Here is a 57,671-nt window from a genome sequence, read left to right as displayed (position 1 = left end):
CCCATGTCAGTCCGCCGCCGAACCCTACCATGACAACCAGGTCATCATCTTTGATCCGCCCTTCTTCTACATCCTCGACAAGCGAGATCGGAATAGACGCGGCTGAGGTATTGCCATACTTATGGATTGTTTTCGACATCTTTTCAACCGGCAGCTCCAGACGTTCCCGCGACGCTTCCATAATGCGGATATTCGCCTGGTGCGGGATGAGGAAGTCCACATCTTCTTTCGTCAAACCGGCTTTTTCGATAACATTCAACGCAGATTCGCCCATTTGACGCACTGCGAATTTGAAGACTTCCCTGCCGTTCATCACCAAGTATTCGTCCTGGTATAAATGCTTTCCGCCGGTGCCGTCAGCGCCCAGTTCGAAAGAAAGAATTCCCCGCCCTTCAGAAACTTTGCCGATGACCGCTGCTCCGGCCCCGTCCCCGAACAGGACGGCTGTATTGCGGTCTTCCCAATTGGTGATCTTCGATAATTTTTCAACGCCGACCACCAATACATATTTGTATACATCAGACTCAATAAATTGCTTTGCAGTCACTACACCGTACATGAATCCTGCACAAGCAGCAGAAATATCCATTGCCGCTGCATTACGTGCACCGATCTGCTCCTGGATCATACAGGCCACAGAAGGGAACGGCTGATCGGGCGTCACCGTCGCAACCAAAATCAACCCGATTTCCGCCGGATCGATGGCTGCATCTTCAATAGCCTGCTTCGCCGCAGCGAGTGCCATATGGGAGGTATCCTGATCATCCCCTGCGATTCTGCGCTCCTCGATTCCCGTCATGGTCCGGATCCATTCGTCCGATGTATCCATGCGCTGCTCCAAATCGAAATTCGTTAGCTTTTCCTCCGGCAGACACCTGCCGATTCCGATGATTCCTGCATTCATTATTGGTCCCTCATTTCAGTTAACATCAATTATTAGTACCTGGTATTAATAATACGCCATTTGGCTGCTTTTTTCAACCAACTGACATACTTCGGACAAATTATCTTCAAAAACCGCAAACTTCCTTTCTGTCTTCGGGGTGTTATGATATGATTAACGAAGATATTTTTATGTTGAGGTGAAAATAGATGCAATATATTGGAACATTCGTATGGTCTTTCTTATTGATTTCGTTATTGAATTACGTGGTAAGCGCGGTTCAGAACGTGCACTTTGACTTTATGCTCGGCGTTTATCTTTCGTTGGCCGTGTCAATCCTGGTTTTCGTGCTTGGTGCACTGATCCCGGCTGGCCCTGCTCCTGAAAAACATTAATCCAAAAAAAGAAGCGTAATCCGGCAGCCGGATTACGCTTCTTTTTTGATGATGTTCAGTTTTTTTCCGTCCATTTCCAGACGAAGAATGGAATTCGGTTCGATATCGCCTTTGATCAATTCGCGGGCAATATTCGTTTCGATCTCCCGTTGGATAAACCGTTTCAGCGGCCGTGCCCCAAAGACGGGGTCGGTGCCGGCTTCTACGACATATCGGATGACGGATTCGTCCACGTCGAGCTTCAATTGCTGCTGGCTGAGCCGCTTGCCGAGTTCGGCCAGCATTTTCTTGGCAATGCCATAGAAATGGCTGTTATCAAGCGGATGGAAGATGACAATATCGTCGATGCGGTTCAACAATTCGGGCTTGAAGTGCTTGCGGAGTTCACCCATGATGATGTCTTCAAGCGAATGTTCTTTCGTCTCCTGCCCGATAAAGGCGGAACCGATGTTTGATGTCATGATGACAACCGTGTTCGAGAAGTTCACGAGGCGCCCTTGGCTGTCCGTAATGCGCCCATCATCCAGGATTTGCAGCAGGATATTCGCTACATCCGGATGGGCTTTTTCGATTTCATCCAGCAAAACGACCGAGTACGGGTTGCGCCGCACCGCTTCTGTCAACTGCCCGCCTTCCTCATAGCCGATATAGCCGGGAGGTGCGCCGACAAGCCGGGAGACGCTGTGCTTCTCCATGTATTCGGACATATCGATGCGGATGAAATGGTCTTCCGAATCAAACAGATTGGCAGCAAGCGCCTTCGCAAGTTCCGTCTTTCCGACGCCTGTCGGGCCTAAAAAGATGAATGAACCGATCGGCTTTTCTTCGTCTTTGATGCCTGCTCTTGCACGCCATACCGCTTCTGTCACCAGCTCGACCGCACGGTCCTGCCCGATGACACGCTCCTTCAATGTTTCGCCGAGGCGCAGGAGCTTCTCGCGTTCCCCTTCCACAAGCTTCGTCACCGGAATGCCGGTCCAACGCGCCACGATTCCCGCAATTTCCTCTTCGGTCACTTCTTCCCGCAGCAAGCGCTCTGCCCCTTCATTCTGGAGCTCCCCTTCCAACACAGCGAGCTCTTTCTCAAGCTCCGGGATCTTGCCGTGCCGAAGGACGGCTGCTGCATTCAGGTCGTATTCGTTTTCCGCTTCTTCCAATTGGCGTCTCAACACATCCAGCCCTTCACGTTTTTCCTGGATTTTTTTCAACGCCTCTTTTTCCGAATTCCATTGCTGCTTCATGCCTTCTGTGGAAGTTTTCAATTCAGCGATTTCCTTGCGCAAAGTTTCAAGGCGCATTTTGCTTGCAGCGTCTTTCTCTTTCATCAATGCCTGCTCTTCAATTTCAAGCTGCATCAAACGCCGTGTCACTTCGTCAAGCTCCTGCGGCATTGAATCGATTTCCGTACGGATCATGGCACATGCTTCGTCGATCAAGTCGATTGCTTTATCCGGCAGGAAACGCTCAGTGATATACCGGTCGGACATTGCAGCCGCCGCGACAATCGCGCGGTCATGGATCCGGACGGCGTGGTGCAATTCAAAGCGCTCTTTCAAGCCGCGCAGGATCGAAACAGTATCTTCCACCGACGGTTCGCGGACCATGACCTGCTGGAAGCGACGTTCGAGTGCCGGATCTTTTTCGATATGCATCCGGTATTCATCTAGCGTCGTAGCACCGATACAGTACAACTCGCCGCGGGCAAGCATCGGTTTCAGCATGTTGCCGGCATCCATCGCCCCTTCCGTCTTCCCGGCGCCTACGATGGTATGGATTTCATCGATGAACAAGATGATCTGGCCGGCGCTGTCTTTCACTTGTTTCAAAACGCTTTTCAGCCGCTCTTCAAATTCTCCGCGGTATTTGGCTCCGGCAATCAGCGCGCTCATATCGAGCTCATAGATTTCCCGGTCCTTCAGGCCTTCCGGCACGTCATTGCGGACGATGCGCTGCGCAAGCCCTTCGACGATGGCCGTTTTTCCGACGCCTGGTTCCCCGATCAACACAGGGTTGTTTTTTGTCTTACGCGACAAAATGCGGATGACATTCCGGATTTCCTGGTCCCGACCGATGACGGGGTCCATCTTTCCGGACTTTGCCTGCTCGACCATATTCCGCCCGAACTGCTCGAGCGGTGATTGCTGTTCCTGGTTTTGGTTGGTGAATTGAACCATGCTTTTCACTCCTTCGAAAGTTTGACCTTCTTTGACTAATTTAATTATAGGCAATGAAACCGGGAAAAGCAAACCATATACACACAAAAAAAGCTTCCTGGAAAAATTCCAGGAAGCCGGTCCGTTTTAACGGACACCAAGCGCCATTTTAGCATAGCGCGACATATTCTCTTTGCCCCAAACCGGCTGCCAGACGATTTTTACATCGACTTCTTCCACTTCAGGCAATTCATATAGGGCTCGTTTCACCATATCGACAATCTGGGGTCCCATCGGGCATCCCATTGAAGTAAGGGTCATGGTAACGACCGCAAAACCATCTTCGGATAAATCCACATCATATACCAAGCCAAGGTTGACGATATCCACTCCCAATTCCGGGTCGATGACGTTTTCCAGAGCTCCCATCATGCTGTCTCTCATATCTTGATCCATACCTATTCCCTCCTTTTCATACTCTCTTTATCTTAACAAATTTCAGGCAGAATTCAAATTGGGGCGCTTATGCCTTCGTATGCTTCGCCAGCCATTCGGTTGCGGCCAGCATGCCGTCCCGGCTGACTGCGTGCCCCGCTTCACGGTCACGCATGAAATACAGTCGCTCAGGCACTTCCGCATAATCTTCAGACAGTGCCTTGTAAAAACTCATGATCGGCGAGAACGGCACTGTCGTATCCTGCTCGCCGTGCCAGAAGAACACCGGCCGGCGGGCCAGGACCGATTTGTTTTTTGTCGCATCGAACCGCTCAAGCGTCGCAAGCATCGCTCTGCGCTCATCATCCGTAATCGGCAATTGGAAGCCTTTTGATTCGAATTGGGCCATTTGTGCTTTTGCCAGCTGCACGTAATTGGCCGCCCCCATCATGACTGCAGCTGTCTTGATCCAAGGATAGACCGTCAGAGCACCGAGTGCGGTTATGCCGCCCATCGAGGTGCCCCCGATACCGATCTCACCTTCTGCCAGCCCTTTTTTATGTACTTCTTCATTCAAAAAACCTAATTCTTCTATTGAAGTCAGGACGATTTCCCAAAAGCGGAGGCTCATTTGGACGGCGTCCATCCCTTCTGCCCGTTCACCATGCAATAGGGCATCAGGCAGCAAGACCCGAATTCCTTTTTCAGCCAGTTGGTATGCGTAATGGAGATTATGCTCTTTCGCGCTCATGTGGCCATGGAAGAATACAACGGTCGGCAATCGCTCGCTTTCTTTGCCGTCCGGCATCACATGCAGCAGCGGAATTTCGCCCCACACTTCCCTTTCAACTCTCATTTTCTTCACTTCCTTCGTATTAATCCTATCAATCTTCTGGCAGTCCGGCAAACAATCCATTATTCCCCTGAAAAAACGTTCATATAATGAAGTTTTTTTGACGGATGGCTTCCCTTATCGCTACACTATATAAAGAGAGAAAGGAGACGGAATTCCATATGAAACAGCATTTAATCGTACTTGATCTGGACGGCACTTTGCTGACCGACCAGAAAGTCATTTCCCCTAAAACGAAACAGACATTATTCAAAGCCGTAGAAGCGGGGCATCGGGTCATGATTGCCACCGGCCGGCCTTACCGTTCCAGTGAACCTTATTATAAAGAGCTGCAGTTGAATACACCGATTGTCAATTTTAACGGGGCTTTTGTCCACCACCCGATTGATAACAGCTGGGGGCTCTACCATACGCCGATTTCATTGGATGTCGTCCATGAAGTTGTCGAATCGATGCACGATTTCAATTTCCATAATATCGTAGCCGAAGTGCTCGATGATGTTTACGTCCATCACCACGACGAGAAATTGATGGATATTTTCAGATTCGGCGACCCTCAAATCACGACAGGGGATCTGCGCAATTACCTGAAAGTGGATCCGACATCTATGCTGATCCATGCGCCGGTCGAAAAGGTCCAGCTTATCCATGACCATTTAACATCGGTCCATGCAGAAGTGATCGACCACCGCAGATGGGGCGCCCCATGGCATGTTATCGAAATCGTCAAAAGCGGCTTGAGCAAAGCGGTCGGACTGGATCAAGTCTCAAAATCGCTGGGTATTGCAAAAGAGAATATCATTGCATTCGGGGACGAGGACAACGATCTTGAAATGATCGACTTTGCGGGTGTCGGCGTCGCGATGGGAAATGCCATTGACCCGCTGAAAAACATCGCAAATGAAATCACGCTTTCAAACAACGAAGACGGGATTGCAGAATTGCTCATCGACCGCTTGAAATTGAAATGACCAAAGGAGGATTTCTATGAGATTATTTGCTGACAGTGCGTCTGATTTACCAAAACAATTTTTCAAGGATGAAAGCGTCGAGTTGTTTCCGCTGCGGGTCCATATTGGCGAAAAGGATTATGAAGATATTCGGACCATCCACTCGAAAGTGGTGTATGATGCCATCCGGTCAGGCGACCAGCCGAAAACGTCGCAAGTTTCTCCTGAAGAAGTCATGCGGGCATTCGAGCAATTGGCGAAAGACGGTGAGGAAGGCTTTTACATCGCTTTTTCATCAGAGCTATCGGGTACATACAGCACAGCCGTCATGGTGGCTGAACAAGTGCGCGAAGAATATCCGGAGCTGAAGTTGACGATCCTTGATTCCAAAGCGGCTTCTCTTGGCTACGGCATGTTGGTTAAAACTGCTGTGAAATTGCGGGATTCCGGAATGGCCCTTCAAGAAATTATTTCTGAAATCAAGTTCATGGCCGAACATATGGAAAGTCTGTTCACCGTTGAAGACCTTGATTACATGGCAAAAGGCGGTCGCATTTCAAAAGGCAGTGCATTTGTCGGCGGCCTCTTGAACATCAAACCGCTTCTCCATGTGGAAGACGGAAAACTCGTGCCGATCGAAAAGTTCCGCGGCCGCAAGAAAGTGCTGAAGCGGATGGTCGACTTGATGAAGGAGCGGGGCAGCAGCTGGAGCGACCAAACTGTAGCCATCAGCCATGGGGACGACATCGAATTTGCGCTTCTCCTGAAGCAGGAAATCGAAGAGCAACTCCAACCGAAGAACATTGAAATCTTTATGATTGGCTCTGTTATTGCGGCCCATACCGGCCCTGGAACGTTGGCCGTATTTTTCCTGAATCAAGTGAAAGCCTGAGGTGAAACATCCATGAAGAAGATTGTCATTATCGGCGCGGTCGGCGGCGGCGCTACGGTTGCCAGCCAAATCCGGTTTTACGATGAAGAAGCGAAAATTACCGTATTCGACCGTGATGACACGATGAGTTATGCCGCTTGCGGCACCCCCTACGCCATTGGTCAAGTGATCGAAGACCCGGAATCCCTGCTGGTCGCTGATGTTCGCTCTTTTAAAGACAAACGGAATATCGAGGTGTTCCTGCGGCATGAAGCTGTTGAAATCCACCGAAATGAAAAGCGGGTAACCGTCAAGAATTTACAGTCAGGCGAATTTTTCGATGAACCTTATGACACCCTCATTCTTGCTCCGGGCGGATCTGCCGTTGTCCCGGACATCGAAGGCTTGTCCACTTCCGAAGTATTTGTCCTGCGCAGCTACGGGGATATGCAAAAAATAAAAGACCATATCACCCGGCATAAACCGCAGAGCTGCGTCATTTCAGGCGCCGGCTTCATCGGCATCGAAATGGCTGAGAATCTGAAGCATCTCGGCATCGATGTGCAGATTGTCCATCGATCGCCTTATGTCATGTCGATACTTGATGAAGACATTTCAGAGCTAGTAAGAAAAGAACTCGAAGCAAACGGAATTATCATCCATACCGATACATCCATCAGTAAAACCGATCAGCGCAACGTGACATTGGAGAATGGCAAAACGCTCCAGGCTGATTTCCAGATTATGAGCATCGGGATCCAGGCTAACACCAAGCTTGCAGAAAAAGCCGGGCTTCCTATCGGCCCTACCGGCGGCATCGTAACCAACGAATTCATGCAGACTTCCGACCCGGACATCTACGCGCTTGGCGATGCAACAGAGAATGTCGATTTTGTCACCGGCCGGGAAAAGCGGGTGCCGCTCGCATGGCCGGCACACCGGCAGGCTTACCTGATCGCACGCCATTTGACCGGCACGGCGATTGCTAAAAATGGCCTGCTTGGAACTTCCGTAGTGAAAGTCTTCTCTCAGACGGTCGGCATGACCGGCTTGAGCGAAACCATGATCAAAGAAAATGGCCTGCCGTATGCGACCGTCATTCACCGCGGCAACTCAAATGCAGGCTATTACCCAGACCATGCGAAATTGACACTGAAGATCCATTTCAATACCGAAACGCGGAAAATCTTGGGGGCGCAATGCTTCGGAGGAAAAGGCGTAGACAAGCGGATCGACGTCATCGTTACCGCCATGTATGGCGATTTGACGGTCGACGACCTGCAGGCGCTCGAACTGAGCTATGCACCGCCCTACTCTTCTCCAAAAGATCCGATCAATATGGCCGGCTACAAAGCCGTCTCCAAATAAAAACAAACCGTAGACAAAATATAATTAAGATGAATAGAGATGTATAAGCCCGACCGGGCTGGCCACTTCGCTTTCCGTGGGCTCGGCTTCAGCCGCTTCCCTTGCTCCTGCGATTACTCGTCGCAAATTGAAAAAACATTCGCTACGCTCAGTCCAGGGTCTTCAGCTCGAGCTGCTCCCACAGGAGTCTCGTGGCCAGCACGGTCGGGAGCATCATCTGCATCTAATAGATAAGAGTAAGGACGCTGATGCTGCTTTAATCTACCGGGTACAAGCTGCTGGCATCAGGATCCGCAACGGAAGGCGGCGAGCAAGTTGGCCGAAGGCAGTTCGGCCGACTTGTTTGCGACGAAGCAGCGAAGCGATGCAACGCCCTTTCATGTCTCGAAGCTAGCGCAGCGATGCAGAGACAGGAGCACCGGTTTTGCCTGCGGGATAGCGAAGTGCTGAAATCCACTCGGACGCAAGTCCGAGTTAGTTCGGCGCGAGCCCGCGGAAAGCGTCCGCCTGAAGTGGAGGATCGGGTATGGACTCTTCTATATGTATGGTCATTCATTAAGAAAATAAATATCCTTTTGTCTACAAGCTACAACAAACCGGAATCTGCAATCAGATTCCGGTTTGTTTTTTTATAGTTTGTTATGCTGTTTTTTTCGCTGCTTCGTCAGCTTTCCGCTGCTTGCCTTTTCTCCAGACAAACCAGATGAAAAGCATAAAGACGACATACAGGACAGCCAATGCCGCGAAATATGCGGTATTCAGGCCGCGTTCTTCAGTAATGTGGAAGGTTTCCCCGATTTCCCGGTCGAGCGTGATGCGGTACTCGCCATTGCCTTCCTGCCGGACAACGTCCCCTTCAAACAACCCGCGCATTTCTTTGTCGCTCCCGATGACATCGGCAGGCAAATTGATGCTTTTTGTTTCTGAAGAGTTGTTGATGGCGATGATCCAGCTTTCTTCATCATTGAAGCGCTTGTAAACAATCCAGCCGTCTTCGGCATGAAGCACTTCTGTCTCACCTGTCCGCATCGCTTCTGACGTATTCCGGAGCTGTGTCAGGTTGGTGATATGGTCAATCAATTCCGCTTCGACTGCCAAATCCAGGATTTGGTGGGATTCCGGCAATTGTGTGCCGTTCATTGCCGTTTCCGAACCGTATTGGATGACCGGAATGCCTTCCATTGTCATCAGCTGCGTCAACAAAAGCCGCCAGCGCGTCGGCGGGAATCCTTTTTCCGCTACGACGTCAGCCGTAAAGCGGGATCCCAAAAGCGAATCGACCCGCACCAGTTTTCCGTCGCTTTCTTCCAGCAGCTCAGGCAATCCTGAAGCCGGCTGATCGAAATTCTTGTATGCGCCGCGCAGAAGCTCTTCAGCTCCGGGCATCACCACAGCATCAAGGCCAGGCGTTTCTTCCATTTCCTGATCGCTGATTACATAAATATCCCGGACGCTCTTGATTTCCTCAGAGAATCGTTCGATGAACCCTTTATCCAGCTCAGGAGCATCCTGGAGGCGCAGGCCGTCGATTTCGTATTTCTGGATAAATGCACTTGCCGCAGAGATCAATTCTTCCTGGACTTGCGGATTGGCTGTATCAAGCGCTAATGTTCCGTTTTCGTTCTCTGTGAACCATTCGGGATTCTCGGTCGCCCAGATGTGATCCTTGCTTACACCTTGCGTCGGAAGGTCGACCATTAGCCGGACCTCCTGCTGATGGGCAGTCTCAATCAGCGTCTGCAGTTCTTCCACTGTCCCGAAATGGCGTTCTAGCTGGGCATAATCCAGAACTTGCTTACCATCATATGTAGAGGATGCAAACACAGGGCCGATGGACATCAAGGTGAAGCCCATGTCTTTTACGTGCATCAACTGGTCCGCTGCACCGGCAAAATCCCCTCCGCTGAAGGCAGCTGGATCTTGCGCCCTGACTTCATAGTCATTCTGGATGCCTTTATTGAAAAACCGGTCGATCAATACGTCGTAAATAATTTCATCTTCAATACCCCGTTCTTCTGCTGCCGCTGCCGGCTGAATCGGGCTTATTGCCATAGCGCCTACTAAGACGCCTGCTAACCATTTTGCTTTCAATTCCAAATCCTCCCTTAATGAGGCCGATAAAATCCGTTCCACTCGGTCTATTTTATCAAACTCGACTAGCCCCCGCTATTCAAATATCGGGATTTGCCTCAGCTCCCGCGGAGTTTCGTCTAAACTGTGAAGTTCCATACAAAAAAGCAGACGCCAGAGCGCCTGCTTCTTAGAATAATACGATTCCGATCGGCAATAGGAAACCGAGGAACATGGTCACGAACAGGGATACCGCGAACAGCGCCCAAAACATCGTTACCGGTTTTTGTTTTTTCGAACGCACAAGCACCATTTCCATCATGCCGATGGTCACAATGCCGAATAGGAATTTCAAGCCGTACATCATCGCATCTGCAGAAGAATGCTCGATGAACAAAGTGAGTCCGGTGATGATAATTAAAATGTAGAACAAGCGCAGGACCATGTGCATAATTTTGCGTCCTTTGCTTTCACGCGCCATGAAGGCAGCTGCCAGGAACAGCACGATGCCGATCACCCATGTCGTGATGTGCAAATGTGTAGTATCAGTTAAAAAGCCCAAATCGTCACCTCTTTTAATATAGTCCTTAACAGTTTAGCACAACTAAGGGACTAATAGACAAATTTGCCGTTATGACAAATGTGTGACGAGCGTACCGATCGATTCGATCGAAACTTTGACGGTATCTCCCGCTTTCAAGAACTTTGGCGGGTTGAACCCTTTACCGACTCCTGCCGGTGTGCCGGTCAATAGGACATCGCCGGGCTCCAATGCCACATATTTCGACACTTCCGAAATCAGTTCGTCAACGCGGCGGATCATGTTTTCCGTATTGCCGTTCTGACGGAGTTCGTCGTTCACTTTTGTGACAATCGATAAGTTCTGTGCCTGCGGGATTTCGTCCTTCGTGACGAGGTACGGCCCCATCGGGCAGGAGCCTTCAAGGCTCTTGCCAAGGAAATACTGCTGATGCTTGCTCTGCAGGTCACGGGCCGTCAAGTCATTGGCGATCGTATAACCGAAAACGTAATCGTAGGCCATCTGCTTCGGAATATTTTTGCCGGCTTTGCCGATTACGACAGCCAGTTCCCCTTCGTAGTCATATGCTTCGGTTACGTCGCTGTGGACAGAAACCGTCTGCTCATCTGCAGCAATCGTATTCGGCGCTTTTGTGAAAACCACCATTTCGACAGGCGCATCAGCCCCCATCTCCTTGGCGTGGTCCGCATAGTTCTTGCCGATGCAAATGATGTTTTTAGGTGTTCTTGATATCGGCGCTAGCCATTCGATATCCGAAAAAGAGAGTTTGAATTGTTCAGGTTGTTCCGATTTGGAAGCCGCTTCAGTCAGCTTGCGTATCTGTTCCACAAACTCCATGCCTTGTGGAAGCCCTTCAATCAACCGGTTCGGAAAAGAAGGCAAAACCTGCAATTCCTGCTGGATCGCCAAAACATCCCATACCGCTTCCTCTTTCTTCACTTTCGGGCCAAAACGTTCTTTTCCTTCAAATCGAAAAGATAACAGCTTCATTTCTCAAACACTCCTTTTCTTTGATTCCATTTATTATACACATTCACGGTTTTGAATTGTTGCTTTTTTCAAAATTTCTTCCGTAAGCCGCTCTTCGCCATAATTTTTCAAGCGGGCCTTGGGAGAATTTCGAAAACCACATTTCTGCGAAAATCAGCTGGATGGCAAAAATCCCTAAGGCGATCCACGTCCCGGTGACAAGATCCACTTGGCCGTATAAACCTAATCCATATGAATAAAACAGGAGTGTGGCGATGACCGATTGGGAAATATAGACCGTCAGCGACATGCGCCCGGCTTTCGCAAGCGGCCGCATGGCTTTTCGGAAGGCGTCGCTTTGTGCCGCCAGCACAAAGAGCGCTGCATAGCCAATGGATAGGAGCGGTCCGCCAAATGCATCCTGAACGTGTCTGAATGCATAATTTTGCTCAAACAGGAAAGGCGTCGATTTCAAGAATAGCCCTGCTAAAAGCGTAAGTCCCACAATGGCCAGCCAGCCTTTCTTCATGTCGGCTGCCCGCTCGACCAACCGCCATTTTGCTGCGGCCGCCCCAAGCATCATATGCGGCAAAATCGTGATGATCAACAAAAAGTAGACCGACGGGTTGTTGCTGTGGAGCCAGTCTTCCATCCGCTGACGGAATATCTCAGCAAACGTCCCGGTCGGATAGGCAGCCAAAGAACTCTGTACTTCCTGCATGCCTGTGTAGAAATTGGGGTCGACCGATACTGCGATAAAGAGGAGCAGCGCCATGAAAGCCTGCGGAATCGTATAAAGCAGCGCCGCCAACCCCAGCAGCCAAGCTGGAGGCAAGCGCAAAAGCCCGATCAGCAAAAAGCCGGTCACGGCATAGGTGATCAAAATATCCCCATACCAGATTAAAAATGCATGGACAATGCCGATCAGCAGAAGAAACAACAGCCGCTTGGCCGCCAATGGAACGAACGGCTGCTGTTTAGCCTTCGCTTTCATGAACTGCATTGCTAAACCATACCCGAATAACATCGCAAATAACGGATAAAAGCTCGCCTGAACAAAAATATCAAGAAATGCGAACATTTCCGTGTCCCATTTGCCGGCAAACCACGTATATGGATCAATGTAAGAAAACGGCGAGTGGAAGGTCGGCATATTGATCAGCAGGATGCCCAAAAGCGCAAACCCTCTCATCAAATCGATCGCTTCCACCCGTTCGTGTAATGCTACTGGTTGTAATTTCACGGGAAACCTCCTAAATCTTCACGAGCTGTTCAGCGGCAAATAGATAAAGCAGCCGCTCCTTGATGCGTATCTGGAGAATCGCTTCGACAGCCTCCTGGTAAACAGCGAGCTGCACGCCATAGCGGGCTCCCATTTCCTTTTCGACGTCCGCCAGTTGGAACACGCTGTCCGTTTTGTAATCAAGCAGCACCCAGCCGCCTTCTTCTTCGAACAGGCAGTCGACAATCCCTTGGATGATTTGATGGTCGCCGTCATGGTCCGGCTTAGCGTAAGTAAAAGGCACTTCCCTTTTGACATTCGAAGCATTTGCAAGGCGTCCATAAAGAACACTGGCATAGAATTTTTCAATATCCCTGGCACGGACCGCCTTCCCTTCTTCAGGTGAAAGGATTTCCTTTCCGACCAGTTCTTCGATGAATTCCTTGATTTCCGTGAAGTTCATCTTCCGGTCAAGCGGCAAATGCTGCATCACCGCGTGGACGGCCGTTCCGACATCAGCGGCAGACAAGCGTTTTTCCTGCATGAAATCAGGACGGTGGAACAACGGATTCCGGGAAGGTCCACCGATCGATTGGCTGGCTTGAATAAAAGATTCCGGTTCATCGAGGCGCTGCAGCATCTGCAATCGCTTGATCTCGGAAACCGATTGTTTGGAACGCTTTTCAGTCGCTGCCAAATGCGGATACTGGTAACCGAAGCGCTTTTCCACTTCTTCCGTGTAATCCATATCCCCGGCATGGGGCTGAAGCAGCTCTTCCACGTCGAGCGGAGCCGGCAGCAGAGAAGCCGATTCGACCACACTGACGCGGAAACGGGAGTGGTGCGGAAGCGCTTGTCCTTCGGCCTGAAAAATTTCCGCCGCATCCGGATGGCGGGAAAGTGCAGGGCCAATCCAGTCCAGATAGCCTTTCGCCCGTGAACGCATAAAGTCCGGCAGCAGCGTCAGCGGGGAATTCACTTTCCATTTTTCTACGAGCTTGTCGATATCTTTGACCGAAGCCGTGATGAACAGCCGCTCTTTGGCCCGTGTCATTGCAACATACAACACGCGCATTTCCTCCGCTTTCATCTGCAGCTGCTTCATTTCCTTAACCGCTAAAAACGGCAGCGACGTGTATTCCAGCCGCGTGTCCGGATTGATCGCTTTGACGGCGAGGCCGTATTTCTGGTCGAATAGATAGGATTTCCGGAAATCCATTTCATTGAAGGATCTTCCAGCCCCAGCGAAAAACACGACCGGAAATTCGAGCCCTTTTGACTTATGGACTGTCATCAGGCGGACGACATTCTCTTTTTCGCTCAATGATTTGGCAGTTCCCAGGTCGTCGCCGCGCTCACGCATCCGGTCGATAAACCGCAGAAAGCGGAACAGTCCGCGGAACGAAGTTTTTTCATATTCAAGCGCCCGGTCATGGAGCGCGCGCAAATTCGCCTGCCGCTGCTTGCCGTTCGACATGGCGCCTGCCATTTCATAATAATTCGTATCCAAATAGACTTGCCAGATCAGTTCAGCAAGTGACCCGCGCCGGGCGAGGTTGCGCCAGTCTTCTAATTGAATCGTAAAGCGCCGGAGCTTTTCAGCAGCTGCTGGATCGATGCCGGTCCCGCTGCGGATGAATGCCTTGACTGCGTCGTAGAATGAAGCATTGGGCGCTGCCAGCCGGATCTCGGCCAACTCGTTCTCCTTTAATCCGATGAATGGTGCCCGCAGGACGGAGACCAGCGGGATGTCCTGGAACGGGTTGTCGATTACACGCAGGGTATTGAGCATGATCATCACTTCAAGCGCATCGAAATAGCCGCCGGTCAATTCCGCATAGAGAGGGATGCCGGCCGCTTTGAACTCGTCCACAAAATCGCCGGACCATGTCATCGACCGCATCAGCACTACGATGTCGCTGTATTCAAGCGGCCGGTTCTGCTGCTTCCACGGATCATAGACCAGTGTCTCCTGCTCCATCAGCTCCCGGATCTTCGCAGCGATATAGCGGGCTTCCCATTGCGATTTTGACATATCGTCTTCAGGCGCTTCTTCGGCTTCTTCGGTATCCGGCTCATGGATCAGCGTCAATTCAATCGGCACATCCGATTCCGGAAAAGGCGCTTGGTGCTTCAGGGCAGCTGCTTCGTCATAGGTGATTTCCCCGACGCGCTCGCCCATGATCTGGGAGAAGATATAATTGGTGCCGTCCAGGATTTCCTTTCGGCTGCGAAAATTGGCATTCAAATCGATGCGCAGGCCGGTGCCTTCCGCTTCTTTGGTGAACCGGCTGTATTTGCCCAAAAACAGCATCGGTTCTGCCAAACGGAAACGGTAGATCGATTGTTTGACATCACCGACCATGAACAGATTGCCGGTTTCTTCCGTCCCCGATTTCACCAGCGACAAGATGGTTTCCTGGAGCATATTCGTATCCTGGTATTCATCAACGAGGACTTCTTTGAATTGTGCCTGGTATTCCTTTGCAATGGCGGAAGGTTTTCCGCCCTCACTCAAAATTTCCAGGGCATAATGCTCCAAATCCGAAAAGTCGACGATTGCGCGGTCGATTTTCAGCGACCGGTACTGGGCGGCAAAGGTTTTCGTCAAGCCCACGAGCGTTTCCATCAGCGGCGCCATTTCCCGCATTTCCGCCAACAGCCGTTTCGGGCTCCGGATGAAATAGGATTCGAAAATGCCATTGACGATTTTCTTCACTTCATTGCGCCGCCCTTTGGCTTCTTCTGCCAGACGCGGGTCGCACGTGTCCTTCCGAATCGTGGCGGCTTTCGGCCAACTGAACGATTTGCTTAGTGTGTACAGGCTTTCCCATGATTCGTCGAGTGCTGCGATGGCGGTTTCAATCACTGCCAGATCCAGATCGAACGTTTCCCCCAACACCTCGGGCCCGTCCGGCTGAAGCGTCAGCATCTTGCCTTCCAGGGCAATCTGGAGCGCTTCTTCAAACGCGTGGCTGATGGTCATCTTCAGGTCCCCGATAAACGGCAGATCATCGATTGTAGCCCCTTCGGGAACCGCATAAAGTGCCGGCACCCCTTCGAGCCAGCGTTCGGGCTCAGGATGGACCCTTGAATAATCGTATAGCTTGCTTAAGAGCACTTCCATCGCCTGGTCGTTCCGGTCGGAGGTGAAACTGTCGGCCAGCCGATAAACCGCTTCTGCGCCTTCGCCTTGGTAAGCGTTTTCGAGAACAGCTTCCAGCACATCATCCCGCAGCAGGGCCGCTTCCGTTTCGTTGGCGATGCGGAAACCCGGATCGATTTCCAATAAATATGCATATTGCTTCACGACTTGCAGGCAGAACGAGTGCAGCGTCGAAATCTGGGCTTTATTGATCAGCCGGAGCTGTTTTCTCAAATGCTTGGATTCCGGATTTTGCGCTACGGCTTCTTCAAGCGCCCCAAGCATCCGGTGGCGCATTTCGGCAGCCGATGCGTTCGTGAATGTCACGACCAGCAGCTCGTCGACCGAAATCGGATCTTCCTCGGCGATCACTTTCTCGATCATCCGGTTGATCAGCACCGCCGTTTTTCCGGAGCCGGCAGCTGCTGACACGAGCATATCCTGCCCTTTTGCCCAGATGGCCTGCCATTGCTCGTCAGTCCAAGTGGCATCAGTCGGTTTGTTCGGAATCATCGTCTGTCGTCTCCTTTCGAATCAATTCTACTGCTTTGTCGTTGCTCAAAGCAGGAAGTTTCCGGTAATGCTGGTCCGGGTCCGCCGGATCAAACTGGCAGATGGAACGGTAAGAACAGAATTGGCAAGGCGTATCTTCCTTCACTTTATAAGGCGTGATACGCGTATCGCCATCTAATATGCCGTTCCCGGCGCTTTGGTGCTTGTTGCGGACAAAGCGCCGGATCGCTTCCATGTCTTCTTTTTGGACCGTTTTGGACTGGGATGCGGAGATGGTTCCACTTTTGTTCATCCTTACCGGCACGACATTCGAATAGCCGTCGATGCCGCTGTCCATGGCGCGGATGACGTCCGGATCTTCGACGAGCAGCCCGTTCATCTTGAATGATTTGGCCACCTCTTCTTCCACTTCTTCAGCTGTCATCAGCTTGGTGAGCTTCAGCATCGGGTTGTGCATATGGAAATACAGGACGCCTGCCGGTTCCGCCTCACGCTCCAGCCAGCGTTCCGCGTTGTCCAATGCGACGTCGAGATAAGTGAACGTCTGAAGGGCAAGCCCGTGATAGACATCGCCCAGCTCCAATCCCTGCTTGGAAGACTTGTAATCGATGATCCGGAGATACGGCTTTCCGTTGATTTCGGTGGCATCGATGCGGTCGATGCGCCCGCGGATGTTCATGCTGCGCCCGCCTTTCAAGCCGATGGCAAGGGGCGGCACGGCTTCCTTCAAACCGAAGCCGACATCCAGTGCGACCGGCGAAAAGCCGGTGACCTTGGCATGCTTGCCCAGCATGAACGCAGTCTGACGGATGATTGCTTGCAATTTATGCTGGATATACCGGTAACGGTGCGAACTCATCAGGATGTGGTTGACGAAGTAAGGCGACAATTGCTCGACGGCCTGTTTCGACAATTCCTGCGCCTGCTTCTGCGTGATTTCAGACCACGACAAGCCCAGTCGCGAAACTTCATCTGATATCCACTTGATTGCTGCATGGAACAAATCGCCCATCGCGGGAGCCGCCAATTTGTACTGGTCCCGCTCTTCTAAGCGAAGGCCGTATGCGACATACTGGGCGAATGGGCAGCTGAAATACGTCTCTACACGCGACACACTGGCAGCGACCGGCGTGCCGTATAACGGCTCTGCAATGTCTTCCCGCAGCGGATCGGCTTTATTGGGCTTGGCCGGTTCGAGTATGCGCGCTACGACAGAAGCCCACAAGGGGTCTCCGCGGTAATAGGAGAGGACGGCCTTCCATTCGGCACCTAACTCCCCTCCGCGCAGCTGTGACGTTAAATAGGCGAGTGTCGCGCGCGGATGGGAAATGTACGCAAGCGGCTCCGCCCCGGCCAGGTCGGCTGGATCGGTTGCTGCCGGAATCACATCTAGTGCGAACATATCCCGAAGTTTCTGGATATAAAGCGACGGCAGCAGCGCCTTTCCTTCTTCATCCGCAATCGGATAGGAAACCGTCAACAGATCAGACCCGGACGTGAATGCGCGGTAAGCCATATACGTTTCATCCATCAACCGCATCCGGGAGGTGGGCGCAAGTTCAAAACCGACTTGCGCAAACCATTCGCGGTCGGTATCTGTCAAGAGGCCCTCCTGTTCGACGCGCCGCGGCAGAACACCATCGTTTGCGCCAATGACGAAAACGGATTTGATGTCCATCAGACGGGCGAGATCGAGTTTGGAGACCGTCACTTGGTCAAGCGATGGCGGAATCCTCGAGAACTCCAGCGTTTCAAATCCTTCATCGAGGATTTTGACAGCCGTGCTCAGGCTGATTTCCTTGTCCCCGAACATCAGAACAAACTGATCGAGCACTTCCACCCATTGGTTCCAGGCCTGCTCATGCTCTGTCGCCGACAGCAGGCGGTGTTCCGCTTCTTCTCGCTCTTTCAGGCTCTGAAGCTTGCTGTAGACATCCTGTTCTTCAATAAGCAGGAAAAGCGCTTCAGCGAAGTCACGTCCTGTGCGGCACTCATCCAGCCGCCCTTTCAGGCGCTGCATGGGTTCGCGCACAAGGTCGCGGACGGCGTGCAGCTCCACTTGGGCCGCCAATTCTTCGTCGGTCTGGATGCCAGTATGCATTTCAAGACCGCGGTACTTTTTGTAGAACCAGCGCTTTTCATCAAACCAGCGCTCCCCGTAAATGCCGTTCGCGATGATGAAATTCTCCAGGAGGTCGCTCCGTTCGCGCCATTTCGATACACTGCCCTCCGGAAAGAACAGATCCGTCTTGACTGCGCGGAACACAGGCTCGTAGGAATAATTGGACTGGACGGCCTCAAGGACCGACCGGCTGAATTCGATCAGCGGATGGTGAAGCATCGATTTTTTTCGGCTGATAAAGTACGGAATATCATATTGAGGAAAAATGGTATTGATCAATTCATCGTATACTTCGGGCTGGCGGTACAGGATTGCGATGTCCTTAAAGCGGATCCCTTCCATGGCCTGCTGCCTGATGGAGCGGGCCATGGCATGGACTTCCGCCCGCCTGTTCGCCGCTTCTACCAGGCCGATATGGCCATCGGATCCCGATGGCCTGACGGGGTATTCATCAAAATGGCGTTCAAGATGCGCCAATTGCGGATTGTTGAAGCGCAGGGGCTGTTCCAGGTAATGCGGAAAATCCTCTTCGACGCCTTCTTTTTGCGCCATCTCTTTCAAACGGCGCGCCGTATTTGCCGGCTGGTAAAAAAGCGCCTGCTCATCGAACGGGTCGCTCGCCTCGTCCATCGGCAAAGCAATGGTGACGTTTTTGGCATATTTCATCAATTCGCGGATAATTTCGTATTCACGGACGGTGAATGTCACAAATCCATCAATGTATATATCGGCTTCTTTGATAAGCCCGGAATGTTTGATTTTTTCAGCGAGAAGCGCCAGATGGCCTTCCGAATCGACGAACACTTTTCCGAGCCGGCTCTCGATCTGAGCCAGGATCAATTCCAAGTCTGCCGCTTTGTCGAGCAATGTGCGTGGGGCGCCGACCGATGCCAGCGACGACCGGATATTGGTAAACTCGCCGCAGTCGACGCAATACCGTGCGAATTCCTTGACCAATTGCTCGATCTGGTCGGTGAATCCGCGCTTGCCGGCTGCTCTGCGGAACAACTGGAAGTCTTCCCGGTGCTCTTCCAACAAGCTGCGGATCAGCATGCGGTAGCCGAACGTATCAACTTCCTTCCGGCTGATGCCCCCGACTTCCTGCAGCACGCGCCACGCCAGACGCTTGAATGTCACAGCCTGTGCTCGGATCATGCCCTGCATGCCATAAGCAGATGACAGCCGATATTCTGTCGAGAAGGACATCTGATCCGGAACAATCATGAAAATCGGATCTCCGTCCCGGCTGCGTTTCAGCTCTTCCGCTATTTCCTCTTGGATAAATCGGGTTTTTCCCGAACCTGCTCGGCCGTACACGATTCGCAATGCCATAAATTCACTCCCTTTAAATAGAACGCTTGTTCTAATTTTATAAGAAATTCTTGCTGGACGCCACTATGATCACTTTTCTTTGCTGCGTTCTTCACGCACTTGGCGGAAATCTTCTTCCACTTTCTTATGCAGCCGCTTCTCGAGTACCTTCCCGATAATATAAAGCGCTGCGATGACGGCGACAACTATTGCCGTACGGAGCGGCTGGGTAAAAAGCGCACGCAGGTCGTAGCCGACAAACGAGATCATGAAAACCATGACGAATTTCCCCGCCATGACCGTCAATAAATAATAATGCTTGCTGATGTTCGAAAGCCCTGCCACCAAATTGACAAGGGCTGATGGCGTGAACGGAAAGCACAATAAGAGAAACAGCGGCGCGAAGCCGTTGCGCTCTACCCAATGGATGAGCTTTTGCACTTTGTCATGCCTTGTCATGAAATTCATAAACCGGGCGCGTCCGTATTTCCGGACTACTAAAAACACAGCATATGCGCCAATCACGGTGCCCCCCCAGGAAATCAGGAAACCGAGCCATAGCCCGTAGGCGGTCGCATTCGCAAACACGAATACGAATAAAGGCAGAAACGGCAGGAATGCTTCCAGAAACGGCAGCAAAAAACCGATGAGCGGGCCGAAAGCCCGGTATGACTGCGTCAACTCTAAAATATTTTCCATCGAAAAAAAGTCTGCCATGAGTTCCATCCTTTACCAGTCCAATTTGAATGCCATTATTGTGCTATAGATAATCTCCTGCATTCCCCATGTTCATTTCTTGCCGGAAGCAGTTTTTGAAAATCTTCTTCAAAAAACGAATTATTGTATGATAGACTATATTGATTACTTTACACTCTTTCCACACGTTTGGAAAAGAGAAATACTTTTACATAAGGAGCGAGTCAAATGGAAGCGCGTGGATTTTCTGCAGGCCTGAAAGCCGGTATGAGTATTGCCATCGGCTATTTCCCTGTGGCCCTGACATTTGGATTGCTTGCCAAGACCACCGGGCTGTCGTTGATCGAAGCGACAGCGATGAGCATTTTCGTTTTTGCAGGAGCTGCTCAATATATCTCCTTGTCCCTGATAACGGCTGGCGTCGCACCAATCCTCATTGTCTTGAATACGTTTATTGTCAATATCCGTCATTTTCTGATGACCGCTGCATTGAATGAAAAGATGGAGCCGGCCCCAGTCTGGAAAAAGGCGTTGTATGCTTTCGGCATCACCGACGAATCCTTTGCTGTACTTGCCATCCAGCGGGAGGAGCGGGTGAAGACCTCTTTTGCGGCCGGTGTCATCCTCATTTCGTACGGCAGTTGGGTCGTCTTCACTTCACTCGGCCACTTGATCGGTGCGAATCTTCCCCATTTCCTGCAATCCGCGATGTCCATCGCACTCTACGCCATGTTCGTCGGCTTGCTCGTGCCATCCATGCGCGGCAACCGAAAAGTCGTCAGCCTGGCGCTGATTGCCGGTATGATCAACTCCGTTTTCTATTTTACAGGCTGGCTTTCGACCGGCTGGGCGATTTTGGTTTCCACGCTGGCATCGGCCATCATTATTGAACTCATATCCTCGAAAGGCGGTAATTCTTAATGGGTGCTTGGTTCTGGTGGATGATTTTCGGCATGGCGGCAGTGACTTACCTGCCCCGTGCCATTCCGTTGACATTACTAGAAGGACGCGAACTTCCGGCCCCTGTGCAGCACGTTCTTCGGAATATCCCGTATGCGGTGCTTGGTGCGCTTATCTTCCCGGCCATATTCTTCATCCAGGAAAACATCTGGTTCGGCGTCATCGGCGCCATTGCGGCATTCGCGATTGCGCTGACCGGGGCAAACGTCGTCTTCGTCGTCCTTGGGTCCATCGCCGTACTTGCGGGCTATAGCTTGTTCTTCTTTTAGAAAACAGAAAAAAAAGCCGTCACTCATCTTCATGAGTGTCGGCTTTTTTCGACCGGTGATACATATTGGATGCGTACCAGAACCCGAGGGTCAAGGAAGCCGCATTCACGACATATAAAAACCAGGTATTTGTATATCCTGCATAGACTGCCGCTGCTATCAGCGCGACAGTAAGGATCAATCCAATGATGTGATTGAACGTGACTCGTGTAAACAGTACGACGAGCAGCCCCGGCAGAAGCAGGGACAATAAAAATTTCGTGGCCATCGATTCCATTTACATTGCTCCTTATTTGACGACGATCAGCCCAAGGCGATGATGGTCGTGCCGGAAAATGACGTGCTGGCGCAGCCTGACTTCCCGGCTGTGGTCCAAGACTTCGAGGCGGCAATGGGCCGCATTGACTTGGATGGCTTCATACAATTCCATTTCGTTGGATACGGAAAGCCCATTGACTTTGCGGATCACTTCCCCACGCACAAGGCCCATCTTATGTGCCGGCGAATCCGGCAGCACGTCTACGATCATGACGCCGAGCGGCTGCGGAGCCACCACATTATTGCCTTGCCGCTGTTTCATTTCAAAATAGATGGTGACTGCCAGGCGGCCGGCTGCGCCAGCCACAAGCGCCGCCAAGGCGAGCGGTGCCCAGAACAATGAGCACAATGCCAACAGGAGCGTTGCTGCTCCCGTTTTCCAGACGGCATTTCCGATTTTCGAATAAAGGTATGCCGGCAAAGTGTTGCGCGAAAGCCCTTGAAATCCGAAAACGACAGGGAACAGGATCAGCGAGAAGGAACTTCCGCCAATCGGTAGCTGCGGCCAGTAAGGCAGCGCCTCAATCACCGTGCTCGGCACGACGAAGAGGATCGGCAAAAGCCATAACCGTTTCGACATATAGGTGGCGGCTAACAGCCCCCGGGACGATTTCTCAAGGCGTGGAGACGCTGATGCTGCACCGTGGCGCCGTATCAGGATCCCTTCCACTACAAGGAGCGCACCGGAGATCAAAGCCACCGGAATGAGCCATGCCCAATCGACGAACAATCCGTTGTATTCAGCGAGGAGCAGGTCGGCAGACCATCCCTGGTTGCTGGCGAGCCAGCCAAGAATCACGGCCCCGAGCGCCAAATAGATGAAAGACCCCAGGTAGTAGATGCCCAAAATCATCATAAGCGCACTGATGATGCTCAGCCCGATCAGCCACTGGAGCGGCACGGCCAAACCGACCCCAGCAATGGCGGCAGAAAGGATCAAGGCAAACAGCAAGCCGTCTTTGATCAGCCCGGCGAATTCCGTGCCGCCCCATTCAATCCGCGTGCGGAACATTTTCCGTTCCCGCTTGACGCGGAAGTACCCTAGCAGGATTGCCGCCAGCAGCGCTATGTACAAAACAGGATTTACAAAAAACTTTCCTATGTCTAGCAACAAATCCATTATCACTTCTTTTACACCATCCTATTCACTGCAACAGACGTTTCTTATCATTGTACCAAAGAAACAGCGGTTCCGGCACTTCTTTTTCAGTTAGCGAATGCGGCGCCGAGCTGAGCGATGATATCTTCAGCCCCTTCGATGCCGGCTGATAGGCGGACCACTTGCTTCGTCACGCCGACTTTCTCTTTCTCTTCTTCCGACAACGCCCGGTGCGAGGTGCCATACGGATAAGATACCGACGTCTCAACTCCTGCCAGTGTCGGAACGATCTTGATCCAGCCAAGCGAAGAAAAGAAGCGGTAAATATCCATGCCTTCCGGCAACGCAAATGTGACGATTGCCCCGAGGCCCGGGTACCATACTTCTGCCTTGCCTTTTAGGAAATCGGCGATTGCCGCTGCGTTCTCCGTCTGAGTTTTCATTCGGAGCGCCAAGGTCTTGATGCCGCGGACTGCCAGCCAGGCTTCAAACGGGCTTAAATTCATGCCAAGGCTGACAATGCGGTTTTCGGCGATGCGGATCAGTTCCTTGGACCCCACCAAAACACCTGCTGTTACATCACTATGGCCGCCGAGGTATTTGGTCGCACTGTGGGCCACCATGTCCGCTCCTAAAGTGTACGGCTGGATGCTGTAGGGCGTAGCGAATGTATTGTCGATCATGAGCTTTGCTCCGTAATGTTTCTTCAGCCCATCCAGTACAGCGATGTCTTCCACCCGCAAGAAGGGATTGGTGATGGACTCGCTAAAAAGCAGCTTGACTTCCGGGAAATCGATCAGCACCTGCTCAATTTCACCGATCTTGGAAAAATCGGCGAAATGTACGGTGATCCCGAGCCGCACCAATTCCTCTTTCAGGAGATGGAACGTTCCGCCGTAGACATCTTCTGCAGCCAGCACGTGGTCGCCGCTGCCGACGACGGCAAGGATTCCGGCCAGAATCGCAGCCGTTCCGGAAGATGCTGATACGCCGCATGGCGCTCCTTCAAGGCCGGCCACTGTCTGTCCTAGTGCATCGGTATTCGGATTGGCGGTACGCGAATACAAATACGTGCCGTTCCCTTCGTAATAGCCTTCCATTTCTTCAAGCGAAGAAAATGCGAACGCTGACGTTTGGTAGATCGGCATTACGGCCGGTTGGATCGACCGTTCTTTCATTGCTGCTGTTTGGACCGATTTCGTTTCAAAAGATTTCATCCGCTCACCCCCTTATTCGATTTTTCCGATTAGTTCTTCAATGGTTGCCTGGTCCATCGGGCCGACAAATTTATTCTGGACCCGCCCTTCCGTATCCAGGATATAGGAAGTGGGAATGGTTACCGCTTGGTAGACCGCCCCCATATCCCCTTCAGCGTCCAGGAGAATAGGAAAAGCCAAGCCATATTCACTGACGAAAGAAGTGATCTTTTCCATGCCATGGTCCGCAGTCGTCAAATTGACGGCTAGAATTTCGACATTATCCTCTTTTGCCTTCTGGTCATAATAATCCTGCATATGCGGCATTTCAGCCCGGCATGGCGGACACCAGGTCGTCCAGAAATTCAAAATCACTTTTTTGCCCCGGTAATCGGAAAGCTTGGCGGTCTCGCCTTCAAGTGTTTCCAGTTCGAAATCCGGTGCTGTTTCCCCGAGCGCCAGCCCTTCTTTCGTAGCCAGGAATTCCACTTCGCTTCCGAGCGCCACATTATCAAATTCCGAAGTTTCTTCAATATTATCTTTGACAATGCCGACCACCATCACTCCGATCAGCACGGCCACGATCATTAATCCGACTATTTTCTTCGACATCATTTTCACCTCGTCCAGCTTTCATCATACGATAGATCCTCAGCAGAATTCCACTATGCCAAATGCCTAAATGTGAATAAAATCAAAAAAACCGGCATCTGTTAGGATGCCGGCGAAACTTATCTTAATGAAACGAAGTTTTCTGGATTGACTGCATTTGAACGGGCGCCATTCCAAGGGCCGACATGGATTTCAAAATGAAGGTGCGATCCGAATGAACGCCCTGTATTCCCCATCTGGCCGACGCTTTGCCCCTGCCCGACCGACTGGCCGACAGAAACGCCGATTGAGTTCAAGTGTGCATAAACAGTCGCATGCGTCTGTCCATTAATGGAATGGGTAACGATGACCACATTTCCATAGCCGCCCATTGAGCCGGCATAGGATACGAAACCGTTCGCTGCTGATACAACGTTCGTCCCAACACTGTTTGCAATATCCACACCTTGGTGGAATTCAGGGCCGGAACCGATGTTTCTCCAACCGAAATCGGAAGTGAAGCGACCCGTAGTCGGACGGATAAAGTCTGCGCTAACAGGAGCCGTGTAGGCTGCCGCAGGAGTTGGTGCCGGTGCCGGAGCTGGTGCCGCGCTTCTCTTAGGCGCAGCTGCTTTTTGTGAAGAAGCATCGGCTTTCCGTGCTGCCGCTTGTTCAGCCGCTTCCTGGCGTGCACGCTCTGCTGCAGCACGTTCTGCTGCAGCGCGTTCAGCCGCTGCTTTCTCAGCCGCTGCGCGTTCCGCTGCTAATTTCCGCTGGCGTTCTTCTTCCGCTTTCCGCGCAAGTTCTGCCAATCGCTCTTGTTCGGCGATAATCTGCTTTTCGAGTTCGGCAGAAACTTCGATCGCTTCATCACGCTGCTGTACAAGCTTCGACTTTTCACTTGCCAAACGCTTCTGCTCTGCCTGCAAATCTCTTTTAAGACCGGCTTGTTCCGCTTTTTGGCTGTCCAGTGAAGCTTTCAGTGATTTCAGTTCTGCACGGCGGTTTTCCTGCTGCGCCAACTTTGTTTCCACTTGGGCTTTTTGTTCAGCCAGAAGTTTTTTGTCTTCTGCTTGCTCGCGCATGATTTCACGGTCCGCTTCAATCAATGTGTTGACGGCTGAGAAACGGTCGATAAAATCGATAAAGCTGTTTGCGCCAAGCAATACGTCTATGTAATCAACAGATCCGCCGCTCAACTGGATAGCGCGGGCTCTTTCTTGAAGCAATTCGGTACGCTCAGCGATTTTCCGTTCCAATTCGGCAATGGATGCCCGAAGTTCTTCAATTTCTGTTTTGGTTACATCAATATCGCCTTCAACACTTGCGATTTTTGCTTGGGTTTCTTTGACTTTTGCCACTAGCTTGTTGATTTCAGCCATGATTTTCTCTAATGTTGACTGATTCTTGGACATCGCTTTTGTTTTCTCGCTGATGCCGGAATTCAATTGGTCCTGCTGTTGTTCAGCTTGCTGTTGCTTTTGTTCAAGCTCGTTCAGTGAATCTGCGTTGGCGGCCGGCATGATGACCGACAGCGCCAATACAGAAGCTAAACTCGCCATGGCCCATTTTGGCTTGGAGGTCAAGTTCGTTTTCCCCTTTCGGTTTTACGTTCTTTTCTATCTCTCTTTTTCTCTCTGTAATCTCATTTGCTCTATTATACACGAAGGAATTTGCGGATTGACATGAAACTTCCCCACACGCCGATAAAAACACCCATCAACAGGATTAAACCGCTGACTTGGTAGATGAACGGAGTGAAGTCAAGCAATGAAAACAGCTCGCCGCTCAGTTTCGGCTGTGCAAAGTCGAGCACGTTGTAATAAAGTGCAGCAACCAGGCCAATCGGTACGATTGATCCCAACAGTCCGAGCCACATGCCTTCCAAAATGAATGGAATGCGGACAAACCAGTTTGTTGCGCCGACCAATTTCATGATTTCAATTTCACGGCGCCGCGCCACGATGGTGATGCGGATCGTATTGGAGATCAGGAACATTGCCGTAAACAGCAAAGCAAGGATCAGGACCAGCCCGACATTGCGCCCGGCGTTCAAGAAACCGAATAGCTTCTCGATTTTGCCTTCGCCGTATTCCACATCTTCAATGTTCTCGATGGCGGAAATTTCTTTCGCTACCGTCTCCGTTTTCTGCGGATCGGTTGCTTTTACATAGAAGACGTCGAACAATGGATTGCTTTGTTCAAACAAGCTCAATTCGTCCCCGAAATCAAGGACCAAATCAGTCAGTTCTTCTTCTTTTGTGGAATAGTCAACCGATTCCACGCCCGGCATACTGCTTATATCGCCTTCCATCTGGGTGATATCAGCATCTTCTGCTTCCAGCGAAACGAAGACTTTGATCTCGACATCATTTTCGAGATCGTCCGCCACTTTGTTCAAGTTCATCATGATCAACACGAAGACTCCTACGAGCAGCAATGTGACTGTAACGGCACTGACGGATGCAAATGTCATCCAGCCGTTTCTTCCAAGGCTTTTCAAGCTTTCACGGAAATGGCGCGCTAATGTTCTAACCTTCATAGCCGTAGTCACCTCCGTCTACATCACGGACAATCAGTCCGCCTTCGATCGCAATGACACGGTGCCGCATGGCGTTGACAATTTCACGGTTGTGCGTCGCCATCAGGATGGTCGTCCCGGTTCTGTTGATCCGTTCAAACAGATTCATGATATCCCAAGAAGTTTCAGGATCCAGGTTTCCGGTCGGTTCATCTGCGATGACCACTTTCGGTTTGTTGACGATGGACCGCGCAATCGATACCCGCTGCAGTTCGCCTCCGGACAATTCTGTCGGGAACATGCGGGCTTTATGTTTTAGGCCGACCATGTCGAGAACACTCAGAACGCGTTCACGGATCTTTGCCGGCGGCTCTTCAATTACTTCAAGCGCAAAAGCCACATTCTCATAGACATTCAATCGCGGAAGCAATTTGAAGTCCTGGAATACGACGCCGATCTGGCGGCGCAGCAAAGGCACTTTCTTATTTTTCAACGTAGCGATATCGATGCCATCCACTAACATCTGTCCTGAAGAGGGGCGTTCTTCCCGATACATCATTTTGATGAATGTCGACTTTCCGGCTCCACTGGGACCCACTACATAAACGAATTCACCTTGCTCGATTTCAACGTTTAAGCCGTTGAGAGCAACAATGCCGTTCGGGTATTTTTTGTAGACGTTCTTCATTTGAATCATTTGCTAACCACCTATATTAATTGAGTTTCCTTAAATCCAGTTCTGTCTGAAAAAATCCGGCAGACTCATTATAACATTCTAAACCTCTATTTTTATTACATTTTTGTATCAATTGGTCTTCATGAATAACTATAGAGAGATACGAAAATCGGATTTCCTTTGGGGAAAGTAAAGGCGAATCCGCGCTTAAACTTAACACAAATATACCTGAAGGGCAAATTATTATCATTTTCGCACAAAAAGAAAAACCAGCCTATTTGGCTGGTTTACTTCTTCTCGGACAACCATTTCGCTACAGCGTCCGCTTCTTCCCCTTCAATGATATCGGCAGGCATCGCGCCTTGGCCGTTGTCAATGACTCCTCGTATCTCCTCTTCAGATAAACGGGCACCAACATCATTCAATGGCGGGAAGTTTCCTGCACCTTCCAAGTTCTCACCATGGCAAGAGATGCAATTTTGCTGGACGACCGCTTCTGGGTCCACGGATGATTCACTGCCGCTGTCTCCGCCTGAATCTGCAGGCGGTTCCGCTGTTTCTTCACCGCCGCCGCATGCTCCAAGAACTAACGATGTTCCGAACAATAAAACCATAAGCTGTTTTTTCATACATTGCTCCTCCTCTGCTATTTAACGTACATATTACAGTATACCTGACCTACGCCCGTTTAAAACCCTCGCCGAGCACTTCCGCCGCATCGGAGACGATGACGAAGGCTGCCGGATCGACAGTTTTCACCAATTGCTTCAGCCGTGAAAATTCCGTCTGGTGCACGACGACCATGATGATCGGCTTTTCGGCATCGGTATAGCCGCCAGTTGCCGGCAGCTTTGTCACGCCGCGATCGATTTCTTCATAGATCGCATCGCGCATTTCAACCTGTTTGTTCGTTATGATATAGACAAGTTTGGAGCGGCCGAAGCCGACTTGTACAAGGTCGATTGTCTTGCTCGTCACATATAGGCCGATCAGGGCGTAGAGCCCTTTTTCAATATCAAACACCAAAGCTGCCGCGAGCACGATCATGCCGTCGATCAATGCAACACTTGTGCCGAGCGTCATGCCGGTGAATTTCGTGATGATTTGTGCCGCTAAATCCGTGCCGCCCGTCGACGCCTTGCCGCGGAAAACAATGCCTAATCCCAAGCCGACCATGATGCCGCCGATCAGCGCTCCTAGGAGCGGATTAAGCGTCCACGGCTCCCAGCTTTCAGTCATAAAGACCACAAATGGCAAGAATACGGTTCCTACAGCTGTTTTGATGCCGAAATTTTTGCCGAGCAAGATGACGCCTGCTACGAACAAAGGAATATTGAATGCCCATTGGACAAAGGCCGGCTTCCAATCGAATACGCCTTTTAAAATCGTACTGATTCCGCTGACGCCGCCTGATGCGACTTCATTTGGCAATAGCAGCACGTTGAATGAAATCGCTACGATGGCCGAGCCGACGATAATGCTGAAGTAATCCAGGAAGATTGTCAGCAGCGGATGCGGCTCTTTGCGGTTTCGCTGTTTTGTTTTCATCATTATTTTGTTTCCTCATTCCGTTATATGCTCTGTTAACCCTGTCAGAGTATAGCAGACACTTGCGCTATTGTGAACTTCATTTCGGTAAAGCAAAAAAGGGGCTGTTCTATAAGGGCTGCTGTCCATTGCGGCGGACGCTTTCCGCTGGCCCGCTGGAAAGCCAATGAACGAAGGTAGTTCGGTCATTGGCTTTGCGACGAAGTGCGTAGCACTGCAACGGTTTTTCATGTCCCGAAGCTAGCGCAGCGATGCAGGGACAGGAGCACAATGTTTGCACTCGCCGGCTCCATTCCCATCAGCCGTTAATAGAATATGAAAAAGACCAAAGGAGAAAAAGCGTAGCCTTTCTCCTTTGGTCATTAGTTTTACACTTATGCTAGCCCCTACAGGTGTCTGCAGAAGCGCTCGCTGCTTCCGCTTTTCTATATGTCTAGCTACAGCGGCTAGCCCCTCGAGGTCACTTCGGTTTCGCCGCAAATGGCACAAATCACCATTCGCGGCAAACCCTCCGGCGCTTGTCGGGGCTTCTCAGCCGCTTCCGCTTTTCTTACTGCATTTTCGAACGAAGCAGCGAGTTGATGAATCCGTCAATGTCGCCATCCATCACTGCCTGGAGATTCCCTGTTTCAAAATTCGTCCGGTGGTCCTTGACCATTGAATAAGGATGGAAAACATATGAACGGATCTGGCTTCCCCAGCCGATTTCTTTTTGTTCTCCGCGGATTTCCAAAAGCTGCGCTTCCTGTTCTTCAATCTTCAAAGCGTACAGTTTCGCTTTCAGCATTTGCATCGCTTTTTCGCGGTTCTTGATTTGGGACCGTTCCTGCTGGCACGTTACAACAGCGCCGGTCGGAAGGTGGGTGATCCGGACAGCTGAGTCGGTCGTGTTAATGTGCTGGCCGCCGGCGCCGCTCGCCCGGTACGTATCGATCTTCAAATCTTCTGTCCGGATATCGATTTCAATTTCACCCGTGAACTCCGGCATAACTTCGCACGAAACGAAAGATGTATGCCGGCGCCCCGATGAATCGAACGGTGATATGCGGACAAGGCGATGGACGCCTTTTTCCGCTTTCAGATAGCCGTACGCATTATGGCCTTTGATGCCCAGCGTGACGGATTTCACTCCCGCTTCATCGCCTGCCAGATAGTCCAGCGTCTCTACTTTGAAGCCGCGTTTTTCCGCCCAGCGTGTATACATGCGAAGCAGCATTGAACACCAGTCCTGCGATTCGGTGCCGCCCGCTCCCGGGTGCAGCTCGAGGATCGCATTGTTTTTGTCATATGGTTCACTCAACAGCATCGTCAATTCGTAGTCACTCAGTTCCGAAGTGAATGTTTTCAGCTCCGTAGTGATTTCTTCGTACAGCTCTTCGTCTGCTTCTTCCCGTAGCAGCTCCAAGGTCATCTCCAGATTTTCCTGGGTTTCCATAAAGCCGTGGTACGTGTTGACGATTTCTTTCAACCCATTCGCTTCCGAGATCACGACTTGCGCTGAATCCTGGTCATTCCAGAAATTCGGGTCGAGCATCATCTCATCAAGTTCCTGAATCCGTGCCTCTTTGTTCTCTAAGTCAAAGAGACCCCCTAAAGTCGGCCAATTTACTGGCTGTCTTGTCGAGCTCGTTGCGGATGTTAGCTAATTCCATCATTATGTGTTCCTCCTCAAAATAACACCGAAGAGCGGATGCTCTTCGGCCGTTTCCTGTTTCTTATGCTGTTTGGATGCCGTGGCAGTTTTTATACTTTTTGCCGCTGCCGCACGGGCAAGGGTCATTGCGGCCGATTTCCACATCATTGCGGATCGGCTCTTTTTTCTTCTTTGGAGCTGGCCCGTCTTCCTTCGGATTGACCGCCTGCCCTTTCGCCACTTCTTCGCGTTCAAGGTTGCTGCGGATCTCCGCTTTCATCGCATATTTCGCAACGTCTTCTTCGATCGCTTGGATCATTTCCTCGAACATCGCAAAACCTTCCTGCTGATATTCGCGGAGAGGATCGTTTTGTGCATATGCACGCAAATGAATCCCTTGGCGCAATTGGTCCATCGCATCAATATGGTCGATCCATTTGGTATCGATAGAACGCAGAAGCACAACTTTCTCGAACTCGCGCATGCGGTCCGGCGTCAATTCCTGCTCTTTTTCATCATAGCGGGCAACTACCGCAGTTCTGATGAAATCGATCAATTGCTCCTGGTCTTTGCCTTGAAGGTCTTCCACTGAAATCGTATGTTCAGGCAAGAGGTTCGCCCCAATGATGTCAGCCATTGCTTTCAGGTTCCATTCTTCCGGCTTGTCTCCAGAAGTATGGGCATAAACCATCCGTTCGATGGAGCTATCGATCATTTTCTCGACCAACGCACGCATATTGCCCGTTTCAAGAACTTCCATCCGCTCTTTGTAAATCACTTCACGCTGTTGGCGGAGGACATCGTCGTATTGCAGGAGGCGCTTCCGTGCATCGAAGTTATTCCCTTCAACGCGTTTCTGCGCTGATTCCACTGACCGCGTGACCATTTTGGACTGCAGCGGCTGGGAGTCGTCCATGCCGAGTTTGCCCATCATGGCACGCATCGAATCCGATCCGAAGCGGCGCATCAGTTCATCTTCCAATGAAAGGTAGAATTGAGTGACCCCTGGATCTCCTTGGCGCCCGGAGCGGCCGCGCAGCTGGTTATCGATACGGCGGGATTCGTGGCGCTCTGTCCCTAGAACCGCGAGTCCGCCTGCCTCGACTACCCCTTCGCCGAGCTTGATGTCTGTTCCGCGCCCTGCCATGTTGGTCGCAATTGTGACTGCGCCTCTTTGGCCGGCATTCAAAATGATTTCCGCTTCGGAAGCATGGTTTTTGGCATTCAATACGGAATGCTTGATGCCTTGCTTCGTCAAATAAGCAGAGATGATTTCCGAAGTTTCAATCGCAACGGTCCCCACGAGGACCGGCTGTCCGTTCTTATGGCGCTCCGCAATATCATCGGCTACCGCCTTATACTTGCCTGCAATAGTTGCATAGATCAAATCGACCCGGTCGTCCCGGATGATCGGTTTGTTCGTCGGAATCGCAATAACGTTCATGTTGTAGATATTGCGGAATTCTTCTTCTTCGGTTTTAGCAGTACCGGTCATACCGGACAATTTCGCATACATCCGGAAGAAGTTCTGGAACGTGATCGTCGCCATCGTCATCGATTCGTTCTGGACTTCCAGGCCTTCTTTCGCTTCAATCGCCTGGTGAAGACCATCTGAATAACGGCGGCCTTTCATGAGGCGGCCGGTGAATTGGTCGACAATGACCACTTCGCCGTCCTGGACGACGTAATCTACGTCCTTGTTCATCGTTACCTGTGCTTTCAACGCCTGGTTAACGGCATGGTTCAAGCGGACATGCTTCATATCGAATAGGTTCTCGATATTAAAGGCCTTCTCCACTTTCTCGATGCCTTCTTCTGTCAGGACGACGCCTTTTGTCGATTCATCATATGTGTAATCCTTCTCTTTCATCAAAAGGCGGGCGAAAGCATTCGCTTGGATATAAAGCTGGGCTGCTTTCGCTGCCTGTCCCGAAATGATCAATGGCGTCCGCGCTTCATCGATCAAGATGGAGTCGACTTCATCAATTACGGCGAAGTTCAATGGACGCTGGACCATGTCTTCTTTATAAAGGACCATATTGTCGCGCAGATAATCGAAGCCTAGTTCGTTGTTCGTGCTGTATGTGATGTCAGCTGCGTAAGCCGCGCGTTTCTCTTCTTTCGTCAGGCTGTTCAAATTGAGCCCGACCGTCAATCCAAGCCATTCGTACAACTGCCCCATTTCAGTGGCATCCCGGCTTGCCAAGTATTCGTTGACCGTTACTACATGCACGCCTTTTTTGGAGATGGCATTCAAATAGACCGCCATCGTCGAAGTCAAGGTCTTCCCTTCACCAGTCTTCATCTCGGCAATATTGCCGCCATGCAGTGCTGCGGCACCCATGATCTGTACACGGAATGGATACATGCCAAGAACCCGCTTTGATGCTTCGCGTACCGTGGCAAATGCTTCCGGCAACAGATCATCCAAAGATTCGCCTTGTTGATGGCGCTCGACAAACTGTTCGGTTCTGGCTTTCAGTGCATCGTCTGACAAAGCTGCAAATTCTGAAGCAAGCGCTTCTACCGTATCAGCTGTTTTTTCAAGTCGTTTTAAGTCCCGTTTGTTCGGATCGAATACTTTGTTCAATACTCCAAGCATTTATAACCGCTCCCTGTATAGTGCCCGGCTGTTCCTGTGTAGGAGGCCTGAACGCTTTTGCTAGTATGTTTAATTTCTTCCATCATCTTCTGTTCAAGTCATCGGTGCTTTATTCCATGTCATTCATGACAAAAAAACTCATGACTTATTTTAACACTGCTAACAGCCCCGTGCAAATAAACAAGAAAGCCGCCGCCTGGCACTCTTGCCTTTTGGCGGGCTCAAAGAATCGGCATAGGCCCGGCTCTCGGAGAGGCAGGGGGCCCCAACCGCTTCGGAACATGAAGGCATGCTGCTCCTCGGGATCTCGCCTTAAACGGCCCACTCCTCCGCCATTTGCTCGAAAATAAAAAAACCTCCCGCAAGGAGAGGCTTTTCATTTATTCCTGGGCGGTTTCAATCAAACCGTATGTCCCGTCTTTTCGTTTGTAGACGATATTCGTTCCATTAGACTCGGCGTCAGTGAATACGAAGAAGTTATGCCCCAGCATGTTCATCTGTAGAACTGCTTCCTCTTCGTCCATCGGCTTCAAGTCGAATTGCTTCGTGCGCACGATTGTCAAATCCTCTTCCTCTTCGTCCGCGTAGTTTTGGGAACTTGCAGGGCTTTCAGCTGCAAAAGCGGTACTCATGCTTTCGCGGTCACGGAATTTGCGGTTGACGCGTGTTTTATATTTACGGATTTGCCGTTCCAGTTTCGCAACGATCAAATCGATTGCTGCATATAAATCTTCATGGCGCTCTTCCCCGCGCAGTACTAGGTTTTTCATCGGAACAGTAACTTCCGCTTTAGTCTGGCTATTGTTAATGGTTTTCAAATTCACCATTACAGTTGCATTGGTGCCTTCGGGAAAATAACGTTCGATTTTTTCAACTTTCTTTTCGATATGTTCTCGGATTGCTGGAGTTACTTCAAAGTTGTCGCCTCTAATGTTAAATTGTAGCATATTAACTCCTCCTTCTATTAACTTACACCTATACATTTCTATACGTTCCCTTTACAATCCTGCTTAAAACACTAAAAGTTTGGCCCCAACGAAATTCAGGTAAACAAATTACCAAGGAGATGAAAATTATGCTAGAAAACAAAGTAATCGTTGTAACCGGTGCTGCCAACGGCATCGGAAAAAGTATTGCAGAATTGTTCCGTGCCGAAAAAGCGCATGTCATCGGCCTTGATATTGAAAGGGTCGATATTGAAGGCGTGGAGTACCGGCAGTGCGATGTCTCAAACTTCCAAGAAGTGGAACGTGTTTTTTCTTCCATTTCAGAGGACCATGGTGCCATCCATGCACTGATCAACAACGCCGGCATCTCAGAATTCAAATCGATCTGGGAAGTGGATGAGCAGGAATGGGACCGCGTGCTTGATACCAATTTGAAAAGCGTCTTTATCTGCAGCCGCGAAGCAGCCCGGTATATGACCGAAGATGTCCGCTCCATCGTCAATATGGCTTCCACCCGGGCGTTCATGTCAGAACCCAATACCGAAACGTATTCAGCTTCCAAAGGCGGCATTTACGCCCTCACCCATTCATTGGCTGCCACATTGAGCGAACGCGGCATCCGCGTCAACGCCATAGCGCCCGGCTGGATCCATACAGGCAGCGAGGAACTCCGCAAAATAGACCATGAACAGCACTGGAGCGGCCGCGTCGGCAAGGGCGACGATATCGCACGCGCCTGTTTGTTCCTGACCGATCCGAGAAATTCCTTCATTACCGGTGAATGCATCAAGATCGACGGCGGCATGACACACAAAATGATCTACGAACATTGAGAAAGCCCAAAAAGCCTGCCGATTCCGGCAGGCTTTTATTCTATGTGCTGTTCAATTGCTAATAATAGTTTTGCGTGAAACAAGCTTCCCTGTTCCGCTGGTTTCTTCCGTCAACCTACGAAAGTTCTTTCATGGAAGCTAATTCCTTGGCAAGGAGCATTTCGCGGACGGGGTCTTTCCGGAAGCTGAAGCCGTATGTCCACCCATACGCATGAGGCGCTTTCCAGACCAGCCTTGCTTCGGTCCGGATAACCTCATGATGGACTTGGAATTTCAAGGCAACACTTCCCTGTCCGCCGTCCAATTCCGCTTCGCTGAAAACTTTTGCGCCTTGCAGCGAGATATCCAGCAAGAGCCCGTATAAGGCTTCACTCCCGTTTTCTGAAGGCATCATAACAACTTCAGGCGGCTTCCCGAAACTATGGCGGTAATTTTCAGTCCGACCTGAAAACATCTCATCCCTCCTCAATAGGCGCGAATCATGGAAAATAGCCGGATTTCTTCAGCGCCCGCTTCTTCCAGCACTTTTGCTGCATGCCGCATGGTCGTGCCGGTCGTATAAAGGTCATCGACCAAAATGATCCGCTTCGGTACTGCTTTGCCGTTCCAGGCAAACAACTCCTCTGCAGCCATGCGTTCTGCCCTGTTCTTCTTCCCCTGTACACCTCCTGTTTTGTGGAGGAGATGTACATAAGGCAGCTCTGCAGCTTCCAGTGCAAGGTCCACTTGCGCAAATGTCCGTTCCTTCAGATTCTCCCGTTTCATCGGAATCGGCACGACAGCCGCCATTTCCTTTTTCAGTGCGCTGTTCAAGTCGGCTGCAAAAACCGCCGAGAGGGCTGCGTCCTGCAAAAATTTGTATTGATGCAAAAAAGCTTTCATGGCATCGTTGTACACGTATAGGCTCCTCCCGGAATGGATGACGCCCCTAAAGCGCGTTGTTTCCCATTCCCGGCAATCCCGGCACTCTTCTTCCCCCGGCAAACCGCATTTCCGGCAGCCTGGCCCCGCTTTCTCGAAGCGGCCTTTGCAGTTTTTGCACACCGTCTCTTCAATATCATTGCAGAACAGGCGTCTCCAAGAAGGCAAAACATGGGATTCGTTGCCGCATAATAAACAGATCAATAGCTTTTCCTCCTATTATAATTGGAAATCATATTTTTGGCTTTGTCCATTTCGCGGGTGATGCCGTCATGGAAGAAGGTGACGTCCCCCGCCGGGTGCTCTGCTGACCGTCCGGCGCGTCCAGCGATTTGGATCAATGCGGAAGCCTCGAATACGGAGTCCTCTGCACCGACAACCGCCACCTGAAGATTCGGGATGGTAATGCCGCGCTCCAGGATCGTTGACGTCAGCAAACCGGTGCATCGCCCGTTCCGCAAACCCATCACTTTCTCTTTCCGCAATGAATCTCGGGAATGGACGGCTTCAATACGGGAATCCAGCTCCTGAAATAAACCGATAGCCCCGTCAATCATTTCAATATTCGGCATAAATACGAGAAAAGGTTCTCCCTTCCCGATTTTCTGTTTCACCCATTTGGCAAGCTTTACAGGAATACGCTTTTTCTTCAAGGATTGCCTGTAGCCCCATAACGAAGAAAACACAGGAACCGGCAAGGGATGACCGTGATAGCGCTCGAAAATCTCTGAGCGGTCCGACACCTCTTTCAACAATTTGCGGGACGGTGTTGCCGAGACGTAGACAATGGGCGCTTCCGGTGTCTTCGCTTTCAACACTGCCCGTTCCAGCGCCGCATCAAAAGAATAAGGGAATGCATCGGCTTCATCGACGATCATCAGATCAAACGTGTTTTGGAATCGGTATAATTGGTGGGTTGTTGCAATGACGATCGACGCCCTTCCCGTCTGGGCCGGCGCGCTTCTGTATAACGTATGGACAACCGTATCGGGGAACACTGCCTGAAGGCGCGGCGCCAATTCCAGCACGACATCGACCCGCGGCGCTGCCAGGCAGACACTTTGGCCCGATTGCAGCGCTTCGTGGATCGTACGGAACAGCAATTCAGTTTTTCCGGCTCCGCAAACGGCGTATACCAAATGGGATTTCCGATTCTTCACACTTTCAGACACTTTTTCGGATGCCTGAAGCTGCAGCGGGGTTAAACGGCCGTTCCATGAAAATGAATGGCTTTGTTGAGGAGTGTGGGATGGAGACGCCCAGGTGACCAGTTCCGTGCAGGAACTGATGCGCCCCATTTGGATGCAATGCCGGCAATAAAAGCAGATGCCTTCGCATTTTGCGCATGAAAATGAATGAATATGTTGCGGGGAACTTTCTAAGCAGCGGGCACATGTCCGATCGGCAGTGATGCCCTGGACAACTGTAATGTCACCGCAATTGATGCCTTCATCGACTTGCCCTTTCGGAAAAGGCATGAATTCCCTCAGCCAGATCCGTCCGGAAAGGAACGCTTCCAAATCTGTCATTCGCATCTCCCTTTCAGGAAGAGGCAGAAGCGAGCAGGCTACTTTCTTACCCAGCCCAACCCCATTGACCCTTCCCCTAAATGTGTTCCGATGACCGGCCCAAAATAAGAAATATCAAATTCCACTTCCGGGCACATTTCTTTTAATTGGCGATGCCATTCTTCTGCAGCTTCCTTCCGGTTCGCATGGATGACGGTCGCTTTGATCGGCGCACCGGAAGCCGCGTCTTCCTTCAGCATTTCCGCAATCCGGTTCATGGCTCTTTTGCGCGTACGGATTTTCTCGAACGGCACGATGATTTTATTGTCAAAATGAAGCAGCGGTTTGATCTGGAGCATGCTGCCGACAATTGCCTGCGCATTTGAAAGCCGCCCTCCCCGGCTCAGGTGCTTAAGATCTTCCACCATGAAATAAGCGCGCATGGATCTTTTCATTTCCTCTAGCTTTTCAAGGATTTCCGCTGCTCCCGCTCCCGCCTGTGCCATTTCTGCCGCTTTCGTTACATAGAAGCCTTGCATGGCACATGAAATTTCCGAATCGAACGAGTGGACTTCTGCCCCTTCCACAAGGTCATTCGCTTGAACGGATCCATTGAATGTACCGCTGATTCCGCTCGATAAATGGATGGACACAATCTCGTCGTGGCTGATCGCCAATTCATTGTATAGCTTTACCAATTCGCCGATCGGGGGCTGAGAGGTTTTCGGGAATTCTTCCGATGCTTTTTTATAAAAATCGTCTACATGCAATTCCTCTTCTTCAGCAAATGACTCGTTGCCGAACGTCACTTGAAGCGGAACCATATGGATGCCGGCAGCTTTCCGGACGTCCGCCGGTATGTATGCCGTGCTATCTGTTACAATTGCAGTTTTCATTTTCTATCAGCCTCCATTGCCAGTTTACCAGACAATTCCTCTTTACAAAACAGCGAAAAATTCCGGAAAATACTGAACTGCCAGCTTTCCGCCGGAACGAAAAAAGCCACCCGCAAATGTGGATGGCTTAAACCGGTTATTCTGAATTCTCTAAAGCGCTTGTGCGGTTTCGGCTGTGGTTTTATTGGTTGCCAATGAAGTGAAGGGCGCTGACTTTCCAGTCACCCTGTTCTTTGGCAAATACCACTACTTGCCGGCCGGATTGGCTTGAACTCTTGTCGGAGTTCGGGTCTTTCATCGTGACATCGATCCGGGCATAAACTTCTGCGCGCTCTTCTTCGTACTTCACGACCGTTTCATCGCTTGTTTCATACGTGGAGTCGTAGGTTGCAAAAGCATCTGCCAACGCTTTTTTGTCCTCTTCACGGTCAAACCCTTCCGGATTCTCCGCAATTACGGCCATATAGCGCTCCAAATCTTCTGCATTAAACGCTTCGATATATTCCTGATAGGCCGCCAGGAGCGCTGCTTTTTCCGCTTCCGGAACTTCTGCCGCCTGCGCGTTGCCTTCATCATCCAAAGTGAAACCGACTTCTTCGTCTCCGATGCCGTGCTCGATGGCATTGTTGCCCGCACTCGCATTTCCATCTTCAGCTGTGTTGCTGTTCTGTTCGGGCTCTTCTGCGCTTGAACAGCCTGCCAATGCCAAAGCAAGGGCCGCTGCAATCCAAATCTTTTTCATCAGGCTTTCCCTCCTGCGGTTCATTTTGCCATAGCAATTGCCGAAATACAATGAAGAAACTGTGTCAAATGCTGCCCATAGAAAAAAGCCTGCAGCATGTGCAGGCTTCGATTTCGTTATCGTACTTCGACCCATCCGTTTTTGATGGCTGTCACAACCGCTTGTGTGCGGTCATTCACTTGCATTTTTTGGAGAATGCTCGATACGTGGTTCTTGACCGTCTTCTCAGAGATGAATAAAGTTTCCCCGATGACGCGGTTGCTTTGTCCGTCTGTCAAAAGCTGAAGCACTTCGCTTTCGCGTTTTGTCAGCAGGTGGTATGGACGCCGGATTTCCGTCTGGTGGAATGAACCCTTGTTTTCGCGTTCGCTCAAGCGGCGGAATTCCATCACCAGGTTGCGCGTCACTTTCGGATGCAGGTACGAACCGCCTTTTGCGACCACTTTGATCGCTTGGATGATCGCTTCTGCGTCCATTTCTTTCAGCATATAGCCGAGTGCGCCTGTTTTCAACGCGTGTGTTACATAGGACTCATCGTCATGGATCGACAGCATAATGACCTTGGCGTCGGGGAATCTCTCAATCAGCTCCCCGGTCGCTTCCACGCCGTTCTTTTGCGGCATGTTGATGTCCATCAGCACCACGTCAGGCTGGTACTCTTCGTACAATTTGATAACTTCCGTTCCATCTCCGCCTTCGGCCACTACTTCGAATGAATCTTCGAAATCCAGGATACGTTTAACCCCTTCGCGGAATAATTGATGGTCGTCGATAATAATAATTTTCGTCATTATGTTGTCCTCCTCAATACCGTATCTTAACCTTCAGTTTTCAATGGAATCTGAAACATCAATACTGTCCCATTGCCGGGTGATGAATTGATGAAGAAATCACCGTCCACCAAATCTATGCGTTCTTTCATGCCCAAGAGCCCGAACGATTGACTTTTGACAATGCTTTGGTCAAAACCGGTTCCATTATCCTTAACGACCAATGTGACATGGTTTTTCAGCCATTCCACTTCCACTTCGATCCTTGATGCCTTGCCGTGCCTGACGGCATTTGAAATCGCTTCTTGCACAAGCCTGAAGATCGCTGTTTCGTAATTGCTCGGGAGCCGGGTCTCGATCCCATTTGATTGGAATCTCAGCTTCGTCCCTTTGTTATAGTCTTCAGTGGTTTCAAGATACTTTTTCAGCGTCGGCACCAAGCCGAGATCGTCGAGCGCCATTGGCCGCAGATCGTAAATGATTCTTCTTACTTCGGTAAGTGCATCGCGCACCATTTCCTTCAATGATTTAATTTCCTGGAAAGCGAGTTCCGGACCTTTTTCGCGGTAGGTCCGCTCAATCAAGTCTGAACGAAGCAAGACATTCGCCATCATCTGTGCCGGTCCGTCATGGATTTCCCGGGAAAGCCGTTTCCGTTCTTCTTCTTGCGCTTCGATTATGCGCAGGCTATAATCGTGCTTTAGCTTGTCCGTGTCGATCGCTTCTTCCACTTCCTCAAAGTCGGAAGTGAGGTAATTCATCGTCACGTTCAACCGGTTGACGAGATGCTCTGCGTGCTCGATGGTTTGAAGAAGCGATTGAAGACGGCGCTGCAGCCGGTCCCGCTTTTGGCGGAACTGCTTTTCTTCAGAGCGGTTGGCTGACAATTGTTCCTGAAGTTCATTGGCCTTTTCATAAGCCTGCCGAATTTGCGTTTCAGAAAAAGTTTCAAAAAGCTTGGACACCTCTGCCAGCCGGCGCCGCGCTGCGCGGGTCTTTTCTTCGAGAAGGTCTCCGGCTTTCATGATCCTGGAAATGTTAGACCTGATGTCTTCAAGTTCATCCTTCATATTTTCATAACTTTGGCGACTTTGTTCACTGATGACGAAAATCTCTTGTTTCGAGCTTTCCATTTTTTCCAGTACATCATTAAAAATGGAGTCGAGTGCTTTCACATCGAATTTCTTAGCCATTCTAAAACCGCCTTAGCTATACTGAACTGTATATAGAGGTAAAATCCTTGCACCTTTATGCCTGTTACAGCTCATATAAGTATATCACTTTATAAGCAAATCCGTATTAAAAACACATTACAAATTATCTGATTATATTTTACACCAGGGGGCGTTAAAATGCGAGAAAATTACAAAACCGTCGGCGAATTAAAAGAATGCGAAATCATTATACAAAAATCCCGTTTTATCGGCCATGCAGCACGTGCCGAAACCGAAAAAGAAGCGATGGATTTTATTGAATCCATTAAAGCCAAGCATCGCAGCGCGAACCATAATTGTTCTGCTTATATTATAGGTGAACATGATATTATTCAAAAAGCAAATGATGATGGCGAACCGAGCGGGACTGCCGGCGTTCCTATCCTAGAAGTTTTGAAAAAACAGGGGTTAAAAGACACAGTAATTGTTGTGACCCGGTATTTCGGCGGCATCAAGCTCGGCGGCGGCGGATTGATCCGCGCGTACGGCCGGAGCGCCAGTGAAGCAATTGCGTCGTCGGGCGTCGTCGAACGCAGGCTTCACGGTTTGATGGCTGTCTCCATTGATTACACCTGGCTCGGCAAAGTGGAAAACGAAATCCGCCAATCCGAATACCCCCTTCAAGACATTCAGTATGGAAGCGGAGTTGAGGTCTTGGTCCATGTTCCGGTTGAACTGGAACAGCAATTTACAGAATGGATCAACGAAATGACCAATGGCCAAGCCGGCATAACATGTCTTAAGCAGGAATTCCTGGAGTTCAAATTGCCCTGATCATTTATATTTACGTATCATTCGAGTCAGTATATAATAAATAGAATCGAAGGAATTGTGCACCAAATACCTACTTCCCGCTTTTCCATCAACCATGAAAGAATAGGAACAATCGAATTGAATACTCGGTTAACCCATTCCTAATAGAGGAGTTTTAACCATGAACCGTAAAATCTATCGCAAAAGCAAGAACAGCAAGAAACGGACAGCGATTAAGGTCATCATCACTCTTGCTTTGTCGGTGCTCATTTGCGGCTCCGCCTATGGCATCTACTTAGTAAAAAAAGCGGAAAATGCCGCGGACAACGCATTTGAAACTGCCGGAGACCGTGACAAGTCCGATCTCCGCGATGAACAAGTCGAGCCATTGCATGATAATGTCTCTATCCTATTCGTCGGTGTAGATAACAGCAAAAAGCGGGACCAAAGCGAAAACACCACCCGATCTGATGCACTGGTCCTGGCGACATTGAACAACGAAGACAAAACCATCAAGCTGGTGAGCATTCCGCGCGACACTTATGCTTATATTCCGGATGCGGATGAAGAAGATAAGATCACGCATGCCTACGGCTATGAAGGAACTAGTTCGACCATCGGAACTGTGGAAGAATTGCTTGAAGTGCCGGTCGATTATTATGTCCGCATGGATTTTGAAGCATTTATCGATGTGGTCGATGCGCTGAACGGCATCGAAGCTAGAGTCCCATACGATATGGAAGAAAAAGATGAAAACGATGTCCACGGTGCAATTGTCCTTGAAGAAGGTTTGCAGACTTTGGACGGCCGTGAAGCTCTGGCACTCGCCCGTACCCGCCATTACGACAATGACATCGAGCGCGGCAAACGCCAGCAGATGATCATCGAAAGCATCATGAACAAGATTCTGTCCGCATCGTCCATTTCAAAATACGGCGATGTAATCGATGCAATCGGCGATAACATGAAAACGAACTTGAAATTCCGGGACATGCAGGCATTCTTCGAATATGCGAAGAACGGCAAACCGGATGTTGAAACACTCACGCTTGAAGGCTATGATGATATGTCCACCGGCGTCTATTACTGGAAGCTTGATGAGGAATCTTTGGGAGAAGTCCAAGACATCCTCCAAAGCCATCTCGGGTTGAAACCGGATACGTCGACCATGTCGGATACAAGCGAGACCGATGTTGCAGAACATACACATGAAGAAGATGAATATTGACCGCAGCGATGCTGCGGTTTTTCTTATGCTTTTTTAAGAACGCAAAAAAAAACGTGCCGGGAGATTCCCGGCACGTTTCTGTTTTATTTGCCAATCAGTTTCACTAGATTGATCAGCGGGCGGTAATTCTTGCCTGCCAATCCTACCACTTCTACGAACAGCTCAATGGCAATCAGCATAACGCCGATCAGCAGGATTCCTCCCCACAATGTCGCCTGTGAGAACAGCAGAGCTGCCAGGCCGAACAAAGCGGCGATCCCATAAATGATCAACACCGTCTGGCGATGCGAAAAGCCGATATTCAGCAGGCAGTGGTGAAGATGCGATTTGTCAGCTGCTGAAATGGATTGCTTTTCCCGGACGCGGCGCACGATGGCGAAGAACGTATCCGAAATCGGCACACCCAGCATGATGATCGGGATGATCAAAGCCACGACCGTGACATTCTTGAAGCCCATTAATGCCAGGACGGAAATCATGAAGCCGAGGAACAAAGCACCTGTATCTCCCATGAAGATTTTCGCAGGATGGAAATTATAGAAGAGAAAGCCGATGGAACTGGCTGCCAGTATCGAAGCCAATGCCATGACGAACGGGTCGCCCATGATATAGGCCATAATGGCAAGCGTTGTCAGCGCAATCGTCGAAACGCCCGCTGCAAGGCCGTCCAGGCCATCGATCAGATTGATCGCGTTGGTGATGCCGATAATCCAGATGATCGTCAATGGAATACTGAAGTAGCCGAAATCCAGCTCTCCGCCGAATGGCAAGTTGATGAACGAAATTTCAAGGCCGCCGCCGACCACGACGATTGAAGCTGCAATCAGCTGCCCAAGCAATTTCGCTTTTGCGGTGATTTCATACATATCATCCAGGACACCGGTGATCGTGATCAGCAAAGCGCCGATCAGAATCGCTGTTGAAATCGGGATGAACGCCGGTTCCACTGCATTAGAAATGGATTCTTCCGGACGCAGGATGAAATAACCGATTACAAATGAACCAAATATAGCTAATCCGCCTAAACGCGGCATAATTCTCGCGTGCACTTTTCGATAATTGGGACGGTCAACCGCACCTACCCGGAACGCCAACCGTTTCACTAACGGAGTCAGAACTATCGATGCAATGAATGCCAAAACCAAAGTAAGGTATAGCATGTCTTTCCTCCTCAAAACTTCTAAATTCTACATACAAATCCATCTTCAGTATAACATATTTTTACCAGAAATAAAGACATTAGGACAAATTGCAACCCTTATTATTTCACTTTGACGCCATTGCTTCAAAAAGGTTTCCTTGTGCACTGTGGAGTTCGGAGCAAAAGTTTGTTAAAATATTCAAAGAGCTTAGGAACTAAGAAAAGCGTAAGCGCCTGTCCAGATGCGACAAGCGCCGGAAGGCTGGACAGACATGGCGCTTTTTGCCACGGCAGCCCAAGCAGACCGCGGTTCGAGGAGCTAGGCGCAGAAGTCTGGACATAAAACAACGAGCTGGAAATGCATGCTTTCTTGATCTACAAAAAAGGAGATTATTCTAAATGGTGACGTTATTTAAGCGTTCTGCTAAACCCAACACAAGACAATTGAAGAAATACCATAAAATCGTAAAAGAAATTAATAGCCTGGAATCCCGCTATCAAGCGATGAGCGACCAGGAACTGCAGGATATGACCTTGGATTTTCGCCATCAGCTTGAAGCCGGAGCAAAAATCAATACGCTTATCCCACACGCCTTTGCAGTCGTACGCGAGGCTTCTAAACGTGTATTGAACATGCGCCATTTTGATGTCCAGCTGATCGGCGGCCTAGTGCTTGCCGAAGGAAATATCGCGGAAATGCCGACTGGCGAAGGGAAAACGCTTGTCGCTTCCCTCCCTGCCTATACACGGGCGCTTGAAAGAAAAGGCGTCCATATCATCACAGTCAATGATTATCTCGCACAGCGCGACTTTGACCAGATTGGCCAGATCCACCGGTTCCTTGGCTTGTCTGTCGGACTGAACCTGCCGACCATGAATACAGTAGAAAAAGCGCAAGCCTATCAAGCGGACATTACGTATGGCGTCGGCACCGAATTCGGATTCGACTACCTGCGGGACAATATGGCCCAGTCCAACCGTGAAAAGGTACAACGCCCGTATCATTATGCCATTATCGATGAAGTCGACAGTGTGCTGATCGATGAAGCGAAGACGCCGCTGATCGTTGCCGGCAAAACCAAAGCCAGCGCTGAGTTGCACCGAATCGCCTCACTTCTCGCTGCCCGCTTCAAAGATGGCATCGATTACGATTACGACGACGAAACCAAAGCGACTTCGTTGACGGACGCCGGCATTGAAAAAGTGGAAAAAGCGTTCGGCGTCGACAACCTCTACGAATTGGAGCATCAGACGCTTTATCATTACGTCATCATGGCTGTCCGCGCCCATGTCATGTTCAAACGGGATGTCGACTATATCGTCAAAGACAATAAGGTCATGCTCGTAGACATGTTCACCGGCCGCCCGATGGATGGGCGTACGCTCTCCGACGGCCTTCACCAGGCAATCGAAGCGAAAGAAAACGTGCCGGTCACCGAAGAGAATAAAGCGCAGGCACAGATCACGATCCAGAACTATTTCCGGATGTACCCTTCCCTTTCCGGCATGACTGGAACCGCTAAAACACAGGAGAAGGAGTTCAACGAAGTCTACGGCATGGACGTTATACAAGTTCCGACAAACAACCCGCGTGCAAGGATAGATTTGCCGGACCGTGTATTCCGTACAGTGGAGCAAAAATACAAAGAAGTGGCAAGAGAAGTGGCGAAACATCATGAAAAAGGGCAGCCGGTCCTGGTGGGTACCACTTCCATCCTGCAATCGGAAGCAGTGGCTGAATACTTGGCAGCTGAAAACCTGGAGTTCCAATTATTGAATGCGAAGAGCGTCGAACAGGAAGTGGCGCTCATTTCGCAAGCCGGCCAGCTGAACCAAATCACAGTTGCCACCAATATGGCGGGCCGCGGCACTGATATCGTCCTTGGTGAAGGTGTCCAGTCCATCGGCGGCCTTCATGTAATCGGTACTGAGAAACACGAAAGCCGGCGCATCGACAACCAGCTGAGAGGCCGGTCAGGGCGCCAGGGAGATCCCGGTTCCACCCAGTTCATCATTTCGCTCGAAGATGACATGTTCAAGCGTTTCGCCAAAGAAGATGTCGAGAAATTCGAAAAGAAGATTTCTCTTTCAGAAGAAGGCGAGATCCTGAACAAAGATGTTCACGAATTGACGGAACGGACACAACGGATTGTAGAAGGCTCACATTTCTCAATGCGGGAATATAACTTGAAACTGGACGATGTTATCAATGACCAGCGGAAGATCATTTACGACTTGCGAAACCGCGTCCTTGAAGGCAATGAACATTTTGATTTGCTGAAAATGATGGTAGCAGACGCGGCTGATTTCCTTATTTCTGATACTTTACCCGAAGATGGAGACTATGAACCGGTTCATCTGCAAAAACTTCAGGCCGAATTGGAAAAACTTTTGAAACAGCCGGTCGAGCTTCCGCACAACGCCAGCAAACGGAAAAAAATCGACGAAGCGGTCGCACCTGCTTTGGAGAAAACGAACCAGCTCATCGAGGCTTTCGCCGACAACAAACGGGTGGATGCGACGATACCGGCCGTAATGAAGTCCTATATCGACCAGATGTGGGTCAAGCATCTCGAAACGATGTCCCACTTGAAAGAAGGCATCGGGCTCCGTTCATACCAGCAGGAAGATCCGATGAGAATATACCAGCGTGAAGGGCTCGAATTGTTTGCCGGGAACTTCCAAGGATTGCGTTACTCCATTTCCAGTGAACTTCTCGGATTTTTACACATGCTTGAAAAGGAGGAAGACCAATGAGCATATTTTCATTGTTTAAAAAAGATGCAAAAACCGGCCATGATTCAGTCATCGATTCCACTGAGTTGGTCGGCGATTCACCGGCAGAAGCGGACGGCCCAGCAGAAGTTTCCACTTCCCTTTCCATATCGCCCGAATGGAATCTCCCTAAAGAGCAGGAATATGTTCTGAAATTCCTTTCGAATGATCTGCAGTCACTGAAACCGAACCAATTGTCTTTGTCCGGAATCGGGATCGAAAAGGAAGCCAGCACAGGAGATTGGCATGTACAGGCATTCCTCCGCTCTTCATTGGATCGCCCGATTACGTTAGGGAAAGCGGAGCTCCTGCTACTGGATGCCGACAAGAAACCGGTTGCCGCGCAGGAATTCGATTTATCGCTTCTCGGTTCCCTGCCGCCGCAATCGGACCGGCCCTGGATTTTCAAATTCGACAAAGAAAACATCAAGGCAGAAGACCCTTCCGCTTTGGACTGGTCATTGGCATTCAATGTCCAGTCGCTTGTCCCCCATTCCCTGGACTTAGATGAATCCTGGGAACAGGCACTGGCTCCGGAACAAAAAGCAGCACTCGAAAATGCAGTCAAATCCTTGCCGGCATTAAAGCCGCGGGAAGTAAACATCGTCGGCTTCCAATCCAAATTTACGGAAAACGGCGATCTGGCGGTTTCCGTCTTTATCCGGAATGGCCATACCCGGCACATCAACCTTGAACAGGCTCCGTTGGAAGTGCTGGACGCCAACGGCAAATTGGTCAGCAAAGGATCTTTCAAATTGGAAGGGTTCACGGTGAAAGCCAATACCACACGGCCATGGACGTTCATTTTCCCGCAAAAATTGATTTTGATCGAGAATCCGGACATGTCCCGTTGGACAGCCCGCTTCGCGAAATAATAAAAGCTCAGCCGCGTTTTTAGCGGCTGAGCTTTTCAGCTTGATAAGAAAAACATAAAATTCTTTCCTTTTAATTTATTAGCCGATATTCCGTAAAACAGCTACGCTTGCCGCGGACTCGCGTCTAAGCCTCCTCAGTCGCTTCGCTCCCTGCGGGGTCTTAGCCGTCTCGCTTTTCCGCAGGCAAGACTTACCCGAAGCCTGCGAGGGCAAGTCTTTGCGACGAAGCGCGTAGCGCTGCAGGAGCAGTACGGTTTTCTCCGCTGTTTTGCTTCATATCTCAGATAGCACTGCTAGATTAGTGAAATTATAAGCTTTCAATAAACTCCACCAGCGCCGGTGCGCCTACGGGCTAGGCGAAGCTATGAGACGAGCGGTCTTCTCGGCTCATAGCGGGAGCCATGCCCAAAGCGGCCGAAGCGGCGTATAGAGGATATTACTTTAATTATTAATCTATAGAAGGTTCCTAGACAGCCTGAAAAGCTCAGCCGCGTATGAAGCGGCTGAGCTTTTATTTGTATTGGCGGATCAGTTCTTTTTCAAGAGATTCATCCAGGCCGGTTTTCAGTGTTTTCATCCCTTCTGCAGCCAGCCACTCCCTCACAGCTTCCGCTGATTCCTTTGCGCTCCTGGCAGTGAGTCCCGCCGACTTCGCTTTTGCATTGTCTACAGTGAAGAATCCTTGAGGATAGTCTTCTGAAACCGGAATCCAGAGCGGGATATTAAACGGCTCGATGTGCTGCTTTTCAAGAAAGGCATCATCCACCCAATGGAGCTTTCCACACTCTTCGTTGCTGACCGATTCGACAAATTTATCCATTTTGATTGGATCTGCAGCCAGGTTGAAGGTGCCACCTGCTTTTCTTTCGGCCTGGCTGACAATGAATTCTGCCATGTCCCGTGCATCAATCCACTGGACTTTCCTTTCCTTGCTTCCCGGCACCAGAATGTCGCCCGGCTCTGCCAATTTCTTTGCCCAATAAGTGAAGCGGTCCGTTGGATCATAAGGCCCCACAACAATGCCCGGCCGGATAATGAGTGCTTCCTCGCCCATGCGTTCTTTAACAAGCCGCTCACACATCGCTTTTAACGGCCCGTAGGTTTCACCCGTTACTTTATCGCCTTTGATTTCCTGCTGGAAGACAGAGGAACTTTCGCTGGCCGGCCCTTGCTTGAAATCGTCGTAGACTGAAATAGTGGAAATAAAGGTGAAATGGCCGGTTTGCAGATGCTCCATTACCGGCAGCAGATCGGCCGGCGAATAGGCATTGGTGTCGATAGCTGCATCCCACATTCGTCCTGCTAATTTCTGCGCGTCCTTTCGCCGGTCTCCTGTAATGCGCGGCAGCTCTGGAAACAGGCCGGGATTGCTTTTTCCACGATTGAACAATGTGACATTATGCCCTTTTTCAATTGCTTTTTGCACGATATGACGTCCGACAAATGAAGTTCCGCCTATAATGAGCAAGTCCATTTCCTAACCCCTTTTCATATAAAGCAAATTTATTGCATTTTTCCGACAATGAGCTATACTGTCCCTAAGCTTACAATCATTATATTCTATTTAGGGGTGCAAACAAATATGACTGGCAACTTCCAGTTTTATGCCGATTTGACTGAATGGACGCCCTGGGATGAAGCCGCTGTTCTTAAAATGGAAAGCGAGCAACGCGCAGAGTTGGCGAAAGCGATTAGCTGCGAAGGACTGCTGATCGATCTTTCCATGGACCAGCATGCGAATGTGCGAAAAGGAGTCGCTGCCAATCCCAATACGCCGCTCATGACCTTGAAGCGCCTTGCCGAAGAAGATTTATGCAGCAGCGTATCGGATATTGCCCATACTACACTCCTTTCTCTCAGAGGATAACTTACAAAAAAATCCAGCCCTTGGGCTGGATTTTTGTTTTGGGCAAAAGATTAAAACAGTTTCGGCGTTGGCGGTGTGCCCGGGCGTTTGTCTCTGTCTTCATCATAAGGGCCTCTGTCAGAACGATGGCGTGAGTTGTCCTGGTCATGATCGTTCAACAGATGTTCTTCTTCTGAATCACGGCCGAATGGAGCCGGTCCGAGATTCGGATCGATGCCCGGTGATTGGTCGTCCTGTCTGCGGCGAACACCGTCGTCTCCATCAATCAGGTCGCTGCCGGCGTTTTCGCCTAACCCCGGTTCGTGCTCCATCAACTTCTCTTCCGGAGCTGTTTCATCCATCGTCCGGCCTCCGGTCGTCGGATGGATGTTTTCCCCTTTTATTCGCGAGTCCTGCGGATTGTTGCCATAAGCCGACTGGCCATATTGCTCATCCCGCGTCGTCTCTGAAGTGTAGATTTCTTCAGAACCCAAGTTTGCCGGATTTGAAGCGTGGCTGGTTGTAGAATCTGTATAGTTCCGGCTTCCGGAAGGCGCTGCCCCCTCCGTATACAATAGGATCGCTCCGTTTTCCAAATCATCCTGATACGTATCAATCTGGCGTTCTTCCAAATCGAGTCTTTTTAGTTCTTCCCAGACAGTATCCCTTCCGGTGAAGAATGATTTGAACTTGCTGCCTGTGGACCCGGTTTCATGCGTGTGGATTCCGTTAAGGTCGGTAGTGGCGCCAAGAACGGCATCGTCATGGACCAGCACATGAATATCGTTTTCCCGATACCCCATGTTCTTCAATTCTTCTACGCGTCTATGCATTTCTTCCTGGCTATAAGCCATTGTGAATTCCCGGTTTCTTGATTCCATTGATTTCAGCCTCCTGAGATGGATATGTTATTAATATCTAACTACCCTTTAGTCTGGACAGCTGAAACATCCGCCAATCAAAAGCAGTTGATAGGCTTCGTCGGACGAGGACTCGTTCTCCTGGCGGATTGGTTTTTCCTGCTTTACTTGCTGGCCGCGTTTTCTACCGCTTTCGCTACAACCATATGCACTTGCGGGTCGAGCGCATGCGGCACAAGGTCGCCAGGCTTCGTATGGTAGACGATCGCTTCAGCTGCTGCGATGAGCATGGGATAAGTAATCGTTTTAGCGCCAGCGTCCAATGCACCCCGGAAAATCCCAGGGAAGCCAAGGACGTTATTGATCATTCGGCCATCCGCAGCATAAGCCGCACCTGCTTCAAGTGCATCCTCCGGTTTGATTTCAGGATGAGGATTCGACAGCGCCAGGATGATCTGCCCTTGGCGGACCATTTCAGGCTTAATCAGCCCCGGTACGCCAGTTGTAGCGATGACGATATCGCAAGTTTGCATCAGTTCCTCAAGGGTGTCCAAAGTTTTTCCATCATACGAACGGAGGCGTTCTTTCGCTTCTTCGTTGCGGTCGAGCCCGTAGACTTCGCCCGCTCCATAAGCCATCAGCATCCTGCAAATTGCGAGTCCAGCTGCCCCAAGGCCCACCTGGCCAATAACCGCGTTTTCGGGTTCGACGCCAGCTGCCCAGCATGCTGATAGGACAGCCGCCAACGTAACGACAGCCGTCCCGTGCTGGTCGTCATGCATGACCGGTATCGGCAGTTCCGCTTTCAATCGCTCTTCGATTTCAAAGCAATGCGGCGATCCGATGTCCTCCAGCAATATGGCGCCATAGCCCTGGTGGATATGCTTCACAGTATTGACGACTTCATCGACATCACTGGTATCGAGCAGAATCGGGACGCCGCTGATGCCGACAAACTGGTCGAAGAGCACAGCTTTGCCTTCCATGACCGGCATCCCGGCAACCGGTCCGATATTGCCAAGCCCCAGGATCGCGGTTCCGTCGGTCACGATGGCAACGGTATTGCCGATGCTTGTAAAATAGCGGGCTTTCTCCGGATCTTTTTCGATAGCAGTACACACTTCCGCAACTCCGGGCGTATAGACTTTCCGGAGATCAGCCAGCGACCGGACATCGATCTTGCTTTGCATATGTATTTTTCCGCCTTCATGGGCTTTTAGCACTTCATCGCTCACGGCATGGACAAGGATCCCTTCTCCGATCGAACGGACGGCTTCAACCACATCTTCCAGGATCTGTTCGCTTCCACAATATACTGAAATATCCCGTACCGTTGATAAAGTCGTTATTTTAATCGTTTTGATATCCCCGATGTCTCCCATCGCATTGCCGATGGCAGTTGCCACTTTCGCAAAATTGCCGGGCCCTGCCGGAGTTTCGACAATTAGGGTACGCATTATTTGTCTTTCCGCCATTTTTGACCGCCTCCTTAAAAAGTATCTTTCTATATTACTACGATTGACTCTCCAAAACAAAGGCATTCCGTCCTTTAAGCGCTAAAAAACCTTCACCCGATTAGGGGTGAAGGCTTGGGATCATTTGTATTTGCGGTCGCTTTTCGAATGGCGTTCGGATTCTGTCATGGCGCCTTTCGCTTTCTCCACTTCCGGTTTCTTTTGGGTCGTGAAAGAAACATGATGCTCGTCGTGCATCAAGATCGGGTCGTTCTGGAAACTTTCGCCCCGTTCGAAGCGGTCTTCTTGCTCATCGAACCTGTTGTCGACGCCTTTTACGAAATCGCTCGCTTCCGGGTCGATCGGATTTCCTTCCCGGTCTTTTAAATGCGTGCGCTGCATCACTTCACTGATATTCTCACGGCTCTGGTCTACATAAATCAGGACCCCGCCTTTTTCCAGATCTTCTGCGTAACGCTTTTTATCTTCATCCGAAAGGTCCAGCGCTTTGACGCCGCCCTTGCCGAAGATGCCTTTGAACTTCTGGGAAATGCTGCCGGCTTCTTCCACTTCCAGATGGGTGCGCTGCTCCACCCGCTCGAAGTGGTCATCCTTCTCTGCCATGAGATGCAGGTCCTCTTCGCTATAGCCGCGCTGTTTCAAGTCCTCGATTTTATTTAGTAAATCCTGTTCAGAGTAAAGTACTGCTAACACGTGGATAGTCGAGCTCATTTAGAAAACCTCCATTAAGAAATAAGTTGTTTTCCTCTCTTTACCCTTAACGGGGGAAACCCTAAACTTGAGGAGCTGGTTCTTCCTCTTTTTCCATTTTCAGTTCAGCAATCTCTTCGTCCGACATTTTCTCGATTGTGAAGCCCGTGTAGGCAAAAATGATGGAAATGATCGGCACGGCATAATTGAATACTGCAAAAGCGGCATACTCAAATGCACTGACGCCCAACGTCCCGAAAATAAAGACGCCGCATGTGTTCCAGGCAAAAAACACCGATGTCAGCGTTCCGCCGTCTTCCAACGCCCGGGAAAGGTTTTTCGATTTCAGGTGCTTGTTTTTATAGGATTGCGCGAACATGCGAGAAGGCACAACAATCGATACGTATTGCTCGGCGCACGCCGCATTCGTTGCGGTTGCCGACATGACCGTCGCTGCCACCACTCCCCCGCCGGTCTTTGCAATCTTCAAGATTTTGTCCATCATGGCCTGCAGCATGCCCGTATGCTCCAGGATGCCGCCAAACGACATGGCCACCAGAATCATCGAGACAGTGTACATCATTGAATCCAAGCCGCCGCGGTTGAACAATTCGTCCACCAGTTCGTTGCCGCTGTCGATGACAAAGCCCCCTTGAAGCGCCCCGACCGCATCTGTGACGCTGGAACCCTGGATGAAGATTTGGGCCAGGAAACCAAGAAGCACCCCAACGATCAATGCCGGAATGGCCGGGACTCTGCGGGCCACCATCACGAAAACAATCAGCGGAATCAATAACAGAAGCGGCGAGATGACAAAACTTTCCCGCAAGACGCTGGCGGTTTGGGCGATATCTGAAGTGTTCGTCCCGTCCGCGGAAAAATTGCGGCCCAGGTACCAATAGACAGCGAGTGCAATGACAAAACCAGGGATTGTTGTATACCACATATGCTTGATATGGACGAAAAGGTCTGTATTCGTCAGGCCGGCCGCAAGATTGGTCGTATCTGACAGCGGCGACATTTTATCTCCGAAATAAGATCCAGAAATGATCGCCCCTGCCACCATCGGCGCAGGTATCCCCATGCTCAGTCCGATCCCCATTCCGGCAACGCCGACCGTTCCCATCGTGGACCAAGAACTCCCGATTGCCAGCGAGACGATTGCACAAATTATGGCAATCGAAACAAGGAAAAATGCTGGAGTCAAGATTTCCAACCCGTATAAAATAAGTGTGGCGACAATTCCGCCGCCAATCCAGGATCCGATGATCAGGCCGATTAATATGATAATGATGACAGCTGGCAAAGCGAGCCGGATTCCTTTATACATGCCTTCTTCGATTTCCTTCCATTTAAAGCCGAAACGCCACGCCACAAGCCCGGCAGCCACCGTACCGACCAGCAGCGGGATATGCGGCCCTTGCTTTAAGTAAACAATGGTGACGAGCATGACGCCGATCATGACCAGCAGCGGTACGATTGCCCAGCCGAATGTGATTTTTCTTTCCATCTTTTCCCCTCATTTCTTTGCGGATTTGATAAAGGAGTATATTCCGCAAAAAAATCTTAATTCCTTCTTTTAATAATCTTAATTACATTATAATAATTTCCCTTGTAGGTATAATTTACCTTTTATTTCAGAAATTAAAATAGGTCTTAAAAAGGCAGTTAATTTCGAAAATTGATGCTATCATATGTATACAATGCATTATGGAGTTCATTATGTTTATGGAGGCGGATATTATAGTACTCAATAATTTACCAACTTTTCATTCTTCAGAACCGTCGACTAAATTGGAAAGGAACTCTCCTACGTGGATGCTCGAAGTTCTGCCCATGCATATGGAAAGGAGAGAATCAATGGACACTGGCTTACGCCTCAAATACCACCGGCTAAAAAAGAAAATCAGTTTGGAAGATGCAGCGTCTGGCATTCTCTCTCCAAGGGAATTAAAGAAAATCGAGTCAGGCATGAAGGAACCGGCACTTAAAGAACTGGAGGCCCTTTGCAAGAAGCTTGAAATCCCTCTTGCGCCAAAGGACAATCCGATAGGCAAAGTCCTGGTCAAAAATTTCAAGACTGCGCTGCTCCATCCCCAGAACAAAGGGAAAATCATGGAACAGTATTCCGATATCCAAGATCATCCGCTTCTTAGTGTTGATGAAGACATCGAACTCGAATACCGCATCCAGCAAATCCGCTATTTCATCGTAACCGGCGATTTGGACAGTGCGGAAGAAAAGCTTAAAGATATGGAACGCTTCAAGGAATTCATGGATCAGGAGCAATTTTACTTATTCCATAAATACAACGGCAATTATCATTACATCCTGAATGATTTCGATAAAGCGCTGAAAACATATTTGATGGCTGAAAAGATTGCACCAACTACTGTCCCAGCAACTGAAAAAGGGGATTTGTATTATTCAATCGGCATTACTTCTTCACATCTGCATGAAACTGAAATGGCTTATAAATATACAGATATGGCATTAAAGATATATCAACAAGAATTTGTGCCAAAAAGAATTGTCGAATGCCATATTAATATGGCAATGACTCAGAACCGTTTTGGAAATTTCAGAACTGCTATTGATCATTTCCAAAACGCTTTAACAATAGGAAGAAAATTAGAAATTGATATTTTAAGATTTACAACTGAATATAACCTTGGATATGTTTATTTATTGAATCAAGAATTCGAATTATCTATCTCACATATTGAAACAAGCCTTAACTTTGTTCCCTCAGAATATACTGCAGATATCCTTTTAAGCTATTGTGCTTTAATAATGGCTGAATATGAATTAAATAATATGGACAAGTCCATATACTGGACCAAAAAAGGTTTTGAATTGGTTCAATCAAAAAAATTAAGTCTAGACTCTCCCACAAATGCGATATTTAAAGAAGCATATATTCAATTTATGTGCTTATACCACTTTATTCACAAAAACTATGAAGAGTTTAAAAATCTAACTCTAAATTATCTAATACCAAGTTTTAAAAATAATGAAAATTTTTATGAAATGGGATATTTTTATAATCATCTGGGTAATGTATACTACAATGAGGGGGCGATTGAGAAGGCAGCAATGTCTTATAAGGATGCTCAAAAAGCCTTTAGAAATCTTATAAGAATTAAATGAGGAGATGAAGTGATGAAGAAGAGAAACAGTATACTCATTACGGCGCTTTTAGTATTGTCAGTTCTACCATTAGCTGCTTTTCAAGACGATAAGGTCGGAACAACCAGTTTAGATCCTTATGAACCTTCATCTTCAGTCGACGTCTCTACTTTCCGCGTCCCTGAACCTTGGTCCATCCGTGGAGAAGTTGCTACTTTCCGCGTCCCTGAACCTTGGTCCATCCGTGGAGAGGTTGCTACTTTCCGCGTCCCTGAACCTTGGTCCATCCGTGGAGAGGTTGCTACTTTCCGCGTCCCTGAGCCTTGGTCCATTCGTGGAGAGGTTGCTACTTTCCGCGTCCCTGAGCCTTGGTCAGTAAAAGCTTAATCATTCAAAAAAAAGAACGGCCCGCTCAAATGAGCTGGCCGTTCTTTTGCATTATCATTTCTTTTCATAACCGGGTTTCCCCAGCAATTCAAACATATTTTGCTTGTATTGCTCGACGCCCGGCTGGTCGAACGGATTGACTCCGGATAGGTAAGCGCTCATGGCACAGGCTTTCATGAAGAAATACAGAAGATAGCCGGTGTGGTACTCATCAATCTTCGGCACTTCGAGCGCCAGGATCGGCACGCCGCCTTCCACATGGGCCATGGCTGTGGCTTCCATCGCCTGCTGATTGACTTCATGGAGTGATTTATCCACGAGGTAATTCAGTCCGTCGCCATTTTCATCATCAAATGGAATTTCCATTTTTGCCTGGTCCTCCACAAAACTGACCATCGTTTCAAAAAGCATCCGCCGGCCGTCCTGCAAATACTGCCCCATGGAATGCAGATCAGTCGAGTAGATAACAGACGCCGGGAAGACCCCTTTGCCCTGTTTCCCTTCGCTTTCCCCAAACAGCTGCTTCCACCATTCGTTGATTCCGGCCATAGCCGGCTCAAAGCTCGCAAACACTTCAACCGAATAGCCGCGCATGTTGAGGATTTGCCGGTATGCTGCATAAAGGTATGCAGCGTTATCTTCAAGAGACGAAGCGGACAACGCCTTCTCAGCTTCTTCCGCCCCTTTAAGAAGCGCACGTACATCAATGCCTGCCACAGCGAGCGGCAGAAGTCCGACAGGCGTCAGGACGGAATACCGGCCTCCGATATC

51 protein-coding genes (2 of these 51 only partly in view) are annotated in these 57,671 nt (G+C 49.9%); 13 read left to right on the top strand and 38 right to left on the bottom strand.

Annotation, left to right across the window (positions count from 1 at the left end; genetic code table 11):
- Nucleotides 1–904 carry the 5' portion of a beta-ketoacyl-ACP synthase III gene (locus ACFSDB_RS04860; protein ID WP_204890714.1) on the bottom strand. The gene continues 29 nt to the left of window position 1, outside the view, so only the first 904 of its 933 coding nucleotides appear in the window; its start codon is at nt 902–904; its stop codon lies beyond the left edge, outside the window.
- A gap of 188 nt (nt 905–1,092) precedes the next feature.
- Here ACFSDB_RS04860 and ACFSDB_RS04855 point away from each other — a divergent pair, with 188 nt between their 5' ends.
- Nucleotides 1,093–1,278, top strand: a complete 186-nt coding sequence (locus ACFSDB_RS04855; RefSeq protein ID WP_204890715.1) for a YjzD family protein — start codon at nt 1,093–1,095, stop codon at nt 1,276–1,278.
- 32 nt (nt 1,279–1,310) lie between these two features.
- Here ACFSDB_RS04855 and ACFSDB_RS04850 read toward each other — a convergent pair whose 3' ends face one another.
- From ACFSDB_RS04850 to ACFSDB_RS04840, 3 genes are all read right to left on the bottom strand, one after another.
- On the bottom strand, nt 1,311–3,452 hold the full coding sequence (locus ACFSDB_RS04850) for an ATP-dependent Clp protease ATP-binding subunit (protein ID WP_204890716.1): 2,142 nt from the start codon (nt 3,450–3,452) through the stop codon (nt 1,311–1,313).
- A 126-nt stretch (nt 3,453–3,578) separates the two neighbouring features.
- The gene (locus ACFSDB_RS04845) at nt 3,579–3,887 is read right to left on the bottom strand and encodes a metal-sulfur cluster assembly factor (RefSeq protein ID WP_204890717.1); all 309 of its coding nucleotides are present in this window, start codon (nt 3,885–3,887) and stop codon (nt 3,579–3,581) included.
- A 67-nt stretch (nt 3,888–3,954) separates the two neighbouring features.
- On the bottom strand, nt 3,955–4,722 hold the full coding sequence (locus ACFSDB_RS04840; protein WP_204890718.1) for a prolyl oligopeptidase family serine peptidase: 768 nt from the start codon (nt 4,720–4,722) through the stop codon (nt 3,955–3,957).
- Nucleotides 4,723–4,880: 158 nt separating this feature from the next.
- Between ACFSDB_RS04840 and ACFSDB_RS04835 the strand changes: the two genes are divergently transcribed.
- From ACFSDB_RS04835 to ACFSDB_RS04825, 3 genes are read left to right on the top strand one after another with little or no spacing between them, the layout of a single operon-like run.
- On the top strand, nt 4,881–5,690 hold the full coding sequence (locus tag ACFSDB_RS04835; protein ID WP_204890719.1) for a Cof-type HAD-IIB family hydrolase: 810 nt from the start codon (nt 4,881–4,883) through the stop codon (nt 5,688–5,690).
- A 16-nt stretch (nt 5,691–5,706) separates the two neighbouring features.
- On the top strand, nt 5,707–6,561 hold the full coding sequence (locus ACFSDB_RS04830) for a DegV family protein (RefSeq protein WP_204890720.1): 855 nt from the start codon (nt 5,707–5,709) through the stop codon (nt 6,559–6,561).
- 12 nt (nt 6,562–6,573) lie between these two features.
- On the top strand, nt 6,574–7,908 hold the full coding sequence (locus tag ACFSDB_RS04825) for a CoA-disulfide reductase (protein ID WP_204890721.1): 1,335 nt from the start codon (nt 6,574–6,576) through the stop codon (nt 7,906–7,908).
- 639 nt (nt 7,909–8,547) lie between these two features.
- Here the strand turns inward: ACFSDB_RS04825 and ACFSDB_RS04820 are convergent.
- The 7 genes from ACFSDB_RS04820 to ACFSDB_RS04790 all read right to left on the bottom strand — a co-directional run bounded on the left by ACFSDB_RS04820 (nt 8,548) and on the right by ACFSDB_RS04790 (nt 20,518).
- On the bottom strand, nt 8,548–9,999 hold the full coding sequence (locus ACFSDB_RS04820) for an alpha-amylase family glycosyl hydrolase (RefSeq protein ID WP_204890722.1): 1,452 nt from the start codon (nt 9,997–9,999) through the stop codon (nt 8,548–8,550).
- 169 nt (nt 10,000–10,168) lie between these two features.
- Nucleotides 10,169–10,540 carry a YisL family protein gene (locus ACFSDB_RS04815; protein ID WP_204890723.1) on the bottom strand — a complete coding sequence of 124 codons (372 nt, stop codon included), beginning with the start codon at nt 10,538–10,540 and terminating at the stop codon, nt 10,169–10,171.
- A gap of 69 nt (nt 10,541–10,609) precedes the next feature.
- Nucleotides 10,610–11,509, bottom strand: coding sequence for a fumarylacetoacetate hydrolase family protein (locus ACFSDB_RS04810; RefSeq protein WP_204890724.1), 900 nt, complete (start codon nt 11,507–11,509; stop codon nt 10,610–10,612).
- A 43-nt stretch (nt 11,510–11,552) separates the two neighbouring features.
- Entirely contained in the window at nt 11,553–12,731 is a 1,179-nt protein-coding gene (locus ACFSDB_RS04805) for a DUF418 domain-containing protein (protein WP_204890725.1), read from the bottom strand.
- Nucleotides 12,732–12,741: 10 nt separating this feature from the next.
- Nucleotides 12,742–16,368, bottom strand: a complete 3,627-nt coding sequence (gene addA, locus ACFSDB_RS04800; RefSeq protein ID WP_204890726.1) for a helicase-exonuclease AddAB subunit AddA — start codon at nt 16,366–16,368, stop codon at nt 12,742–12,744.
- The gene (addB, locus tag ACFSDB_RS04795; protein ID WP_204890727.1) at nt 16,346–19,822 is read right to left on the bottom strand and encodes a helicase-exonuclease AddAB subunit AddB; all 3,477 of its coding nucleotides are present in this window, start codon (nt 19,820–19,822) and stop codon (nt 16,346–16,348) included. The genes addA and addB overlap by 23 nt, the downstream gene beginning before the upstream one ends.
- A 69-nt stretch (nt 19,823–19,891) precedes the next feature.
- Nucleotides 19,892–20,518: a TVP38/TMEM64 family protein gene (locus tag ACFSDB_RS04790; protein WP_377339288.1), complete on the bottom strand. Its 627-nt coding sequence runs from the start codon at nt 20,516–20,518 to the stop codon at nt 19,892–19,894.
- Nucleotides 20,519–20,725: 207 nt separating this feature from the next.
- Here ACFSDB_RS04790 and ACFSDB_RS04785 point away from each other — a divergent pair, with 207 nt between their 5' ends.
- Complete coding sequence (locus tag ACFSDB_RS04785; RefSeq protein WP_204890728.1) at nt 20,726–21,418, top strand: AzlC family ABC transporter permease; 693 nt, start codon at nt 20,726–20,728, stop codon at nt 21,416–21,418.
- Nucleotides 21,418–21,726: an AzlD domain-containing protein gene (locus ACFSDB_RS04780; protein ID WP_204890729.1), complete on the top strand. Its 309-nt coding sequence runs from the start codon at nt 21,418–21,420 to the stop codon at nt 21,724–21,726. Before ACFSDB_RS04785 ends, ACFSDB_RS04780 begins: the two co-directional genes overlap by 1 nt.
- Nucleotides 21,727–21,745: 19 nt before the next feature.
- Here the strand turns inward: ACFSDB_RS04780 and ACFSDB_RS04775 are convergent, their stop codons facing one another.
- The 12 genes from ACFSDB_RS04775 to hpf all read right to left on the bottom strand — a co-directional run bounded on the left by ACFSDB_RS04775 (nt 21,746) and on the right by hpf (nt 34,857).
- Nucleotides 21,746–22,003, bottom strand: a complete 258-nt coding sequence (locus ACFSDB_RS04775; RefSeq protein ID WP_204890730.1) for a DUF2198 family protein — start codon at nt 22,001–22,003, stop codon at nt 21,746–21,748.
- Nucleotides 22,004–22,015: 12 nt separating this feature from the next.
- Complete coding sequence (locus ACFSDB_RS04770) at nt 22,016–23,164, bottom strand: PDZ domain-containing protein (protein ID WP_204890731.1); 1,149 nt, start codon at nt 23,162–23,164, stop codon at nt 22,016–22,018.
- Nucleotides 23,165–23,250: 86 nt separating this feature from the next.
- Nucleotides 23,251–24,360 (bottom strand): trans-sulfuration enzyme family protein, encoded by a 1,110-nt coding sequence (locus ACFSDB_RS04765; protein WP_204890732.1) that lies wholly within the window; start codon nt 24,358–24,360, stop codon nt 23,251–23,253.
- A 12-nt stretch (nt 24,361–24,372) separates the two neighbouring features.
- On the bottom strand, nt 24,373–24,951 hold the full coding sequence (locus ACFSDB_RS04760; RefSeq protein ID WP_204890733.1) for a peroxiredoxin family protein: 579 nt from the start codon (nt 24,949–24,951) through the stop codon (nt 24,373–24,375).
- 119 nt (nt 24,952–25,070) lie between these two features.
- Entirely contained in the window at nt 25,071–26,516 is a 1,446-nt protein-coding gene (locus ACFSDB_RS04755; protein WP_377339283.1) for a murein hydrolase activator EnvC family protein, read from the bottom strand.
- Between the two features lie 71 nt (nt 26,517–26,587).
- Entirely contained in the window at nt 26,588–27,472 is an 885-nt protein-coding gene (gene ftsX, locus ACFSDB_RS04750) for a permease-like cell division protein FtsX (RefSeq protein ID WP_204890734.1), read from the bottom strand.
- Nucleotides 27,462–28,148 carry a cell division ATP-binding protein FtsE gene (ftsE, locus tag ACFSDB_RS04745; protein WP_204890735.1) on the bottom strand — a complete coding sequence of 229 codons (687 nt, stop codon included), beginning with the start codon at nt 28,146–28,148 and terminating at the stop codon, nt 27,462–27,464. The genes ftsX and ftsE overlap by 11 nt, the downstream gene beginning before the upstream one ends.
- A 266-nt stretch (nt 28,149–28,414) precedes the next feature.
- On the bottom strand, nt 28,415–28,756 hold the full coding sequence (gene cccB / locus ACFSDB_RS04740) for a cytochrome c551 (protein ID WP_204890736.1): 342 nt from the start codon (nt 28,754–28,756) through the stop codon (nt 28,415–28,417).
- Nucleotides 28,757–28,805: 49 nt separating this feature from the next.
- Complete coding sequence (locus ACFSDB_RS04735) at nt 28,806–29,678, bottom strand: YitT family protein (RefSeq protein WP_204890737.1); 873 nt, start codon at nt 29,676–29,678, stop codon at nt 28,806–28,808.
- 547 nt (nt 29,679–30,225) lie between these two features.
- Nucleotides 30,226–31,327, bottom strand: a protein-coding gene (gene prfB, locus ACFSDB_RS04730) for a peptide chain release factor 2 (protein ID WP_204891161.1) whose coding sequence is annotated in 2 segments (ribosomal slippage) — nt 30,226–31,254 and nt 31,256–31,327 — 1,101 coding nt in all. Because the reading frame shifts where the segments join, the coding sequence is not laid out codon by codon here.
- A gap of 63 nt (nt 31,328–31,390) precedes the next feature.
- Entirely contained in the window at nt 31,391–33,910 is a 2,520-nt protein-coding gene (gene secA, locus ACFSDB_RS04725; protein WP_204890738.1) for a preprotein translocase subunit SecA, read from the bottom strand.
- A 380-nt stretch (nt 33,911–34,290) separates the two neighbouring features.
- Nucleotides 34,291–34,857 (bottom strand): ribosome hibernation-promoting factor, HPF/YfiA family, encoded by a 567-nt coding sequence (hpf, locus tag ACFSDB_RS04720; RefSeq protein WP_204890739.1) that lies wholly within the window; start codon nt 34,855–34,857, stop codon nt 34,291–34,293.
- A gap of 128 nt (nt 34,858–34,985) precedes the next feature.
- On the opposite strand from hpf, the gene ACFSDB_RS04715 reads away from it, so the two are divergent.
- Nucleotides 34,986–35,690, top strand: coding sequence for an SDR family NAD(P)-dependent oxidoreductase (locus ACFSDB_RS04715; protein ID WP_204890740.1), 705 nt, complete (start codon nt 34,986–34,988; stop codon nt 35,688–35,690).
- 115 nt (nt 35,691–35,805) lie between these two features.
- Here the strand turns inward: ACFSDB_RS04715 and ACFSDB_RS04710 are convergent, their stop codons facing one another.
- The 7 genes from ACFSDB_RS04710 to ACFSDB_RS04680 all read right to left on the bottom strand — a co-directional run bounded on the left by ACFSDB_RS04710 (nt 35,806) and on the right by ACFSDB_RS04680 (nt 41,720).
- On the bottom strand, nt 35,806–36,144 hold the full coding sequence (locus ACFSDB_RS04710) for a PilZ domain-containing protein (protein ID WP_204890741.1): 339 nt from the start codon (nt 36,142–36,144) through the stop codon (nt 35,806–35,808).
- A gap of 11 nt (nt 36,145–36,155) precedes the next feature.
- Nucleotides 36,156–36,815 carry a ComF family protein gene (locus tag ACFSDB_RS04705; RefSeq protein WP_377339278.1) on the bottom strand — a complete coding sequence of 220 codons (660 nt, stop codon included), beginning with the start codon at nt 36,813–36,815 and terminating at the stop codon, nt 36,156–36,158.
- Complete coding sequence (locus ACFSDB_RS04700) at nt 36,812–38,140, bottom strand: ATP-dependent helicase ComFA (RefSeq protein WP_204890742.1); 1,329 nt, start codon at nt 38,138–38,140, stop codon at nt 36,812–36,814. Before ACFSDB_RS04700 ends, ACFSDB_RS04705 begins: the two co-directional genes overlap by 4 nt.
- 38 nt (nt 38,141–38,178) lie before the next feature.
- The gene (locus ACFSDB_RS04695; protein WP_204890743.1) at nt 38,179–39,015 is read right to left on the bottom strand and encodes a DegV family protein; all 837 of its coding nucleotides are present in this window, start codon (nt 39,013–39,015) and stop codon (nt 38,179–38,181) included.
- A 181-nt stretch (nt 39,016–39,196) separates the two neighbouring features.
- Complete coding sequence (locus tag ACFSDB_RS04690; protein ID WP_204890744.1) at nt 39,197–39,757, bottom strand: YybH family protein; 561 nt, start codon at nt 39,755–39,757, stop codon at nt 39,197–39,199.
- Nucleotides 39,758–39,873: 116 nt separating this feature from the next.
- Nucleotides 39,874–40,548 carry a response regulator gene (locus tag ACFSDB_RS04685; protein WP_204890745.1) on the bottom strand — a complete coding sequence of 225 codons (675 nt, stop codon included), beginning with the start codon at nt 40,546–40,548 and terminating at the stop codon, nt 39,874–39,876.
- A gap of 26 nt (nt 40,549–40,574) precedes the next feature.
- Complete coding sequence (locus tag ACFSDB_RS04680; RefSeq protein ID WP_204890746.1) at nt 40,575–41,720, bottom strand: sensor histidine kinase; 1,146 nt, start codon at nt 41,718–41,720, stop codon at nt 40,575–40,577.
- A 159-nt stretch (nt 41,721–41,879) separates the two neighbouring features.
- Between ACFSDB_RS04680 and ACFSDB_RS04675 the strand changes: the two genes are divergently transcribed.
- The gene (locus ACFSDB_RS04675) at nt 41,880–42,515 is read left to right on the top strand and encodes a YigZ family protein (RefSeq protein ID WP_204890747.1); all 636 of its coding nucleotides are present in this window, start codon (nt 41,880–41,882) and stop codon (nt 42,513–42,515) included.
- A gap of 160 nt (nt 42,516–42,675) precedes the next feature.
- Nucleotides 42,676–43,722 carry an LCP family protein gene (locus ACFSDB_RS04670; protein WP_204890748.1) on the top strand — a complete coding sequence of 349 codons (1,047 nt, stop codon included), beginning with the start codon at nt 42,676–42,678 and terminating at the stop codon, nt 43,720–43,722.
- An 83-nt stretch (nt 43,723–43,805) separates the two neighbouring features.
- Here the strand turns inward: ACFSDB_RS04670 and ACFSDB_RS04665 are convergent, their stop codons facing one another.
- Nucleotides 43,806–44,882: a glycosyltransferase family 4 protein gene (locus ACFSDB_RS04665; protein WP_204890749.1), complete on the bottom strand. Its 1,077-nt coding sequence runs from the start codon at nt 44,880–44,882 to the stop codon at nt 43,806–43,808.
- 380 nt (nt 44,883–45,262) lie between these two features.
- Here ACFSDB_RS04665 and secA2 point away from each other — a divergent pair, with 380 nt between their 5' ends.
- Entirely contained in the window at nt 45,263–47,620 is a 2,358-nt protein-coding gene (gene secA2 / locus ACFSDB_RS04660) for an accessory Sec system translocase SecA2 (protein ID WP_204890750.1), read from the top strand.
- Nucleotides 47,617–48,513, top strand: coding sequence for an accessory Sec system S-layer assembly protein (locus ACFSDB_RS04655; protein WP_204890751.1), 897 nt, complete (start codon nt 47,617–47,619; stop codon nt 48,511–48,513). Before secA2 ends, ACFSDB_RS04655 begins: the two co-directional genes overlap by 4 nt.
- A 511-nt stretch (nt 48,514–49,024) precedes the next feature.
- Here ACFSDB_RS04655 and ACFSDB_RS04650 read toward each other — a convergent pair.
- On the bottom strand, nt 49,025–49,987 hold the full coding sequence (locus tag ACFSDB_RS04650; protein WP_204890752.1) for an NAD-dependent epimerase/dehydratase family protein: 963 nt from the start codon (nt 49,985–49,987) through the stop codon (nt 49,025–49,027).
- Between the two features lie 108 nt (nt 49,988–50,095).
- On the opposite strand from ACFSDB_RS04650, the gene ACFSDB_RS04645 reads away from it, so the two are divergent.
- Complete coding sequence (locus ACFSDB_RS04645) at nt 50,096–50,380, top strand: hypothetical protein (protein WP_204890753.1); 285 nt, start codon at nt 50,096–50,098, stop codon at nt 50,378–50,380.
- 50 nt (nt 50,381–50,430) lie between these two features.
- On the opposite strand, the gene ACFSDB_RS04640 is transcribed toward ACFSDB_RS04645, so the two are convergent.
- The 4 genes from ACFSDB_RS04640 to nhaC all read right to left on the bottom strand — a co-directional run bounded on the left by ACFSDB_RS04640 (nt 50,431) and on the right by nhaC (nt 54,894).
- Nucleotides 50,431–51,240: a general stress protein gene (locus tag ACFSDB_RS04640; protein ID WP_204890754.1), complete on the bottom strand. Its 810-nt coding sequence runs from the start codon at nt 51,238–51,240 to the stop codon at nt 50,431–50,433.
- Nucleotides 51,241–51,383: 143 nt separating this feature from the next.
- Nucleotides 51,384–52,694, bottom strand: a complete 1,311-nt coding sequence (locus tag ACFSDB_RS04635; RefSeq protein WP_204890755.1) for an NAD-dependent malic enzyme — start codon at nt 52,692–52,694, stop codon at nt 51,384–51,386.
- A 120-nt stretch (nt 52,695–52,814) separates the two neighbouring features.
- Nucleotides 52,815–53,405, bottom strand: a complete 591-nt coding sequence (locus ACFSDB_RS04630; RefSeq protein ID WP_204890756.1) for a general stress protein — start codon at nt 53,403–53,405, stop codon at nt 52,815–52,817.
- 61 nt (nt 53,406–53,466) lie between these two features.
- Entirely contained in the window at nt 53,467–54,894 is a 1,428-nt protein-coding gene (nhaC, locus tag ACFSDB_RS04625) for a Na+/H+ antiporter NhaC (RefSeq protein WP_204890757.1), read from the bottom strand.
- A 350-nt stretch (nt 54,895–55,244) separates the two neighbouring features.
- Between nhaC and ACFSDB_RS04620 the strand changes: the two genes are divergently transcribed.
- Nucleotides 55,245–56,534, top strand: coding sequence for a helix-turn-helix domain-containing protein (locus tag ACFSDB_RS04620; protein WP_204890758.1), 1,290 nt, complete (start codon nt 55,245–55,247; stop codon nt 56,532–56,534).
- A gap of 116 nt (nt 56,535–56,650) precedes the next feature.
- On the opposite strand, the gene ACFSDB_RS04615 is transcribed toward ACFSDB_RS04620, so the two are convergent.
- Both ACFSDB_RS04615 and ACFSDB_RS04610 read right to left on the bottom strand, forming a co-directional pair.
- On the bottom strand, nt 56,651–56,845 hold the full coding sequence (locus tag ACFSDB_RS04615; RefSeq protein WP_204890759.1) for a hypothetical protein: 195 nt from the start codon (nt 56,843–56,845) through the stop codon (nt 56,651–56,653).
- A 109-nt stretch (nt 56,846–56,954) separates the two neighbouring features.
- On the bottom strand, nt 56,955–57,671 hold the 3' portion of the coding sequence (locus ACFSDB_RS04610) for a glucose-6-phosphate isomerase (protein WP_204890760.1). 579 nt of this gene lie beyond the right edge of the window; the window shows 717 of its 1,296 coding nt (coding positions 580–1,296); the start codon falls outside the window, past its right edge; the stop codon is at nt 56,955–56,957.

Source organism: Planococcus chinensis, assembly GCF_042681545.1.
In the GTDB taxonomy this organism is placed as follows: domain Bacteria; phylum Bacillota; class Bacilli; order Bacillales_A; family Planococcaceae; genus Planococcus; species Planococcus chinensis.
The sequence above is the reverse complement of the archived record's forward strand: the minus strand, read 5'-3'. Positions and strand labels throughout refer to the sequence as shown.

What these genes read in the sequence shown, in the direction of transcription:
- ACFSDB_RS04855 (WP_204890715.1), top strand. Translation starts at nt 1,093, where the DNA reads ATGCAATATATTGGAACATTCGTATGGTCTTTCTTATTGATTTCGTTA.
- ACFSDB_RS04850 (WP_204890716.1), bottom strand. Translation starts at nt 3,452, where the DNA reads ATGGTTCAATTCACCAACCAAAACCAGGAACAGCAATCACCGCTCGAG.
- ACFSDB_RS04845 (WP_204890717.1), bottom strand. Translation starts at nt 3,887, where the DNA reads ATGGATCAAGATATGAGAGACAGCATGATGGGAGCTCTGGAAAACGTC.
- ACFSDB_RS04840 (WP_204890718.1), bottom strand. Translation starts at nt 4,722, where the DNA reads ATGAGAGTTGAAAGGGAAGTGTGGGGCGAAATTCCGCTGCTGCATGTG.
- ACFSDB_RS04835 (WP_204890719.1), top strand. Translation starts at nt 4,881, where the DNA reads ATGAAACAGCATTTAATCGTACTTGATCTGGACGGCACTTTGCTGACC.
- ACFSDB_RS04830 (WP_204890720.1), top strand. Translation starts at nt 5,707, where the DNA reads ATGAGATTATTTGCTGACAGTGCGTCTGATTTACCAAAACAATTTTTC.
- ACFSDB_RS04825 (WP_204890721.1), top strand. Translation starts at nt 6,574, where the DNA reads ATGAAGAAGATTGTCATTATCGGCGCGGTCGGCGGCGGCGCTACGGTT.
- ACFSDB_RS04810 (WP_204890724.1), bottom strand. Translation starts at nt 11,509, where the DNA reads ATGAAGCTGTTATCTTTTCGATTTGAAGGAAAAGAACGTTTTGGCCCG.
- addA (WP_204890726.1), bottom strand. Translation starts at nt 16,368, where the DNA reads ATGATTCCGAACAAACCGACTGATGCCACTTGGACTGACGAGCAATGG.
- addB (WP_204890727.1), bottom strand. Translation starts at nt 19,822, where the DNA reads ATGGCATTGCGAATCGTGTACGGCCGAGCAGGTTCGGGAAAAACCCGA.
- ACFSDB_RS04790 (WP_377339288.1), bottom strand. Translation starts at nt 20,518, where the DNA reads ATGGCAGACTTTTTTTCGATGGAAAATATTTTAGAGTTGACGCAGTCA.
- ACFSDB_RS04785 (WP_204890728.1), top strand. Translation starts at nt 20,726, where the DNA reads ATGGAAGCGCGTGGATTTTCTGCAGGCCTGAAAGCCGGTATGAGTATT.
- ACFSDB_RS04780 (WP_204890729.1), top strand. Translation starts at nt 21,418, where the DNA reads ATGGGTGCTTGGTTCTGGTGGATGATTTTCGGCATGGCGGCAGTGACT.
- ACFSDB_RS04775 (WP_204890730.1), bottom strand. Translation starts at nt 22,003, where the DNA reads ATGGAATCGATGGCCACGAAATTTTTATTGTCCCTGCTTCTGCCGGGG.
- ACFSDB_RS04770 (WP_204890731.1), bottom strand. Translation starts at nt 23,164, where the DNA reads ATGGATTTGTTGCTAGACATAGGAAAGTTTTTTGTAAATCCTGTTTTG.
- ACFSDB_RS04765 (WP_204890732.1), bottom strand. Translation starts at nt 24,360, where the DNA reads ATGAAATCTTTTGAAACGAAATCGGTCCAAACAGCAGCAATGAAAGAA.
- ACFSDB_RS04760 (WP_204890733.1), bottom strand. Translation starts at nt 24,951, where the DNA reads ATGTCGAAGAAAATAGTCGGATTAATGATCGTGGCCGTGCTGATCGGA.
- ftsX (WP_204890734.1), bottom strand. Translation starts at nt 27,472, where the DNA reads ATGAAGGTTAGAACATTAGCGCGCCATTTCCGTGAAAGCTTGAAAAGC.
- ftsE (WP_204890735.1), bottom strand. Translation starts at nt 28,148, where the DNA reads ATGATTCAAATGAAGAACGTCTACAAAAAATACCCGAACGGCATTGTT.
- cccB (WP_204890736.1), bottom strand. Translation starts at nt 28,756, where the DNA reads ATGAAAAAACAGCTTATGGTTTTATTGTTCGGAACATCGTTAGTTCTT.
- ACFSDB_RS04735 (WP_204890737.1), bottom strand. Translation starts at nt 29,678, where the DNA reads ATGATGAAAACAAAACAGCGAAACCGCAAAGAGCCGCATCCGCTGCTG.
- secA (WP_204890738.1), bottom strand. Translation starts at nt 33,910, where the DNA reads ATGCTTGGAGTATTGAACAAAGTATTCGATCCGAACAAACGGGACTTA.
- hpf (WP_204890739.1), bottom strand. Translation starts at nt 34,857, where the DNA reads ATGCTACAATTTAACATTAGAGGCGACAACTTTGAAGTAACTCCAGCA.
- ACFSDB_RS04715 (WP_204890740.1), top strand. Translation starts at nt 34,986, where the DNA reads ATGCTAGAAAACAAAGTAATCGTTGTAACCGGTGCTGCCAACGGCATC.
- ACFSDB_RS04710 (WP_204890741.1), bottom strand. Translation starts at nt 36,144, where the DNA reads ATGTTTTCAGGTCGGACTGAAAATTACCGCCATAGTTTCGGGAAGCCG.
- ACFSDB_RS04700 (WP_204890742.1), bottom strand. Translation starts at nt 38,140, where the DNA reads ATGACAGATTTGGAAGCGTTCCTTTCCGGACGGATCTGGCTGAGGGAA.
- ACFSDB_RS04695 (WP_204890743.1), bottom strand. Translation starts at nt 39,015, where the DNA reads ATGAAAACTGCAATTGTAACAGATAGCACGGCATACATACCGGCGGAC.
- ACFSDB_RS04690 (WP_204890744.1), bottom strand. Translation starts at nt 39,757, where the DNA reads ATGAAAAAGATTTGGATTGCAGCGGCCCTTGCTTTGGCATTGGCAGGC.
- ACFSDB_RS04685 (WP_204890745.1), bottom strand. Translation starts at nt 40,548, where the DNA reads ATGACGAAAATTATTATTATCGACGACCATCAATTATTCCGCGAAGGG.
- ACFSDB_RS04680 (WP_204890746.1), bottom strand. Translation starts at nt 41,720, where the DNA reads ATGGCTAAGAAATTCGATGTGAAAGCACTCGACTCCATTTTTAATGAT.
- ACFSDB_RS04675 (WP_204890747.1), top strand. Translation starts at nt 41,880, where the DNA reads ATGCGAGAAAATTACAAAACCGTCGGCGAATTAAAAGAATGCGAAATC.
- ACFSDB_RS04670 (WP_204890748.1), top strand. Translation starts at nt 42,676, where the DNA reads ATGAACCGTAAAATCTATCGCAAAAGCAAGAACAGCAAGAAACGGACA.
- ACFSDB_RS04665 (WP_204890749.1), bottom strand. Translation starts at nt 44,882, where the DNA reads ATGCTATACCTTACTTTGGTTTTGGCATTCATTGCATCGATAGTTCTG.
- secA2 (WP_204890750.1), top strand. Translation starts at nt 45,263, where the DNA reads ATGGTGACGTTATTTAAGCGTTCTGCTAAACCCAACACAAGACAATTG.
- ACFSDB_RS04655 (WP_204890751.1), top strand. Translation starts at nt 47,617, where the DNA reads ATGAGCATATTTTCATTGTTTAAAAAAGATGCAAAAACCGGCCATGAT.
- ACFSDB_RS04650 (WP_204890752.1), bottom strand. Translation starts at nt 49,987, where the DNA reads ATGGACTTGCTCATTATAGGCGGAACTTCATTTGTCGGACGTCATATC.
- ACFSDB_RS04645 (WP_204890753.1), top strand. Translation starts at nt 50,096, where the DNA reads ATGACTGGCAACTTCCAGTTTTATGCCGATTTGACTGAATGGACGCCC.
- ACFSDB_RS04640 (WP_204890754.1), bottom strand. Translation starts at nt 51,240, where the DNA reads ATGGAATCAAGAAACCGGGAATTCACAATGGCTTATAGCCAGGAAGAA.
- ACFSDB_RS04635 (WP_204890755.1), bottom strand. Translation starts at nt 52,694, where the DNA reads ATGGCGGAAAGACAAATAATGCGTACCCTAATTGTCGAAACTCCGGCA.
- ACFSDB_RS04630 (WP_204890756.1), bottom strand. Translation starts at nt 53,405, where the DNA reads ATGAGCTCGACTATCCACGTGTTAGCAGTACTTTACTCTGAACAGGAT.
- nhaC (WP_204890757.1), bottom strand. Translation starts at nt 54,894, where the DNA reads ATGGAAAGAAAAATCACATTCGGCTGGGCAATCGTACCGCTGCTGGTC.
- ACFSDB_RS04620 (WP_204890758.1), top strand. Translation starts at nt 55,245, where the DNA reads ATGGACACTGGCTTACGCCTCAAATACCACCGGCTAAAAAAGAAAATC.
- ACFSDB_RS04615 (WP_204890759.1), bottom strand. Translation starts at nt 56,845, where the DNA reads ATGGACCAAGGCTCAGGGACGCGGAAAGTAGCAACCTCTCCACGGATG.